Below are 55,493 nucleotides of genomic sequence, written 5' to 3' on the forward strand. Positions count from 1 at the left end.
TCGCCGGTTGCGACTCACCGGGTTCAGCGGCCTTGCCGGGCAGGTTGCGCAGCTCTTCGAGGCGGCGCTGCTGCTCTTCGAGCAGACGGTCCTGGCGGTCGCGGATCAGGTCCTGGTCGCCGGGTGAGGCAGCACGGGCCGTACCCATGGTCGTGCAGGCCAGCAAGGCGGCAAGCATGCAAGCTCGCCCCCGGTTAAAACGCATAGACATCATCCAGTCCCTGGACCACGGAAAAGAGCGCGGGATATTATTTGGCCATCATCATGGCGTCAAATTAATATCGTCAAAAAACCGTGAAATCGTCAAAGGCCCCTTCCAGCAATCACCTGAACTGAACTTCCAGGCAGCCAGACGCCTCCACCGCACTGAATCCACTGGTAACAAGGAGTCGAGGGATGAAACCGTTGCCATGCCTTATCTGCGCGGCCACCCTGCTCTGTGCACAACCCATCTGGGCCTGCACACCGGAAGAGGCCACGCAGAAAAGAGAAGAACTGGCAGGGCTGGTCAGCCAGTTGACCGAACAGAACCCGCGCAAGGCCAAGGAGATAAACGACGAGCTCCAGCACATGGAGCTCGGAACGGCCAGCAAGGACTTGCCGGACAAATGCCAGTTGATCGACAAGCGCATCCAGGAACTTAAAGAAGCGGAAAGGAAAACCTGACCGCGCCAGTGTCAGCGTCGCTGCTGGGCCTGCATGTACTGGCGAAGCAACTGGTTGATGCGGGTCTGGTAGCCGGCCCCCTGTTCCTTGAACCAGGCCAGCACGTCGGCGTCCAGGCGGATGGTCACCGTTTGCTTGGCCGGCACTCGCAGCTCTGCGCGGCGGAAGAAGTCATCGTCGAGTTCGGGGATGTCCGAGGTATCGACCGGGGCTTGGTCTTGCTCACAGCTTCTGGACGGTTTCGACATAGCGCGTTACCTCACATCGTGTGGCTCTTCTGGCGGAAATGATGCGGATCACATCACCCTGCCGTTCGGTGTAGGCGACCACGCTGACCCAGGCATTGATCCAGCCCATGCCGATCCAGCGTGCCTCCGGGTACTCGAATCGCTCATCGCGCAACGCCAGCATCGGCTGGCGGAACATCTCGGGCACGTCGTTAAAGTCGATACCGTGCTTGCGGATGTTGAGCAGGTTCTTGTCCTCGTCCCATTCAAATCGCACGGGACAATCGTATTTACAGCTGTACATACACTACTCCTCCTTGACTGCAGATGCCAGAGGAGTGTGGCGGTCGGGCGGCAAAATGCCCGGGCTGGAATACGGTTTGGGAAACGGGCTACACGCCCTGGGGAAAGAGGTGAAGCAACCCGCCACCGTTGCAGTGGCGGGCTCATGACCGGAGGGGCTTACTCAGCCGCCGGCTTGCGCTTTTTCAGCGGTGCCAGGCCGTCGGAGCTGGCCAGAGGCGCATTGGCCTTCGGCTTGGCGGTAGGCTTTTTCTTGACGGCGCCTTTCTTGTCGGCGCCCGCCTTCTTCTCGCCCTTTTTCTTCTTGCTGCCGGCAGCCTTGCCCGAGGCCTTGACCTTCTTCGGCCCGCTGTAGGTGCCCTTGACCTCCTTGATGACTCGGCGCTCGAACTGCTGCTTGAGGTAGCGCTCGATGCTCGACATCAGGTTCCAGTCGTTGTGGGTGATCAGCGAGATCGCCAGGCCTTCGCCACCGGCACGGCCGGTGCGACCGATACGGTGCACGTACTCGTCACCGCTGCGTGGCATGTCGAAGTTGATCACCAGATCCAGGCCGTCGATATCCAGGCCGCGGGCCGCGACATCGGTGGCCACCAGGACCTTGGAACCGCCGTCCTTGAAACGGTCGATGGCCAGCTTGCGGTCCTTCTGGTCCTTCTCGCCGTGCAGGACGAAAGCCTTGACCTCTTTGGCGACAAGGTGGCCGTAGATACGGTCGGCCAGGGCACGGGTATTGGTGAAGATGATTGCCTTCTGATAGGTCTCGTTGGCCAGCAGCCACTGCACGATCTGTTCTTTGTGCTGGTCGTGGTCGGCGGTAATGATCTGCTGACGGGTACCTTCGGCCAACTGCGAGACACTGTTGAGCATCAGGTGCTCAGGGTCCTTGAGCACTTTACCGATGATATCGCGCAGGGCCGCACCGCCGGTGGTGGCCGAGAACAGCAGGGTCTGTTTGCGGTTCTCGCACTCCTTGCACAGGCGCTCCATGTCTTCGGCAAAGCCCATGTCGAGCATGCGGTCGGCTTCGTCGAGGATCAGCACCTCCACGTGCGAGAGGTCCAGGTTACCGGCATTGAGCTGCTCGAGCAGACGGCCGGGGGTGCCGATCAGCACGTCCGGCACCTTGCGCAGCATGGCGGCCTGTTCCTTGAAGTCTTCACCGCCGGTGACCAGGCCCGACTTGATGTAGGTGAACTGCGAGAACAGTTTCACTTGCTTGAGGGTCTGCTGGGCCAGCTCGCGGGTCGGCAGCAGGATCAGCGCCCGGATCTCCACGCTCGGGCCGCTGCGGTCGACCAGGCGGTTGAGCAGCGGCAGCACGAAGGCGGCAGTCTTGCCGCTGCCGGTCTGCGCCGTCACCCGCAGGTCACGCCCTTGCAGGGCCAGGGGAATGGCCGCTGCCTGCACCGGCGTCGGCTCGACAAATTTCAGCTCGGCCACGGCTTTGAGCAGGCGTTCGTGCAGGGCGAATTGGGAAAACACGGGGTAACCTCGGGCAAGTGCGAAAAATTCAGTTGCATAGGGTAACGTTTTCCGTGGCCAGAACCGAATTTCTTTTGGCAACTTTGCGCCGATCCACGCTCTAATACCCCTTCATACCGCAACACAGACCGCTTTCACGCCCATGGACATCCAACGCTTCTGGCGCGACGCCCTCGATCTCTGGGGCACGCTCGACCAACACCCGCTGTTGCACGCCGCCCTCGGCCTGATCGTGCTGCTGCTGGTCTCGCTGCTGGTCGGCCGCCTCGCACGCTTCCTGATCCTGCACTCCACCCGCCTGCTCGGCCGCCAACAGGCACTCAGGTGGCTGGACGACCTGCGCCACAACAAGGTGTTCCACCGCCTGGCGCAGACCACCCCGTCGCTGGTGGTGCAGTTCGGCCTGAAGCTGGTGCCGGAGCTGTCGGCCACCACCCAGCACTTCCTCGGCAACGTCGCCCTGGCGGTGACCCTGCTGTTCATGACCCGCGCCCTGTCCTGCCTGCTCGATGCGCTACTGGACATCTACGCCCGCAGCGAGCACGCCCGTACCCGCTCGATCAAGGGCTACATGCAACTGGCCAAGATGATGCTGTGGATCTTCGCCGCCATCGTCATCGTCGCCACCCTGATCGACCGCTCGCCGCTGTTGCTGCTGTCGGGCCTGGGCGCCATGTCGGCGGTGCTGCTGTTGGTGTACAAGGACACCCTGCTGTCGTTCGTCGCCAGCGTGCAGTTGACCAGCAACGACATGCTGCATGTCGGCGACTGGATCGAGATGCCCCAGGCCGGTGCCGATGGCGATGTGGTGGACATCACCCTGCACACGGTCAAGGTGCAGAACTTCGACAAGACCATCGTCTCGATCCCCACCTGGCGCCTGATGAGCGAGTCGTTCCGCAACTACCGCGGCATGCAGCAGTCCGGCGGGCGTCGGATCAAGCGCAGTCTGTTCATCGACGCCGCCGGCGTGCGCTTCTTGAGCCCGGACGAAGAACAGCGCCTGGGCCAGGTACGCCTGCTGGGCGACTACCTGGCGCAGAAGCGCCAGGAACTGCATCACTGGAACGAGGCCCTGGGACCGGTGGCGGAGCTTTCGGCCAACCGCCGCAGGCTGACCAATATCGGCACCTTCCGCGCCTTCGCCCTGGCGTACCTGAAGAATCACCCCAACGTGCACCCGAACATGACCTGCATGGTCCGCCAGATGCAGACCACCGCCGAGGGCGTGCCGCTGGAGATCTACTGCTTCACCACCACCACGGTGTGGGCCGAGTACGAGCGCATCCAGGGCGATATCTTCGACTACCTGCTGGCGGTGCTGCCGGAGTTCGGCCTGAGCCTGTACCAGCAGCCGAGCGGTAACGACATGCGTGCGGGGCTGGCGGCCAGGCCGCTGCCTCAAAGCCAGCCACGCAGCCTGGACGCATTGAGCGAGGCCTGACCTTCCAATCGGGGCGCCCGACCGGGCGCCCTTTGCATTGCGCCCCCAAGGCGCACTACCCTAATGTCCTGAACGACGTCATCACGGAAGATCGACGGCCCACTCGCCACGCCCATCCCTGACGCTCGACAGACGCCTGCCACAGCCTTCGTGAGCGAGCCATGCCTCAGGACATTTCCAGCGCTTCACTGCAAGCCGCCCCGCCATCGCCTCGGCGCAAGGCCCTCGCCGCCGCCAGTCTCGCCCATGGCGTGCATGACGGCCTGACCGATGTCATCTACGTGTTGCTGCCACTCTGGCAGGTTGCCTTCGGCCTCAGCTACGCCCAGGTCGGACTGCTGCGCGGCGCCTACGCCGGCATGATGGCGGGCTTTCAACTGCTGGCCAGCAAAGGCGCCCGACGCTGGGGCCGCGAAGCCCTGTTGGTCCGGGGCACGGCGCTGGCCGGGCTGGCCTACCTGCTGGCCGCCCAGGCCAGTGACCTGAGCCTTCTGCTGATCGCCCTGATGCTCGCCGGCCTCGGTGCCAGCACCCAGCACCCGCTGGCCAGCGCGCTGGTCGCCGATGCCTACGAAGGCAGCGGCAAGGTGAAGCAGGCCCTGGCCCAGTACAACTTCGCCGGGGATATCGGCAAGGCGCTTATTCCGGGCCTGGTCGGCCTGGTGCTGGTGTATGTATCGTGGCAGGCCAATGCCACCGCGCTTGGCCTGCTCGGCCTGGGGGCGGCAGCGGCGCTGTGGCGGCTATTGCGTCAGGCGCCGCTGGCAGGGCGAACAACGCGCAAGGCCGCAGCCCACGACAGGGTTGGCTCAAGGTCGGGGCTGGCAGCGCTGATCGCCACCGGCACCCTCGACAGTAGCGTGCGCATGGGGTTTCTGACCTTCCTGCCGTTCCTGCTGCAAAGCAAGGGCGCGACCACTGCGCAGATCGGCCTGGCCCTGACATTGCTGTTCATCGGCGGTGCCTTCGGCAAACTGTTCTGCGGCTACCTGGGCGCTCGATTGGGGCCGGTGCGCACCGTGATCTGTACCGAGCTGCTGACCGCCGGGCTGATCCTGGTGGCGCTGCTGTTGCCCTACCTGCCGTTGATGCTGGTAATGCCTCTGATCGGCGTGGCACTCAACGGCACCTCTTCGGTGCTGACAGGGCTGGTACCGGACTTCGCCGGCCGCGAGCAGCGCGAGCGGGTGTTCGCCTGCTTCTATACCGGCACCGTCGGCGGCGGCGCGCTGGCGCCAGTGCTGATCGGCGCGATATCCGACCACAGCGGGGTGGAACAGGGATTGATGACGCTGGCAGGCGCGCTGCTGCTGACCCTGCCATTGTGCCTGGTCGTGCACACTGGCCTGCCGCGCCGGCATTGATCCTCAAGCTGCTCCCGGCAGCCTCGCGCGCTGGCCACCCAAGCGGCTCAGCCACACCGACGCCAGGATCACCGTACCGCCAATGGCCAGGCGCCCAAGCGGTTCGTCCTGGTTCCAGATCAGCAGGTTGAGCAGCAAGCCCACCGGCACATGCAAGTTGTTCATTACCGCCAGGGTGCCGCCGGAGACCAGGCAGGCGCCCTTGTTCCACCAGTACAGCCCCAGCGCCGTCGGGCACAGGCCGAGGAAAAGCAGCACCAGCCACTGGGTGTCGGTGCTCGGCAAGTGCTGGGCATTGCCGAACAACAGGAAGGCCGGCAATACCACCAGCAACGCGCCCAGGTAGAAATAGCCGAAACGGCGGTAGTGCGGCAGGTCGCTGGGGTGACGGGCCACCAGGTGGCGATACAGTACCTGGCCGGCGGCATAGGTGAAGTTGGCCAGCTGCAGCAGCAGAAAGCCCATGAAGAACTCACCTGTCACCGTGTCGAAGCGGATCACCGCCGCGCCGGCCACCGCCACCAGGGCGGCGAGCAACGCCCAGGGGTTGAAGCGCCGGTTCAGGGCATCCTCGATCAAGGTGACATGCAGCGGGGTGAGGATGGTGAACAGCAGCACCTCCGGTACCGTCAGCACGCGGAAGCTGAGGTAGAGGCAGACATAAGTGATGCCGTATTGCAGCGCGCCGATCAGCAGCATCGAGCGCATGAAGCGCGGCTCGACCTGGCGCCAGCGAGTCAGCGGCAGGAACACCAGCCCGGCCAGGACAACGCGGGCCAGTACGGCGAAGTAGCTGTCGACGTGGCCGGCCAGGTATTCGCCGATCAGGTTGAAGGAGTACGCCTGGATCAGCGCGACGATTATCAGGTAGCCCATGGTTGGCCCTCGTGGATCAAGGCGGGGACCTTAGCGGGTTGGGCTGACCGAGTTCAACCATTGGAAATGTGGGGGCAGTAATGCCCTCTTCGCTGGCAAGCCCACTACCACAGGCCTTGAAAGCAGTGCTTTCTCTGTGGGAGCAACTGCATTGGCCCTTGTGGGAGCGGCCTTGTGTCGCGAAAGGGCCGCATAGCGGCCCCGGCGATCTTTGCATCGACACTGAGTCCGGGGGCCGCTACGCAGCCCTTTCGCGACACAAGGCCGCTCCCACAAGGATCGCGCAAGGCATGAGGTCAGTATAAAAAAGCCCGGCCATGAACTGGCCGGGCAGGCACACCCAAAGGAGCAACAAGGTGTCAGGGTTGGGAATTCGTCGCGGCTCAGGCCACCGCGGCCAGTCTGGCCTTGGCCTGGTTCAGGCCCTTCTCGTGGAACTCGCCGCTCATGTTCAGGCCCTCGGCGTGGATGAAGTCCACATCGTGGATGCCGATGAAGGCCATCACCTGGCGCAGGTAGGGTTCCTGGTGGTCGCTGCTGGCGCCGGCATGGATGCCGCCGCGGGCGGTCAGGACGATGGCGCGCTTGCCGTTGAGCAGGCCCTGCGGCCCGGTCGGGGTGTACTTGAAGGTGATGCCGGCGCGCAGCACGTGGTCCAGCCAGGCTTTCAAGGTGCTGGGGATGGTGAAGTTGTACATCGGCGCGGCCATCACCAGCACGTCGGCAGCCAGCAGTTCGTCGGTCAACGCGTTGGAACGCGCCAGCGCCTCACGCTCGGCGGCGCTACGCTGCTCCTCGGGCTTCATCCAGCCGCCAAGCAGGTTGGCGTCCAGGTGCGGCACGGGGTTCACGGCCAGGTCGCGCACCTTGATCTCGTCGGCCGGATGCGCCGCCTGCCATTGCTGGATGAAATCCAGGGTCAGTTGACGGGAAACGGAATCCTGCTGGCGGGCGCTGCTTTCGATGATCAGTACGCGGGACATGGGGTGCCTCCATCGGCGGTAAAGGGTGGCGATTCGATGGAGGTGAGATTAGTGGTTGACCTATCGATAAAAAAGCGTAAAAAGTGGGATCAACCTATCGATTAATCTGTTTTATTGCGCTTTGCAGTCGAGCACGATGCGCAGCTTGATGATCTGCCGGTTGAACTTGGCGGTGACATCCACGCTCCTGCCGGCGGGCACATTGACCCGGCGCACCCGTGGCGCCTCGGGGCCGTTGCGGAAAGTGACCTTGCACGCCGCCGGCACCTGCCCATAGTTGTTGAGGCTGATCGAGCCAATGTCGTAGGCCGTGTCGTAGGCGGTGTAGTCGACCTTGACCCCGGTCAGGTCCTTTTCCACATCGATCGGGTATGCCATGGCCCCGAGGGGCAGGCACAACAGCAAAGCCGCACAACATTTCTTCATACGGGCGCTCTCCTTGGGAAGAGCGCAGCTTAGGACAACAGGAGCCCTGGATGAAAGCACCGCGCGTTACCCTGGATCAGTGGCGGACCCTGCAGGCAGTGGTCGACCACGGCGGGTTCGCCCAGGCCGCCGAGGCCCTGCACCGTTCGCAGTCGTCGGTGAGCTACACCGTGGCGCGGATGCAGGAGCAACTGGGCGTGCCATTGCTGCGCATCGATGGACGCAAGGCGGTGCTGACCGAGGCCGGCAGCGTGCTGCTGCGCCGTTCGCGGCAACTGGTCAAGCAGGCCAGCCAGCTGGAAGATCTGGCCCACCACATGGAACAGGGCTGGGAGGCCGAAGTGCGCCTGGTGGTCGACGCCGCCTACCCCAGCGCCCGCCTGGTGCGCGCCCTGGCCGCCTTCATGCCGCAGAGCCGCGGCTGCCGGGTACGCCTGCGCGAAGAAGTGCTGTCCGGGGTCGAGGAAGTGCTGCACGAAGGCATCGCCGACCTTGCCATCAGCAGCTTCAACATCGGCGGCTACCTGGGCACCGAGCTGAGCCCGGTGGAGTTCATCGCCGTCGCCCACCCCGAGCACGCGCTGCACCGCATGGGCCGCGAGATCACCTTCCAGGACCTGGAAAGCCAGCTGCAGGTGGTGATCCGCGACTCCGGCCGGGCCCAGCCGCGCGATGTCGGCTGGCTCGGCGCCGAGCAGCGCTGGACGGTCGGCAGCCTGGGCACTGCGGCGACCTTCGTCGGCAGCGGCCTGGGCTTTGCCTGGCTGCCCCGGCACATGATCGAGCGCGAGCTGCGCGAAGGCGTGCTCAAGCCCCTGCCGCTGGATCAGGGTGGCAGCCGCCATCCGCTGTTCTACCTTTACTCGAGCAAGGAAAAGACCCTGGGCCCGGCCACGCAGATCCTCATCGAACTGCTGCGCAACTTCGACACCGCGCCGCTGGACGTGCCCTTCGCAGCCCCCCCGCAAGCCTGAGAGGACCGCGCCCATGGCCTGTTTCGAACATGACGGATGCCTGCTGCATTACGAGGAACACGGCCAGGGCGAGCCCCTGGTGCTGCTGCACGGGCTGGGCTCGAGCAGCCAGGACTGGGAACTGCAGGTACCCGAGCTCAGCCGCCAGTACCGGGTGATCCTCATGGACATCCGCGGCCATGGGCAGTCGTCCAAGCCACGCAAGGGCTACCAGATAAAGACCTTCAGCGAGGATCTATTGGCCTTGCTGCGCCATCTGGACACCGGCCCGGTGCACTTCGTCGGCCTGTCCATGGGCGGCATGCTCGGCTTCCAGTTCGCCGTCGACCACCCCGACTGGCTGCGCAGCCTGTGCATCGTCAACAGCGCCCCCGAGGTCAAGCGCCGCACCCGTAGCGACTGGATCTGGTGGCTCAAGCGCTGGGGCCTGGCGCGCCTGCTCAGTGTCGAGACCGTCGGCAAGGGCCTGGCTGCGCGGCTGTTTCCCAAGCCGGAGCAGGCCGAACTGCGGCGCAAGATGGCCGAGCGCTGGGCGCGCAACGACAAGCGCGCCTACCTCAAGAGCTTCGACGCCATCGTCGACTGGGGCGTGCAGGAACGCATCGGCCAGATCCGCTGTCCGACCCTGGTGATCGCCGCCGACCACGATTACACACCGATACAACTGAAGGAGCGTTACGTCGCCCTGATGCCCAACGCCAGGCTGGCGGTCATCGACGATTCGCGGCACGCTACGCCCCTGGATCAACCCGAACTCTTCAACCGTACCCTGCTGCAGTTCCTCGCAGCAGCTTCCACCTCTCAAGGATCTTTGAGCCCATGCTGAAAAAACTTCTGCTCACCGCCTGCTCGGTCGCCTTCGCCACCAGCGTCATGGCCTCCGACAAGACCCCGCACGTTGAGCTGGTCACCAGTTTCGGCAAGATCGAGATCGAGCTGAACGCAGAAAAAGCACCGATCAGTACCAAGAACTTCCTCCAGTACGTGGACAGCGGCTTCTACAACAACACCATCTTCCACCGCGTGATCCCGGGCTTCATGGTCCAGGGCGGCGGCTTCACCGACCAGATGGTGCAAAAGAGCACCAAGGACCCGATCCGCAACGAAGCGAGCAACGGCCTGCAGAACACCCGCGGCACCCTGTCCATGGCCCGCACCTCCGACCCGAACTCGGCCACCAGCCAGTTCTTCATCAACGTCGCCGACAACGATTTCCTCAACCCGGGCCGCGACCGTGGCTACGCGGTGTTCGGCAAGGTCACCAAGGGCATGGAGGTGGTCGACCAGATCGTCAACTCGCCGACCACCGTCAAGAAAGGCATGCGCGATGTACCGGCGGATCCGGTCTACATCAAGTCGGCCAAACGCATCGATTGATCCCGCGCCGCACAGGGACGTGAGTCGGGTCGAACAGGAGTGTCGTCACCCATGCTGTACCGTCGTTTCGAGCAGTTGATCGACATTTTCCGCGAGGCGCCCAGCGAGGCGCCTCCCGGCAAGGTCTGGCCCTTCTACCTCTACTACCTGCGCCAGGTGTGGCCGAGCTTCCTCGCCCTGCTCATCGTCGGCCTGATCGCCTCGCTGATCGAAGTGGCGCTGTTCAGCTACCTGAGCCGGATCATCGACCTGGCCCAGGGCGCGCCCAACGCCAACTTTTTCAGCGAGCACAGCGGCGAGCTGATCTGGATGCTGGTGGTGGTGCTGGTGCTGCGGCCGGTGTTCTTCGGCCTGCACGACCTGCTGGTGCACCAGACCATCAGCCCGGGCATGACCAGCCTGATCCGCTGGCAGAACCACACCTACGTGCTCAAGCAGAGCCTGAACTTCTTCCAGAGCGACTTCGCCGGGCGCATCGCCCAGCGCATCATGCAAACGGGCAACTCCCTGCGCGATTCGGCGGTGCAGGCGGTAGATGCGCTATGGCACGTGCTGATCTATGCCATCAGTGCGCTGGTGCTGTTCGCCGAGGCCGACTGGCGGCTGATGCTGCCGCTGCTGGTGTGGATCGCCTGCTACATCGGTGCGCTGTACTACTTCGTGCCACGGGTGAAGGAGCGCTCGGTGATTTCTTCCGACGCCCGCTCCAAGCTGATGGGGCGCATCGTCGACGGCTACACCAACATCGCCACGCTCAAGCTGTTCGCCCACACCGACTACGAGCAGCAGTACGCCCGCGAAGCGATCAGCGAGCAGACCGAGAAGACCCAACTGGCCTCACGGGTGATCACCAGCATGGACGTGGTCATCACCTCGCTGAACGGCCTGCTGGTGGTCGCCACCACAGGCCTTGCCCTCTGGTTGTGGAGCCAGTCGCTGATCAGCGTCGGCGCCATCGCCCTGGCCACGGGCCTGGTGATCCGCATCGTCAACATGTCCGGCTGGATCATGTGGGTGGTCAACGGCATCTTCGAGAACATCGGCATGGTCCAGGACGGCCTGCAGACCATCGCCCAGCCGGTCACCGTCAGCGACAGGCCCAATGCCCCGGCGCTCAAGGTCAACCGCGGGGCGGTGCGCTTCGACCATGTCGACTTCCACTATGGCAAGGGCGGCAAGGTGATCGATGCCCTGAACCTGGACATCCGCCCTGGCGAGAAGATCGGCCTGATCGGCCCTTCCGGCGCCGGCAAGTCGACACTGGTCAACCTGCTGCTGCGCCTGTACGACATCGACAGCGGGCGCATCCTCATCGACGGCCAGGACATCGCCGAGGTCAACCAGGCCAGCCTGCGCGCGCAGATCGGCATGATCACCCAGGACACCTCGCTGCTGCACCGCTCGATCCGCGACAACCTGCTGTACGGCCGCCCTCAGGCCAGCGACGAGGAGGTCTGGGAGGCGGTGCGCCGGGCCCGGGCCGACGAGTTCATCCCGCAGCTGTCCGATGCCCAGGGCCGCACCGGCTTCGACGCCCATGTCGGCGAGCGTGGCGTGAAACTCTCCGGTGGCCAGCGCCAGCGTATCGCCATTGCCCGGGTGCTGCTGAAGAACGCGCCGATCCTGATCATGGACGAGGCGACCTCGGCACTGGATTCGGAGGTCGAGGCGGCAATCCAGGAAAGCCTGGAAACGCTGATGCAGGGCAAGACAGTGATCGCCATCGCCCACCGGCTGTCGACCATTGCCCGCATGGACCGGCTGATCGTGCTGGACAAGGGGCATATCGTCGAGAGCGGCAGCCATGCCGAGCTGCTGGCCCAGCGTGGGTTGTATGCGCGGTTGTGGCATCACCAGACCGGGGGGTTTGTCGGCGTCGATTGACCTGTAACACCTTCGCCGGCCTCTTCGCGGGTAAACCCGCTCCCACAGGGGGATCACTGCCATCAGAAACAGTGGTTCTCCTGTGGGAGCGGGTTTACCCGCGAAGAGGCCGTTACAGGCGGAACGACGCCATCAAACCTGGCGATACGGCAATAATCCCCGTGCCTCCTCGACATAGGCCAGTACTCCTTCGCGCTCCTGACGCAAAAAGTCAGCGACCGCCCGGTGCAACCCCGGGTGCAGCAGGTAATGCCACGACCGCGTGATCACAGGCTCGAACCCGCGAATCAGCTTGTGCTCGCCCTGGGCACCGGCATCGAAGCGCTGCAGGCCTTCGCCGATCGCGAAGTCCATGCCCTGGTAGAAACAGGTCTCGAAATGCAGGCGGTCGAATTCGTCCAGGCAACCCCAGTAGCGGCCATACAGGCTATCGCCCCCCACCAGGCTGAAGGCCATCGCCACCTCGCGCCCTTGCTGCCGGGCAATCACAACGCGAATCGCCTCGGGCATGCGCTCGGCCACCAGGCTGAAGAACTCGCGGGTCAGGTACGGCGCCCGTCGCCGTACGGCATAGGTGTTGGCATAGCAGCGGTAGACGAAGTCCCACTGCGCCTCGCTCAGTTCATCGCCGCGGTACCAGGCGAAATCGATCCCCTGCCCCGCCACCTGTTCACGCTCCTTGCGCATCTGCTTGCGCTTGCGTGAGCTGAGGGTGTCGAGAAAGTCCTGGAAGTCCCGGTAACCCCGGTTACGCCAGTGGAACTGGCAACCCAGGCGTTCCAGCCAGCCCGGCTGGCCGGCAATGGCCGTGTCCAGCCCGCTGTCAGTGAAGTTGATGTGCGCCCCCGACAGCCCACCCTTGCCCAGGTACTCGGGAATCGCCTGCAACAGCAGCAGGCCATCGGCTGGATCGGCGGCCAGCAGACGCGGCCCGGCGACCGGGCTGAACGGCACCGCGCCGAGCAGCTTGGGGTAGTAGGCGATGCCCGCGCGCTCACAGGCATCGGCCCAGCCATGGTCGAACACGTACTCGCCGAACGAATGCCATTTGCGGTAGGCCGGCAGCAGCGCCCGCACCTCGCCATCGCGCTCCAGCACCAGGTGTTCGGCGGCCCAGCCGGTGTCGGGTACCACGCTGCCACTGTCTTCCATGGCACTGAGAAAGGCGTGGCGCAGGAACGGCTGGCCGTCGGGCACCAGCGCGTCCCAGGTGGTCGCCGGCAGGTCGCGCAGGTGGGCAAGGCTGTGGAGGCTGGTCACGGTTGCAACTCGCTATGGACAGGGCGCCAGTATTGCCAAAGCCGTCGTGACACACAAATGACGACCTGTTTACTTAACAACAGTGCCACTATTCAGACATTATTCTGTCATTCCCCCCCGCAATACTTGCGCCTGTTTTCCGGAACCCCAGAACCTGTCTAGTCAGGCCCTTTCCGAAGACATGCCAACTCGGGGGCGGGCGCTTGAGCCTCCCCACTTTTTCCAACAGGGAGAACCTTATGCGTCTTGTTTCTACACTTACCGGGGTGAGCCTCACCGGCATGATGCTGGCTCTGAGTACTCCGGCCAGTGCTGCTGTCGACGCCAAGCTGCTCGAAATACTCCGCGCCAACGGCTCGATCAACCAGGCGCAGTACACCGAACTGCAGGGCGACCTGGCAAAGGAAACCAAGGAAAAGGCCGACCAGAAAGCCCAGTCCGAGCGCCTGAGCTCCTTCGAGCAGAAAGTGGCATGGGCCGCCAAGACCCAGATCAAGGGTGACGTGCGCCTGCGCTACGAAGACGTCAACGTCGACAACCCCAACAGCCGCAGCGGCAACCAGGACCGCGAGCGCGTGCGTGCCCGCGTCGGTTTCTACAGCGAGATCAACCCGCAGGTCGACGCCGGTATTCGCGTGGCCACCGGCAGCAGCTCGGACGCCCGCTCGACCAACCAGAGCCTGGACAACTACTTCGACAAGAAATCGCTGTGGGTAGACCTTGCCTACCTCGATTGGCACCCGACCGCCGTGCCGAACCTGCACCTGATCGGCGGCAAGATGCTGCAGCCGTGGGTGAGCATGGGCGACATCATCTGGGACAGCGACATCAACCCGGAAGGCGTGGCCGTCACCTACAAGACCAACCTGGGCGGCGCCGAAGTGTTCGGCAGCGCCGGCCATTACACCCTCAAGGACAACGTCGACGGCGATGGCGTGCAGTTCAAGCACGATGCGCAGCTGTACCACGGCCAGTTGGGCACCAAGTTCAACCTGGCTGACAGCGTCAAGGTCACCGTCGGCGGCAGCCTCTACGGCTTCGACAACGACAAGAAGTCGGCCGTGCTGCGCAGCTTCGGCAACACCACCACCGAGTTCAACCTGGCCGAAGGCTTTGGCCAGGTGGACTTCACCGGCTTCGCCATCCCGCTGTCGGCCTATGGCCAGTTCGTCAAGAACACCGACAGCACCGACGGCGAGGACAAGGCCTGGCTGGCGGGTCTCAAGACCAAGCTGGGCGCCTGGAGCCTGGACTACAACTACCGCGACGTGCAGCGCAACGCCGTGGTCAGCCTGTTCACCGACTCCGACTTCGGCGCCGGCTTCACGGGTTCGCGTGGCCACAAGTTCAAGGTCGGCTACGAGATCGACAAGAACTTCTCCCTGGGCGCGGCCTACCTGATGGCCAAGACCGACCTGTCGCAGTTGCCGAACAACAACGCCGACGTCGACACCCTGCAGGTCGACCTGGAAGCCAAGTTCTAAGCGCTACGCTCCCTTGCTCCACCCTGAGCGGGAAATGCCGACCCCATCCGGCATTTCCCGCTTTTTTTGCCTGTCAGAAAGCTGGGGGCTGCTTTGCAGCCCTTTCGCGACACAAGGCCGCTCCTACAGGGGAATGCGTTCTCCTGTAGGAGCGGCCTTGTGTCGCGAAAGGGCCGCAAAGCGGCCCCAGCGATAGAGAAGTAAAAGTAGGTATCAGCGTTTACGCAGAACCACACTACCAATCGAATATCCAGCACCAAACGAGCTCAGTACCCCCAGCGAACCCTTGGCCAGGTCATCCTGATACAGGTGGAAGGCAATCACCGACCCCGCCGAACTGGTATTGGCATAACGATCCAGGATCACCGGCGCATCTTCCTCGGCCACTTCACGCCCCAGCAGCTTCTTGACGATCAGGTGGTTCATGCTCAGGTTGGCCTGGTGCAGCCAGAAGCGCTTGACGTCCGACGGCTGCAGGTCGTTCTCGGCCAGGTGCTGGCCGATCAGCTCGGCGACCATAGGGCAGACTTCCTTGAACACCTTGCGGCCTTCCTGCACGAACAGCTTGTCGCGGGCACCAATGCCCTCTTCCGCGGCGCGGTTGAGGAAGCCGAAGTTGTTGCGGATGTTGTTGGAGAACGCCGTCAGCAGCTTGGTGCTGACGATGTCGAACTGGTGCTCGGAGGTGGCCAGGTCGGCACGCTCGACCAGCACCGCGGTGGCGGCGTCGCCGAAGATGAAGTGGCTGTCGCGGTCACGGAAGTTCAGGTGGCCGGTGCAGATCTCCGGGTTGACCACCAGCACGGCGCGCGACTGCCCCAGCTGCACGCTGTTGGCGGCGGTCTGGATACCGAAGGTGGCCGACGAGCAGGCCACGTTCATGTCGAAGGCGAAGCCCTGGATACCCAGTGCCTGCTGCACTTCGATGGCAATGGCCGGGTACGGGCGCTGCAGGTTGGAGCAGGCGACGATCACCCCGTCGACATCGGCGGCGCTGCGGCCGGCACGCTCCAGGGCCTGTCGAGCGGCGGCCACGCCCATTTCGCAGAGGATCGATTGTTCGTCGTTGGTGCGCTCGGGCAGGCGCGGCTTCATGCGCTGCGGATCGAGAATACCGGCCTTGTCCATGACGAAGCGGCTCTTGATGCCCGAAGCCTTCTCGATGAAAGCGGCGTCGGACAGCGGCGCCGCCTCGACCTCGCCACGCTCGATGGCGGCGGCGTTGTCACGGTTGAAACGCTGTGCCCAGGCGTTGAAGGATTCCACCAGTTCTTCGTTGGAAATGCTTTGGGCCGGGGTGTACAGGCCGGTGCCGCTGATGACGACGTTGTGCACGGTCGTTCCTCTGGTCTGGGGCCATCGCCACAAGGCGCTGGCCGGAATAAGGGCAACTTAATGGCACCTTGGTACCAATTTTGAGGCGAGGGCTGCGCCCTCGTTCGCGGCACAAGGCCGCTCCTACAACATCGGCGTTCGCCTGCAGGAGCGGCCTTGTGCCGCGATCGGCCGCACAGCGGCCGCAAATTCCACCAAGTTTGCCACAACTTGGGGAGCTTAGGCTTCCACCTGACTCCACTGTTTACTCAGTCGCTTGTCGGAAACCGCCACCTTCGTCCCCAGTTGCTGGGCAAACAACGACACCCGGTATTCCTCCAGCAGCCAGCGGTACAGGGTCAGTTGCTCATCGCGCTTGCCTTCCTGCGCATGCTTGTCGGCGCGGGCCTGGTACTGCGCCCAGCAATTGGCCAGCTCGGCGCTCCACACCCGGTCCTTCTGCACCTGCGAACCCAGCTTCTCCAGGCGCAGTTCCACCGCCTTGAGATAACGCGGCAACTCCTTGAACCAGGCACCCGGCGTCTCCCGCACGAAGCCCGGGTACACCAGATTGGCCAGCTGCTGCTTGATATCGTTGAGCGCCACCGCCTGGCTCAGGTCGATCTTGCCCTTGAAGCGCTTCTGCAAGCCATGCCACAGCTTCAGCACCTCCAGGGTCAGGCGGGCCAGGCGTTCGGCGTGCTCGGTCCAGTTGCCGCGCTTGCGTTCGGCCAGCGAGGCCAGGCCCGCGCCATCACGCGGCAGTGGGTCTTCGCCTTCCAGCACACAGCTGTCGAGGCTGGCCAGGAGGATATCCTCGACCAGCGCCTCGACCCGGCCCAGTTCACGGTACAGCAGCCCCAGCTCGGTCAGCCCCGGCAGCTTGCCGCGCAGGAACTTGGCCGGTTCCGCCAGCTGCTGCAGCAACAGGCGCTGCAAGGCGCGACGGTGCTGGAACTCGGCTTCGGCCTGGGTCGAGAAACGCCCTTCGCGTACCGTGCCGTTGTCCTCGACCAGCGCCGGGTAGACCGTCATCGACAGCCCGGCGATCTTCTGCTGGGCAGTCTGCGCCACCTGCGCGAAGGCCTTGGCCTGTACCGGCTGCTCGGCCTTCTCGCTGCGCGGCAGGGCCAGCGCCGCCTGGCTGGCGGCGGCGAAGCGGGCGGTCAGCTCGCCGAGGTCGCGGCCTTCGCCGAGGAACTTGCCCTGGGCATCAACCACTTCGATGTTCATGCGCAGGTGGCCCTCGACCAGCCCGGCCGCTTCCGCCCAGGCCTCGTCCGACACCCGCGCCCCGGTCATGCGCAGCAACTCCTGGCCCAGCGCCTGCGGCAATGCCCCCTGGCCGAACGCCAGACGCGACAGGGCCGCCTTGACGAAGTCGGGCACCGGCACGAAGTTCTTGCGCAGGGCCTTGGGCAGGTTGCGCACCAGGGCGATGCACTTGGCCTCCAGCAGGCCTGGCACCAGCCATTCCAGGCGTTCGCCCGGCAGGTTCGGCAACAACGGCGCCGGCACCCGCACGGTCACGCCGTCACGCGGGTGGTTCGGCTCGAAGTGATAGCTCAGCGACAGGCGCAGATCGCCCACCTGTAGGTGGTCCGGATACTGCGCGGCGGTGACCTCGCTGGCCTCGCGGGCGAGCACGTCCTCTTCGCGCATGATCAGCAGGTTCGGATCCTTCTGGCTGTTCATCCGGTACCAGCTGTCGAAGGTCGCGGTCTGGTGGATCTCTTCGGGCAGGCGCGCCTCGTAGAAGGCGTACAGCGTCTCCTCGTCGGCCAGAATATCGCGCCGGCGGGCCTTGGCCTCCAACTCGTCGAGCTGCTCGAGCAGGCGCTTGTTGGCCGCCAGGCACTTGGCCCGGGACTGGATCTCGCCACCGACCAGGCCGTCGCGGATGAACAGCTCGCGGGAAGTGACCGGATCGATCGGGCCGAAATGCACCGGCCTGCGACCGACCAGGATCAACCCGTAAAGGGTGATCTGCTCGTAGGCCACCACCTGGCCGCGCTTCTTCTCCCAGTGCGGTTCGAAGTGGTTCTTCTTGATCAGGTGGGTGGCCAGCGGCTCGATCCAGTCCGGCTCGATCTTGGCCACCATGCGCGCATACAGCTTGGTGGTCTCCACCAGTTCCGCGGCCATCACCCACTGCGGTCGCTTGCGGCCGATGCCCGACGAGGGATGAACCCAGAAGCGCCGCTGACGCGCGCCCTGATAGTCGCCCTCTTCGGTCTTCTGGCCGATCTGGCTGAGCAGGCCGCTGAGAATTGCCTTGTGCAGGGGCTGGTAGTCGCAGGCCTCCTTGTTCACCGCCAATTGCAGGTCGCGGCAGATCAGCGCCAGCTGGCGGTGGGCGTCGCGCCACTCGCGCAGGCGCAGGTAGTTGAGGAAGTTCTTGCGGCACCAGTTGCGCAGCGGGCTGGCGGTCAGCGCCTGGCGCTGCTCCTCGAAACCGCGCCACAGGTTGACTAGCGCTGCGAAGTCGGAATCGACATCCTTCCACTGCGCGTGCGCCTGGTCGGCGGCCTGCTGGCGCTCCGGCGGGCGCTCGCGCGGGTCCTGCACCGACAGCGCGCTAGCGACGATCAGCACTTCCTGCAGGCTGCCCTGGCGGGCGCCTTCGAGCAGCATGCGGCCCAAACGAGGGTCGATCGGCAGGCGCGCCAGCTGGCGGCCCAGGGGCGTCAGCTGGTTCTCGCGGTTGACCGCCGACAGTTCCTGCAACAGGTTGAAGCCGTCGCTGATGGCCTTGCCATCCGGCGGCTCGATGAACGGGAAGGCGTCGATCGCACCCAGGCGCAGGTGCAGCATCTGCAGGATCACCGCGGCCAGGTTGGTGCGCAGGATCTCCGGGTCGGTGAACGCCGGCCGACCGTTGAAATCGTCCTCGCTGTACAGGCGGATGCAGATGCCCGGCTCGACCCGGCCGCAGCGCCCTTTACGCTGGTTGGCGCTGGCCTGGGACACCGCCTCGATAGGCAGGCGCTGGACCTTGGCGCGGTAGCTGTAGCGGCTGATGCGCGCGGTGCCGCTGTCGATCACGTAGCGGATGCCCGGCACGGTCAGCGAGGTTTCGGCGACGTTGGTCGCCAGCACCACGCGCCGGCCGCTGTGGGACTGGAAGATCCGCTGCTGCTCGGCCGGCGACAGCCGCGCATACAGCGGCAGGATCTCGGTGTGGCGCAGCTGCGCCTTGCGCAGGATCTCGGCGGCGTCGCGAATCTCGCGTTCGCCGGGCAGGAACACCAACACATCGCCCGGGCCCTTGCCCTGGCTGCGTTCGTGCTGGGCGATCTCGTCGAGGCTGGCGAGGATCGCCTGGTCGACGGAAAGGTCCTCCTCGACCTGGTTGCCCTCCTCGTCGTGCTCGCTGGTCAGCGGCCGGTACCAGGTTTCCACCGGGTAGGTACGCCCGGACACCTCGATGATCGGCGCGCCGTCGAAGTGCTTGGAGAAGCGCTCCAGGTCGATGGTCGCCGAGGTGATGATCAGCTTCAGGTCCGGGCGGCGGTGCAGCAGGGTCTTGAGGTAGCCGAGCAGGAAGTCGATGTTCAGGCTGCGCTCGTGGGCCTCGTCGACGATGATCGTGTCGTAGCGCTCGAGGAAACGGTCGTGCTGGGTCTCGGCCAGCAGGATACCGTCGGTCATCAGCTTGACCAGGGTGTTCGAATCGCTCTGGTCCTCGAAGCGCACCTGGTAGCCGACCAGCGCCCCCAACGGCGTGCCCAGCTCCTCCGCGACCCGCGCCGCCACGCTGCGCGCAGCGATCCGTCGGGGCTGGGTGTGGGCGATCAGGCCATGGCTGCCGCGGCCCAGCTCCAGGCAGATCTTCGGCAGCTGGGTGGTCTTGCCGGAACCGGTCTCGCCAGCGATCACCAGCACCTGATGCTCGGCCAGAGCCTTCTTGATCTCGTCGCGCTTGGCGGCGATGGGGAGGCTGTCGTCGTAGCGAATGCTCGGCACGCTCTGCTGGCGCGCGGTGACCTGGGCGCAGGAGGCCTGGACCTTTTCCACCCACTGCGCGAGCTTGCCCTCGTCGGGGCGCTTGCGCAGCTCGTGCAATTGCCGGCGCAACCGATGGCGGTCGGCGATCATGGCGTGGTCAAGGTTCTTCAGCAGTTGGTCGATGGCGTGGTCTGTCATGGGGCTTTTTAATGATGCAGGCGAGTGCTGCTTTTTCATGATCGGCAGGCGTAAGAGGCGGGATTGTCGCAGATTTGCGAAATCGATGCTGCCTGTGCCCGCCGTTCAGTCGCGATCACGCTCGAAATAGCGGGAGCGCTTGAAAAACAGCAGCGTTGCAACTGCATCACAAAGAATCCACCAGTACATCCCATCCAGCCGCAAGAATTCACGCTCGCCAAGTTGTGTGCACGCCGTTATGCCAGTTGCCATCAACGCCACGCAGACGCAGCCTCTGAGCGTTGGTGAGCGACATGCCCAGTCAAGCAATAGGCCGGCGACCAGCCCATAAAGGGTAAGGAGAAAGATCTCAGTCATGGCTACCCTTCAATCAAATGATGAACATCAGGCTGGACGTCTGAGGACCTATGTCAGATGGGCGATTACCTGATAAGTCCTTTGCGCTTGCATGGCGATCCCTGACCATTCCTACAAAGAAAGGGACTTTCACCGCTGGCGCGCCACCTGCCAATTAGCCTAGGTCCGAGAAAACTGTGGGAAGCTTCCTAAGCTGCTGCGACGCGGCGAACAAACCTTGCCAATGTTTAGCTGCCACCGGAATGAACGTCGCCATTCACTGCTTTAATCAACCTTACAGGCCATGTGAGTATCCAGGGATGCTTCCCGACCCGATGATTGCCCGCCCGCTGCCCTACCCTTCGCTGCCGAAGGCCCGGGCCCGTGCCGGTGAAAATCCGCTGGTCCATATCATCCTGGCGTTCTGGGCGCTGTGGCACTGCCGCCACGCGCGCCCACCGGACACGTCGCTCACGCACTCCTGACCCGACCCGGCCGCCTTCTGGCCGATTGACTCAGCCTGACCGCTCGCCTGCGCGGCGGTCACGTGTGCCCCAGAGCGAATCCACCATGCACTTTGCCCCCGCAGAGCAAGCCAGGCGTTTCCTGGCCGACAACCCCGATATCGACCTGATCGAGCTGTTCCTCCTCGACGCCAACGGCGTGCCCCGCGGCAAGCTGCTGCACCGCGAGGAGCTGCTGGCGGTGTTCGAAAGCGGCCGCCCGCTGCCCAGCACCATCCTCGGCCTGACCCTCAACGGCGACGATGTCGAAGACTCCGGCCTGGTCTGGGACGTCGGCGACATCGACTGCCGCGCATACCCGCTGGACGGCAGCCTGGTGCGCCTGCCCTGGCGCCGGGTGCCGACCGCCGCCGTGCAGGTCAGCATGCACCCCAGCGAAGGCCTGCCGGCCAGCGTGGCCGATCCGCGCCATGTGCTGCTGCGGGTGATCGACGCGCTCAAGGCCGATGGTTTCCACCCGGTGATGGCCTGCGAGCTGGAGTTCTACCTGCTCGACCAGCAGCGCGACGCCCAGGGCCGGCCGCAGCCGGCGCTGGACAGCGACGGCGGGCGTCCACGCGGGACCCAGGTGTATGGCCTGCGCGAGCTGGAGCAGATCGAACCCTTCCTCGCCGACCTCTATGCCGCCTGCAAGGCCCAGGGCATCCCGGCCCGCACGGCGATCTCCGAATACGCGCCCGGCCAGGTGGAGATCACCCTGGAACACGGCGACGCACTCGAGGCGATGGACCAGGCCGTGCGCTACAAGCGCCTGGTCAAGGGCATCGCCAACGCCCACGGCATGCAGGCCTGCTTCATGGCCAAGCCGTTCGCCCAGCTGGCCGGCACCGGCATGCACATGCACTTGAGCCTGGCGGACGCTGCCGGCAACAACCTGTTCGCCAGCGAGGACAAGGCCGGCACCCCGCTGCTGCATCATGCGGTGGCCGGCATGCTGCGTCACCTGCGCGAATCGCTGCTGCTGTTCTGCCCCAACGCCAATTCGTTCCGCCGCTTCCAGGCCAACAGCTATGCGCCGCTGGCGCCGACCTGGGGCGTGGACAACCGCACCGTCAGCCTGCGCGTGCCCGGCGGCCCGGCCAACAGCCGGCATATCGAGCACCGCATCTGCGGCGCCGACGCCAACCCCTACCTGGCCGCCGCGGCGATCCTCGCCGCCACCCACCAGGGCATCCGTGAACAACTCGATCCCGGCGCCCCGGTCGAGGGCAACGGCTATGCCCAGGCCGGCGAACACCTGCCCACCGACTGGCTAACCGTCCTCGAGGCCTTGGAAAATTCGAGCTGGGCCCGGGAGGCGCTGGGCGAGGCCTTCCTCGGCGTCTACCTCAAGGTCAAGCGCGCCGAGTACCGCCAGTTCATGGCCGAGGTCGGCGAGCAGGACTGGCGCTGGTACCTGCACCAGGCCTGATGCCCACGAGATTACAAGAAGGAACAAGCATGAACGCAGCAGTGAACAACGGCCCGGCCCAGCGCGCGCCGTCCTATTACAGCGCCACCCTCAACGACACGACCGAATACCCCACGCTCAAGGGCACGGTGCAGGTGGATGTGGCGATCATCGGCGGCGGCTTCACCGGCGTGGCCACCGCCGTGGAGCTGGCCGAGCGTGGCCTGAAAGTGGCCATCGTCGAGACCAACCGCATCGGCTGGGGCGCCAGCGGGCGCAACGGCGGCCAGGTCACCGGCAGCCTGTCGGGCGACGAGGCCATGCGCACGCAGATGCGCGACCGGCTGGGCGCCGAGGTGGACGATTTCATCTGGCACCTGCGCTGGCGCGGCCACCAGATCATCGAGCAGCGCGTCGAGCGCTACGGCATCCAGTGCGACCTCAAGCACGGCCACCTGCACGCGGCGATGAAACCGTCGCACATGAACGAGCTGCGCGCCTTCGAGGCCGAGGCCCAGCGCCGTGGGATGGGTGACCAGGTACAACTGCTCGACCGCAGCGCCATGCAACGCCACCTGCAAAGCCCGCTGTACCTCGGCGCGCTGAAGAACCGCCGCAACCTGCACCTGCACCCGCTCAACCTGTGCCTGGGCGAGGCCCGCGCCGCCCACGGGCTGGGTGCGCTGGTGTTTGAAAACTCCGAGGTGCTGGAGATCGTCCACGGCCCGCGCCCGGCGGTGGTCACCGCCCAGGGACGGATCGAGGCACGTCAGGTGATGCTGGCCGGCGATGTGTATCACAAGCTGGAGAAGCGCCAGCTCAAGGGCAAGATCTTCCCGGCCATGGGTGGCATCGTCACCACCGCGCCGCTGGGCGAGCTGGCCGAGCAGATCAACCCGCAGGACCTGGCGGTGTACGACTGCCGTTTCGTCCTCGACTACTACCGCCTGACCGCCGACAAGCGCCTGCTGTTCGGCGGCGGCGCCAACTACTCCGGGCGCGACTCGCGGGACATCGAAGGCGAGCTGCGCCCGTGCATCGAGCGCACATTCCCGGCGCTCAAGGGCGTGCCGATCGAGTTCCAGTGGAGCTGCGCCATGGGCATCGTGGTCAACCGCATCCCGCAGCTGGGCAAGCTGTCGGACAACGTCTGGTACTGCCAGGGGTATTCCGGGCATGGCATCGCCACCAGCCACATCATGGGCGAGATCATGGCCGAGGCGCTGACCGGGACGCTGGAGAAGTTCGATACCTTTGCCGGGTGCCGGCACATCAAGGTACCGATGGGCGACCTGCTGGGCAATCCGTTGCTGGCGGCGGGGATGTGGTATTACCAGATGCTTGAAAAGCTGCGCTGAGCCGCAACCTCTCTGTAGGAGCGGCCTTGTGTCGCGAAAGGGCTGCAAAGCAGCCCCGGGATTTCAGCGACAACGCATCAAACGATGGGGGTGCTTCGCACCCCTTTCGCGACACAAGGCCGCTCCTACACCGACCGCGCAGCCTGCAGATCAAGCGATCTTCTTCAGGCCCTGCTTCTTCAGCTCTTCGTCGCGCAGCTCACGGCGCAGGATCTTGCCGACGTTGGTGGTCGGCAGCGCGTCGCGGAACTCGATGGCCTTGGGCACCTTGTAGCCGGTGACGTTGGCGCGCATGTGCTCCATCACCTGTTCCTTGGTCAGGGTCATGCCCGGCTTGACCACGATGAACACCTTGATCACCTCGCCGGACTTCTCGTCCGGGATGCCGATGGCCGCGCACTGCAGCACGCCCGGCAGCGCGGCGAGCACATCTTCGAGCTCGTTGGGGTACACATTGAAGCCTGACACCAGGATCATGTCCTTCTTGCGGTCGACGATGCGCATGTAGCCGTCCGGCTGGATCAGGGCGATGTCGCCGGTCTTCAGCCAGCCATTGCTGTCGATGATCTCGGCGGTGGCATCTTCACGCTGCCAGTAGCCCTTCATCACCTGCGGCCCCTTGATGCACAGCTCGCCCACCTCGCCCAGGGGCAATTCCTGGCCGTTGTCGTCGATGATCTTGCACAGGGTGGACGGCACCGGGATGCCGATGGTCCCCAGCTGGTTGGCCGAAGTCGGGTTGACCGCCGCCACCGGGCTGGTCTCGGTCATGCCGTAGCCTTCGCAGATGGCGCAGCCGGTCACCGTCTTCCAGCGCTCGGCCACGCTCTGTTGCAGGGCCATGCCGCCGGACAGGGTGATCTTCAGCGCCGAGAAGTCGAGGTTGCGGAACGTCTCGTTGTTGCACAGGGCGACGAACAGTGTGTTGAGGCCGATGAAGCCGCTGAACTTCCACTTGCCCAGTTCCTTGACCATGGCCGGCAGGTCGCGCGGGTTGCTGATCAGCACGTTGTGGTTGCCGATGAGCATCATGGCCATGCAATGGAAGGTGAAGGCGTAGATGTGGTACAGCGGCAGCGGGGTGATGAGGATCTCGCAACCTTCGTGCAGGTTCGAGCCCATCAGCGCACGGCACTGTAGCATGTTGGCAACCAGGTTGCGGTGGGTGAGCATCGCGCCCTTGGCCACGCCAGTGGTGCCGCCGGTGTACTGCAGCACCGCAACATCGCCGGACTGCGGGTTGGCCTCGGTCACCGCGCCGCCCTTGCCCAGCGCCAGGGCATCGTTGAAGCGCACGGCGCCCGGCAGGTGGTAGGCCGGCACCATTTTCTTCACGTACTTGATGACGCTGTTGATCAACAGGCGCTTGAGGGGTGGCAACAGGTCGGCCACTTCGGTGACAATGACATGTTTGACCTGGGTCTTGGGCACCACCTTTTCCGCCAGGTGCGCCATGTTGGCCAGGCACACCAGGGCCTTGGCTCCGGAATCGTTGAACTGGTGCTCCAACTCCCGCGCGGTGTACAGCGGGTTGGTGTTGACCACGATCAGGCCGGCACGCATGGCGCCGAACACGGCAACGGGATACTGCAGGACGTTGGGCAGCTGGACCGCGATGCGATCACCCGGCTTCAGGTCGGTGTGCTGTTGCAGCCAGGCGGCGAAGGCGCCGGACAGGGTGTACAGCTCACCGTAGGTGATGGTCTTGCCCAGGTTGCTAAAGGCAGGTTTGTCGGCAAAGCGTTGGCAGGATTGCTTGAGTACCGCCTGGATATTGGGGAATTCGTCAGGATTGATGTCCGCCGTGACCCCGGCTGGGTACTTATCCTTCCAAAAATGTTCGATCATGGAAGCCCGCTCCTTCAGCAACAGCGAATTCGGTACGCGTCGATGCGCTTATTATTGATATGAGAGGCCGGCTCATTGCAAACCGGATCCTCTGAAAGCGCGCCGAGAGTAACAGCTTTGCAAGGGGTCGCCTAGAGGCCGAAATGGGCCGACAGGTCACGAAAATGACTCAATGAACAATACAGGTCATTTTTAGAGTAATTATACAAAATGTCGCGAAACCGCCTGAAAGCCCCGCTCTAGAGAGAGTCGGGGAGAGCGGCGGTGCGCCGATGCGACTTGCCCCGCGATTGCGTCAGCCTGGGCGACGACGCTGTCAGAGATGACACAATCGCGGGCCTACAATCAGGCGATGTCACGCAACTCCCGACGCAGGATCTTGCCCACCGGGGTCATCGGCAGCGATTCGCGCAGCACGATGTGCTTGGGCACCTTGTAGCCGGTGAAGTTGGTCTTGCAGAACGCCTTGAGCTCATCGACGCTCACCCCGCCCGCCCTTGGCACCACGAACAGCTTCACCGCCTCGCCGGTGCGCTCGTCCGGCACGCCGATCACCGCGCAACTGGCCACCTGCGGGTGGCCCATCACCACGTCCTCGATCTCGTTGGGATACACGTTGAAGCCCGAGACGATGATCATGTCCTTCTTGCGGTCGACGATGCGGGTGAAACCGTCCGGATCGATGACGGCGATATCGCCGGTCTTCAGCCAGCCTTCGGCATCCAGGACCTGGGTAGTGGCCTCAACCTGCTGCCAGTAACCCTTCATCACCTGCGGCCCCTTGATGCACAACTCGCCACGCTCGCCCAGCGGCTGCTCGTGGCCTTCATCGTCGATCACCTTGAACGCCGTGCCGGGCACCGGCAGCCCCACGGTCCCCAGGCGCGCCAGCTGGCCATAGGGGTTGGTGCTGGCCGCCGGCGAGGTTTCGGTCAGGCCGTAGCCTTCGACAATGCGGCAACCGGTGAGGGCCTCCCAGCGTTCGGCGGTGGCCTTGACCAACGCGGTGCCGCCGGAATTGGTGATCTTCAGCGCGGAGAAATCCAGCGACTTGAAGCCCGGGTTGTCCATCAGCGCGACGAACAGCGTGTTCAAGCCCACCAGCGCCGAGAACCGCCACTTGCCCAGCTCCTTGATGAAACCGGGAATATCCCGGGGGTTGGTGATCAGTACGTTGTGGTTACCGGTCACCATCATGCACATGCAGTTCGCGGTGAAGGCATAGATGTGGTACAGCGGCAGCGGCGCGATCATCACCTCCTGCCCTTCCTTGATCAGCGGCTGGCCATCGGGGCCGTGCTGACCGAAGCAGGCCAGCACCTGGAGCATGTTGGCCACCAGGTTGCCGTGGGTGAGCATGGCGCCCTTGGCCAGCCCGGTGGTGCCGCCGGTGTACTGCAGCACCGCGATGTTCTCCAGGGTTTGTGCCACCGGCCTGTGAGTGAGCCCGCGCCCCTGGCGCAGAACCTGCTTGAACGACACAGCCTGGGGCAACTGATAGGCCGGCACCATCTTCTTCAGCTTGTCGACCACGGTGTTGACCAGCCAGCCCTTGGCCGTCGGCAGCAGGTCGCCCATCTTCGCCTCGATCAGGTACTCGATGCCGGTATCGGGCAGCACCTCCTGCACGCGCTTGCCGAACATGTTCAGGTACACCAGGGCTCGGGCGCCGGAGTCCTTGAACTGATGGCGCATCTCGCGCTCGGTGTACAGCGGGTTGGTGTTGACCACGATCAGGCCGGCGCGCATGGCGCCGAACACCGCAATGGGGTATTGCAGGACATTGGGCATCTGCACCGCGATGCGGTCGCCCGGCACCAGTTCGGTGTGCTGTTGCAGCCAGGCGGCGAAGGCGGCCGAATGGCGCTCGAGATCGGCATAGCTCAAGGTGACGCCAAGGTTGCTGTACGCCGGACGGTCGGCGAAGCGTTTGCAGCAGCGCTCGAAGACGTCGACGACGGATGTGTAGGCCTTCATGTCAATGGTGGAAGGTACGCCCGCCGGGCGCTTGTCGTTCCAGAAATCGGCTTGCATTTATTGTTGTTCCTCTGCCGGGACATCCCTGACCTGATCGCCTGCTGGCAAAAAGGTGTTCAGCCGAAGTTAGCAGCTCTGTCGAAGGTGGCAAATACGCCAAGTGCCGCCATTAACATTGTGAATCTCTTTTCTGCCCTTCCTGCAATCGACGGCTTTGCGCATACACTGTTGGGCAACCTCCGCGCGCAAGGACCCGCCATGCCCCACGACGCCTTCTGGCTCCCCGCCAGCGAGCATTGCAGCCTTTATGTCCACCAATGGCTGCCGGCCACTCCGGTCAAGGCCGTGGTGCTGCTGGCCCATGGCATGGCCGAGCATGCCGGGCGCTACCAGCGCCTGGGCCATGCTCTCAACGCGGCCGGCTACGGCCTGCTCGCCCCCGACCTGCGCGGCCACGGCCGCACCGCCGAACTGGGCAGCCTAGGCCTGTTCGCCCGGCAAAATGGCTGGAATGCCGTACTCAATGACCTGGGCCTGCTGGCCCAGCACATCGGCCAGCAGTTTCCGGGAACCCCGCTGTTCCTGTTCGGCCACAGCATGGGCAGCTACATCGGCCAGGCCTACCTGCTGCACCACAGCGCCAGCCTGCAGGGCGCGATCCTCAGCGGTTCGAACTTCCAGCCGGTGGCGCTGTACCGCGCGGCGCGCCTGATTGCCCGTCTCGAGGCCTGGCGCCAGGGCCCGCTGGGCAAGAGCGCGCTGATCGACTGGCTGTCGTTCGGCTCGTTCAACAAGGCGTTCAAGCCCAACCGCACGGCTTTCGACTGGCTCAGCCGTGATGCCGCGGAGGTGGACAAGTACATCGCCGATCCGCTGTGCGGCTTTCGCTGCAGCAACCAGCTGTGGCTCGACCTGCTGCAGGGGTTGGCGCAGATCAGTCAGAAGAAGAACCTGGCGCAGATCGATCCGAACCTGCCGATCTTCGTGCTGGGCGGCGAATGTGATCCGGTGAGTGCCGGCAAGCGTCTCACCCACCTGGCCGACGCCCTGCGCGCGACCGGCAACCGTCATGTACAGTTGCGCATCTACCCCGGCGCACGCCACGAAGTGCTCAACGAAACCCATCGCGACGAGGTCACCGCCGAGATCATCGGCTGGCTGGAGCAGGCGCTGGCCCTTGGCCGCCCTGCCCGCAGTGAATGATCGGCAGGCTCGTCCGTTCCACAAGGAAGCCCCTGATGACCCAGGTCACCAACACGCCTTACGAAGCCCTCGAAGTCGGCCAGAAAGCTGAATACAAGAAGTCCGTGGCAGAACGCGACATCCAGCTGTTCGCCGCCATGTCCGGCGACCACAACCCGGTGCACCTGGATGCCGAGTTCGCCGCCAAGAGCATGTTCAAGGAACGCATCGCCCATGGCATGTTCAGTGGCGCGCTGATCAGCGCCGCAGTGGCCTGCACCCTGCCTGGCCCTGGCACCATCTACCTGGGCCAGCAGATGAGCTTCCAGAAGCCGGTGAAGATCGGCGACGAGCTGACCGTGCGCCTGGAGATCCTCGAGAAGCTGCCCAAGTTCAAGGTGCGTATCGCCACCAACGTGTACAACCAGAACGACGAACTGGTGGTCGCCGGCGAAGCCGAGATCCTCGCGCCGCGCAAGCAGCAGACCGTCGAGCTGGTGAGCCCGCCGGAATTCGTTGCCAGCTGAGATTCTCACGGTCACTGTAGGAGCGGCCTTGCGGCCCTTTCGCGACACAAGGCCGCTCCTACAGGTATTGTGCCTAGCCTGAAGACTACCTGTAGGCGCTCACCCCAGCTCGCGCAAGCGTCGCTCGATATGCCGGCGCTCCGGTCCCTGCCGGGTCAGCGTCAGCGCCTGCTGCCAGGCCTCGCGGGCCTGCGCGGTATTGCCCAACTGCCGATGCAGTTCGGCCCGCGCAGCATGGGCCAGGTGATAGTCGCCCAGCTCGCCCCGCTCGAGAATCGCCTCGACCGCCCGCAACCCGACCTGCGCACCATCGCGCCGGGCCAGGGCTGCTGCCCGGTTCAGCTCCACCACCGGTGACGGCCAGTGGCGCTGCAACACATCGTACAGGCCGACAATCTCGTCCCAGTCGGTGGCCTCGGCGCTGGGCGCTTCGGCATGCAGTGCGGCAATCGCCGCCTGCACGCTGTAGGGGCCGAACTCCCGGCTGCTCAGTGCCTGGCGCACCAACTGGCTGCCCTCCTCTATCTGTGCCCGGTCCCACAGGCCGCGGTCCTGCTCATCGAGCAGCACCAGTTCGCCGCGGGCATCGCTGCGCGCGTTCTGCCGCGAGGCCTGCAACAGCATCAACGCCAGCAGCCCCAGCACTTCGGCATCCGGCAGCAACTGCGCCAGCAACCGGCCCAGGCGAATGGCTTCGTCGGTGAGCGCGCGCGTGGTGACATCCTCGCCCGAAGACGCCGAATAGCCCTCGTTGAACACCAGGTAGATCACCCGCAGCACACTCTCCAATCGCTCCGGCAACTCGCCCAGTTCCGGTACCTGGTAGGGGATCTGCGCATCGCGGATCTTGGCCTTGGCGCGCACGATGCGCTGGGCGATGGTCGCCGGGCTCTGCAGGAAGGCGCGGGCGATCTGCTCGGTGGTCAGGTCGCAGACCTCGCGCAACGTCAGCGGCACCTGGGCATCGAAGGCCAGGGCCGGGTGGCAGCAGGTGAAGATCAGGCGCAGCCGGTCATCGACCAGCAGCTCCTGCTCACCTGGGTCCTGGGCCTCCCCCTCCAGCAGCATGATCAGGTCCGCCTGGGAACGGTCGAAGCGGATGCGGCGGCGCAAGGCGTCGATGGCCTTGAAACGGCCGGCGGAAACCAGCCAGGCCCGCGGATTGTCCGGGATGCCATCGCGCTGCCAGCGCTCGACGGCAATGAAGAAGGCGTCATGCATGGCCTCCTCGGCCAGGTCGAAGTCCCCCAGCAGGCGAATCAGGGTGGCCAGGATGCGCCGGGAGTCACGGCGGTACACCGACTCCACTTCGTCGCGCACATGCGCTTCGCTGTTCATCAGCCCCGCAATGCCTGGGTCATCGTGGTTCTCCTCATGGGTCAGGGTTGCAACTCACGCACCGGCCGCACCTCGACACTGCCGACCCGTGCCGCCGGAATGCCCCTGGCGATATTCAACGCTTCATTGAGGTCGCGGGCATCGACCAGGTAGAACCCGGCCAACTGCTCCTTGGTCTCGGCGAACGGACCGTCGGTCAGGCTCATGCGCCCGGCGCGCACGCGCACCGTGGTGGCAGTCTGCACGGGCTTGAGCGCCTCGGCGGCGATCATCCGCCCGGAGCCCTGGATGGCCTCGGCGTAGGCCATGCATTCGGCGTCCTCGGGGCTGTCGGGCAGGCTGTGCAACAGCGCTTCATCACAATAGACCAGGCACAGGTATTTCATGATCGTCTCCGGGGCGAGGTGGCGATAGGCGGTCGAGGGTGTTCAAGGTTTGAGGTTGAACAGCGCTTTTTGCGTTTCCATGTCGAACGGCGCTGACCAGTGTTCATGGATGACCTGCCATTGGCCGCCACTGCGCCGGTAGCCGACAGTGGCGCGCATGAAACCGCACTGGCTTTCATCATCGGACGGCCCGCAGCGGTTGAGCCAGTGGGCCAGGCCCAGGTCGCCGTCGGCGTGCACGGTCAGTTGCGCCAATTCGAACACCATCGGCCCGGTGCACATGCCCATGCACATTTCCCAATGGGCGCGGTAGGCGGCCTTGCCCTTGAATTGCAGGGCCTGGATGGCGTCGAAGGCGACAATATCGTCGGCGTAGGGGGCAACGATACGGTCGACATCACGCTCGCGCACGGCTTGCATCCACTGCTCGATCAGTTGCTCCAGTTCACGCTCGGCTGCAGTGTTCATCGGTGTTTCCTCCGAAGACTCATCAGGGTTGGTAGTGACGCTTTCAACACTGGTCGAACGGGAAAACGGCAGATCGACAGCCGCCTGGAAATAAATCAGTCGAGGGGCGCGACCGATTAGCCTCAAACGGGTGCAGGCAAGATGAACTCACGGTAACCGGAGAGAATCACGTACACCGCGAAATAGCAGAAAATGGCCGCCGACAGCAGGTAGGACCACGTCAGCAGCCGATCACCGAGCAAGCGCCCACCATGGCTGGCGATGCCGCACAGCGACACGCACCAGGCCAACCCGGCAGCGAAGAAGCCCCCGAGGAACAGACCCGCGTCGAGCAGACTGCCGCCACCGGACCTGGAGATCAGCACCCCACCCACCGCCGCGAACCAGAGGATCGCGCTGGGCGATGACATGGCCAGGAAGATCCCGCGCAGGAACTCGCGCCAGCCCGACTCCACCACCACCTCGCTCCGCGACTCCAGGTGCCCGCCACGCCAAGCCGCCAGCAGCATCTTCACGGCAAACCACACCAGCAGTGCCGAACCGCCCAGCCACAGGGCCCAGCGCACGCTTTCGAACTGCAACAGCACGGTCATCCCGGCCAGCGCGGCAATTGCATAGACCAGGTCGCCGACGCAGGTACCCAGGCCCAGCCAGAACCCCTGGAGAAACCCGCGTTGCATGGCCAGGGTGATCATGGCGATATTGGCCACGCCGATATCCAGGCAAAGGGACAAACTGAGCAGAAATCCATTAGAGAAAGGCATGGCGCACTCTGGGCGTATTCAGGGGTGCACATTGAACCCGAGGGGGCGCTTGCCGTACAGAAAGAAAGTTCACTCGCTCAGACAGACCCCGCCAACACCTGCGCATAGCGCCCGCGATCCACGTTGGCGCCACTTAGCACCACCGCCACACGCTTGCCGGCCTGACGCCCACGTTCCTGCATCAATGCGGCCAGGGCAGCGGCACCGGCACCCTCGGCGGTGTTGTGGGTGGTCTCGTGATAGAGGCGCATGGCTTCGGCGATCTCGTCATCGCTCACCCGCACGATGCGTGCGGCATGCTCGCGCACCAGGGCGAAGGCGTCGGGGTGCGGCACACGGCAGGCCATGCCGTCGGCAAAGGTGTTGGCGCTGGCAGTGGTGATGATGCGGCCCTGCTCGAAGCTCTGGGCATAAGCGTCCGCCGCAGCGGAGACCACGCCGACGATCTCGGTGTCCAGCCCAAGCAGGTTGCGCGCCTGGATCAGCCCGCAGATGCCCGAGCCCATACCGATCGGCACATATACGCAATCCAGATCGGCCACCGCCTCGAACAGCTCCAGGGCGTAGGTGGCCACGCCGCGCACCAGCTCCGGGTGGAACGATGGGACCATCTGGTAGCCGCGTTCCCCGGCCAGGCGCGCCGCCTCCTCACGGGCGACGTCGAAGTCCACGCCGTGCTCCACCAGTTCCGCGCCCAGGGCACGCATGGCGGCGTTCTTCTCCCGCGAGTTGCCTTCCGGCACCACGATCACCAGCGGCAAACCCGCCTGGCCCGCCGCCAGGGCCATGCTCTGGCCATGGTTACCGCGGGTAGCGGTGACCAGCCCGCGGGGGACTTCGCCACCGGCCAGCAGGGAACGCACGTAGACCAGCCCGCCACGCACCTTGAAGGCACCGGTGGGGGCATGGTTTTCATGCTTGACCCAGAGCTGGCAACCCAGCCGCTCGGCCAGCAGCGGCCAGGCATGCTGCGGGGTCGGCGGAACGTGCTGGTGAACAAAGTCGGCGGCTTCACGCAGGGCGGGCAAGTCGAACATGGTGATCTTCCTTCATCGTCAGGGCTTGATCCGATCCTAAGCGCCGGCCATTGTATGGGTCCAAACATATATTGCATGGGTAGCAATTTCATGTGGACACCATCCCTCCCCGCCAACGACCAGCCGCGCTACCTGGCGCTGGTCGAGGCCATCGCCGCCGCCATCGAACAGGGTGAACTGAAAGCCGGTGAACGTCTGCCGCCCCAGCGTCGCCTGGCCTGGGCGCTGGGCCTGAACCCGAGCACCACGCAACAGGCCTACCGCGAGGCTGCGGCGCGGCACCTGGTGTCCGGTGAAGTGGGTCGTGGCACCTACGTGCTAGCCAGCAGCAAGGAGGCGACTCTGTTTCGCCTCAAGCAGCCCGATCGCCAGCATCAGGTGATCGACCTGTCGACCAACGTGCCAGTAGCCGATCCGCACAATCTTGACCTCGAACACAGCCTGCGCAGGTTGCTTGAACAGGGTGAAACCACCCTGCTCGACCATTACCTGGGGCCGGAGCAATTGCTACTGGGGCGGATCCAGGGCGCCCGCTGGCTGGCCAATCGCGGCCTGGACCTGAGGCCCGAGGAGGTGCTGCTCTGCGGTGGCGCCCAACAGGCCTTGATCCTGGTGCTGCAGTCACTGTGCCAGGCAGGCGAGCCGGTGATGGTCGAAGCGTTGACCGCCCCGGGCATCAAGGCGGCCTGTCGACAGTTGCGTCTGCCGGTGCAGGGGGTGGCCCTGGATGAACAGGGCTTGCGCCCGGACGAGCTGGACCGCGTGGTGCGGGCCAGTGGCGCGCGGGTACTGGTGACCACCCCGACCCTGCATAACCCGACCGGGGCCTGCATGGGCGAGGCCCGGCGCCAGGCGCTGGCGCAAGTCGCCAGGCGCCACGACTTGCTGGTGATCGAGGATGACGTGTATGGCGCCTTGACCGATCGGCCACCGCTGTACCCTTTGCTCGAAGGCCGCGGCGTACTGATCAGCAGCTTGTCCAAGACCGTGGCCGCCGGCCTGCGCCTGGGCTGGATCGTGGCACGGTCAGCGTTACTGGAACAGATTGATCCCTATGCCCAGGCCACCCATTGGTCGGTGTCGCCATTGAACCTGCACATCGCTTGCCAGTGGATTTCGGACGGGACCGCCGCACGGCGACTAGCCTGGCAGCGGGAGGAGCTGGCCGAGCGTTGGCGCCTGGCGCGGGCGTTGCTGGGTAATGCACTGCCGGTGGACGGCGTGCCTTCACCCCATGCCTGGCTGACCACGTCTGCAGAAGCCGAGACGCTGGTTGCCCGGTGCCGGGAGCAAGGGGTGGAGATCGTGCCGGCCAGTGTGTTCGCGGTGGGCACGGAGCGTGTGCGGGCGGTGCGGGTCAGCCTGTCGGCGGCGCACAGCCGGGCGCAGCTGAAGCAAGGGCTACAGATCGTGGGAGCAATTGTCTTGCAGGGAGCTCGGGATTAACACCTGTCCCTGTGGGAGCGGCCTTGTGTCGCGAAAGGGCTGCGTAGCAGCCCCAGCTTTCAGTGTTGGCTTGAAGGTCGCCGGGGCCGCTTTGCGGCCCTTTCGCGACACAAGGCCGCTCCCACCGGGATTGCGCACGGCTCGAGGTTAACTCGCTCCCACAAACCTTTTTATGCACGGCTCAATTCAGCCGGCAGCCCTCGCCCAGGGCACGGTACTGAAGGGTGTGCACCTGCCCTTGATGGTCCTCGTAGGTCATGGTGGCGGGTACCACTTCACAGACGTTGGGGATCGTCGACAGGCTGATCACGCGCTTTATGTCGAGGTTGGTGGAATAGTCGTACTGCTCGACCACGGGTTGGGTGTCTGCGGTCTTGACCTGGTCCGCGAAGGCGAGCGAGGACATACCGACCAATGCAAGAATCAGTAAGGCTTTCATGGATAACGACCTTGATGGCTATCAAGCTGATCGCGTGACTTCTGATGCCGTCAATGGCGCGGAGAAGTTGTCATCGACTGCGAAGATGACACGAAGTACCGATCCCGCTTTATCGTACTGCCGGGGGGATGAGTGAAAGTCTACTCCGCAGCCGGAATAGTTGAACCCCGAAGTCGGTTATTCACCCTTGCCGGATTTGCAACAATCTGCGACAAAGCACCGTCATTTTTCCTGCACGGGCCCTGTCGCGGGACAAGCCCGCTCCTACAGGCTGCATGCGACCTTGTGGGAGCGGGCTGGCCCCGCGATGAGCCCTACAGCGTGAGCCACGCATGCCGCCCCTGACCTGCACCCTTCTGCCCCCTATCCAGCGCCGCCTGCTGGAGCAGTTCTATCGCCAGCACGGCTCGCGCATGCGCGCCGCTGGTGATGGCGAGCAGTGGGTCGCGCGCAGCGGTGGAATCGTCGGCGGAATGAACCTGACCCCCGTAGAGGGCGGCTACTGGCTGACCGGCCTGTTCGTCGCCCCGCAATGGCGTGGCCGGCAGATCGCCTCGCAACTGGTAGAGGCCGCGCTGGCCGACAGCACCTGCGCGACCTGGCTGTTCTGCCATCCGGACCTGACGCCCTTCTACCAGCGCCTGGCCTTCACCCCGGCCACCACGCTGCCCGAAGCCCTCGCCTCGCGCCTGGCCCGTTACCAGCGCAGCAAGGCCCTGGTGGCGCTGGTGCGGGATCAGTCGTCGGCCACATCGAGCCCGGGGAACAGCACGTCGGTGTAGCCGAACTTGCTGAAGTCCTGGATGCGTGAGGGGTACAAGCGGCCGATCAAGTGATCACACTCATGCTGCACCACCCGCGCATGAAAGCCATCGGCAAAGCGGTTGATCGGGTTGCCCTGGGGGTCGATGCCCGAATAGCTGATGTGCTTGTAGCGCGGCACCACCCCGCGCAGGCCCGGCACCGACAGGCAGCCCTCCCAGCCGTCCTCGACCTCAGTGGCCAGCGGCGTGATCACCGGGTTGAGCAGGATGGTCCGCGGCACCGGCTCGGCGTCCGGGTAACGCTCGCTGCGCTCGAAGCCGAAAATCACCAGTTGCAGGTCGATGCCGATCTGCGGCGCGGCCAGGCCGACCCCACCAACATGCGCCATGGTTTCGAACATGTCGTCGATCAGGTGCTTGAGCTCGGGGCTGCCGAGCATGTGCTCCGGCACCGGCGGGGCGATGCGCAGCAGGCGTTCGTCGCCCATCTTGAGAATGTCGCGGATCATCAGGTATTCGGCTCGCGGGTCTGGGGTTCAGGTGTCACCGGGTGCTCATGGCCGAGCACGGTGACGGTCTGTTGCGGATTGTCCTGGGCAAACTCCTTCTCGCCAGGATTCTTGCCCTCGGCGGACATGTGCTCGATCACCGCGTTCATCTCGGCCCCCAGCAGCAGCACGGCGGCAGAGATGTAGAAATACAGCAGCAGCACGATGATCGCCCCGATACTGCCATACATGGCGTTGTAGTCGGCAAAGGTCTTCACGTAGTAGGCAAAGCCCAGCGACGCGACGATCCACACCACCACCGCCAGCACCGAGCCTGGAGTAATGAAGCGGAACTTCTGCTTCACATCGGGCATTACATAGTAGATCAGCGCCACCGCCACCATCATCAGCATGATGATCGCCGGCCAGCGCAGGATGGTCCAGACGACCACCACCGCCTCCTCCAGGCCCACCTGGGAGGCGATCCATTCCATGACCTGTGGCCCCAGCACCATCAGCGCGGCGGCCGCCAGGAGCATGCCGGCGACGCCGACGGTGTAGATGATCGACAGCGGGATACGCTTCCACACCGGTCGCCCTTCGGGCACGTCGTAGGCGGCGTTCATCGCGCTCATCATCAGGCGCACGCCCGCCGAGGCGGTCCACAGGGCGATCACGATACCCACCGACAACAGCCCGCCCTTGGACTGCTGCAACTGGTCGATCACCGGGTTGACCTGTTCCAGGGCCTGGGGCGGCAGCACCAGCTCGGACTGCAGGCGCAGCCAGGAGAAGAAGTCCGGCAGGTGCAGGAAACCGATCAGGGCGATCAGGAACAGCAGGAACGGGAACAACGAGAACAGCATCTGGTAGGCCAGCGCGGAGGCATAGGTGGACATCTCGTCGTCGAGGAACTCCTTGACGGTGCGCACCAGCACGCGGTGCAGGGGCAGGCCGCGCAGGTCGGGGAAAATCATAGCGTCTCCTTTCGCCGCTTGATCGGGGTGGCAATGCAACAAGTCTAATAGACCAGACGGCGGGCGTGCTGTTCGCTGGCGCGTTGCCGAACGCACAACGCAATCGCGGGGCAAGCCCGCTCCCACCGGATGAGAGCGCACTGCCCCGCGACAATGCCACTGCGATCAAGGCTTCTTCACAGCATCCTTGACCTTGCCCACGGCCTGCTGCGCCTCGCCCTTCAACTCCTGGGCTTTGCCCTCGGCGCGCAGCTTGTCGTTGTCGGTCACCTTGCCGACGCCCTGCTTGATGTTGCCCACGGCCTCGTTGGCCAGGCCTTTCGCTTTGTCCTTGGTGCCGCTCATGGGATGTCTCCTTGCCGAAAAGACACGGGAAATCGTGTCGACAACTGATCGACCCACGGCCATCGGCAGGAGTTTCAATTGGTTTGCCTGGACCCAACCCAACGGCTTCGCGCTTTCCCCGTGGGAGCAGCGGTGCGCCGATGCGACTTGCCCCGCGATGAGCCCACCCGCACAATATCAGGCCAATCTAGCGTCAACCCGCAGGAACCTGCATGAAACTCGACAAACCCACCGCCATCGCTCGGCGCAACGCAGCACTGACCCGGCCAGTGCTCGACCGCGACAACACCCTGTTCGCCATCCTCGACAAGAAGCGCAACCTGTGGTGGTTCGAGGTGCCGGTGGCGCTGCTGCGCAAAGGCCAGCCCGACTGGGTCAACCTGTTGCTGCACACCCCGGAAACCGATGAACTGCAGCACCTGAAGGTGCCGACCAACTTCCTGCGTGCTCACCAGGAGCAGATGGAAGTGCGCAACGCCGGCAAACGCCGCTCGACCATCAGCCTGGCCCTGAGCGCCGACCGCGACTCGCTGCTGCGCGACAGCCGCCCGGGTGGCGAGCAGCTGGACTTCAGCACCTTCGTGCAGGCCTGATCAGGCCCGCTCGATGCGATCGTCATGGATGACGATCCGGCCCTGCTTGAACAGTGCGCCGATGGCTTTCTTGAAGTTGCCCTTGCTGACATTGAACATCTGGCTGATCAGCGCCGGATCGCTCTTGTCGCACACCGCCAACACGCCGCCATTGGCTTCCAGGCGCTGCATGATCTGCTCGGACAAGCCGTCGGCCAGGGCCTGGCCTACCGGTTGCAGGCTCAGGGCGATCTTGCCGTCGGCGCGCACTTCCTTGATGAAGCCCTTCTCGTGCATGCCCGAGCGCAGGAACTTGAACACTTCGTTCTTGTGGATCAGGCCCCAGTGGCGATTGTTGATGATCGCCTTGAAGCCCATCGGCGTCTCACCGGCCACCAGCAGCTCGACCGGCTGGCCGACCTGGTAGTCCACCGGAGTGCGGTCCAGGTAGCGGTCCAGCTTGGCGGTGGCGGTGATGCGCCGGGTGCGTTTGTCCAGGTAGGCGTGAACCACGCAATAGTCGCCGATTTTCAGTGGCCGGGATTCTTCCGAGTACGGCATCAGCAGGTCCTTGGACAGGCCCCAGTCGAGGAAGATGCCCGCGCCGTTGATGTCCTTGACCTTGAGGCTGGCAAACTCGCCCACCTGCATCTTCGGCTTCTCGGTGGTGGCGATCAGCTGGTCTTCGCTGTCGAGGTAGATGAACACATTGAGCCAGTCGTCCAGCTCGAGTTCGGCATCCTTGGGGAAGTAGCGCCGTGGCAGGAGGATCTCGCCGTCGGCACCGCCGTCCAGGTACAGGCCGAATTCCACGTGTTTCACGATTTGCAAACTGTTGTAACGCCCAAGCAGAGCCATTTCCGAAGATCCTCAAGACAAGGCGGCTATTCTAACACTTGACCCGCCCGTCCGCCCGAGCGCGCATGCGCCGGAACCCTCGGGCCCACCTTGCGTCCACAGCTGGCCAGCCTGTGCAAGGATTCGCTCATGCCCCGACGCCTGACCCACGCCCTGCTGCTCGTCATCGGCTTCGCCCTGGCCCTCGTGGCCTGCAGCCGCATCGACCTGGCCTACCGCAACCTTGACCGCCTGGTGCCCTGGTCGCTGGACGACTACCTGGACATGAACCGCGAGCAGAAACAGCTGCTCGACGAACGGCTCAGAGAACAACTGGCCTGGCACTGCAAGACGCAGCTGCCCGGCTACCTCGACTGGCTCGACCGGGTGCGGCTGATGGTGGCCGAAGACGCAGTCACCGACCAGGCCCTGGAGCAACGCACCCTCGAAGCCCGCCAGGCCATCGGCCGGGTGGCCACGGCGATCACCCCATCGGCCACCGAACTGCTGCGCGGGATGAGCGACACCCAGGTCGCCGAGATGCGCCAGGCGTTTCGCGCCGACATCGACAAGCGCCGCAAAACCTACGACGAAACCCCGCTGCCCAAACAGATCGAACAACGCGCCGCACGCATGCAGAAGCGTCTGGAACCCTGGCTGGGTGAGCTCAGCGCCCAGCAACGCTTGCGGGTAATGAGCTGGTCCCAGGCCCTGGGCGACCAGAACCGTCAGTCGATCGCCAATCGCGCGCACTGGCAGCAGCAGCTGGTGCTGGCAATGGACCAGCGCGCCACGCCCGGCTTCGAACCGCGCCTGGCGCAACTGCTACAGCGCAAGGAAAGCCTGTGGACGGCGGAGTACCGTCAGGCCTATGAGAACAGTGAACAGCAGGCACGCAGCCTGCTGGTCGATCTGATGAAGCAGAGCAGCCCTGCACAGAAACAGTTCCTGCAGCAGCGCCTGGGCAAGGTGCGGGCGGATTTCAGTGAGCTCAAGTGCCTGAGAGGTTGAAGTCAAGCCATACGCATTCCCCGTGTAGGAGCGGCCTTGCCGAGGCGTCGGACCGGCCGGAAAGGGCTGCAAAGCAGCCCCAGGATTTCAGCTTCGCAGCAAAATTGCCGGGGCCGCTACGCGGCCCTTTCGCGGCACAAGGCCGCTCCTACAGGGGGACGTGTTTGGGCGCCAGTCAGCGCCCCTTGCGCCGATAAGGGAACACATCGATCACCTTCCCCGCCCGGATCGCCTCCTGCAGCCCTTTCCAGTAATCGGCGTCATACAACTCGCCATGCAGTCGGCTGAACAAGCGGCGCTGGCCGATATCGGCGAACAGGAACGGCGGAAATTCCTCGGGGAACACATCGTGCGGCCCGATCGAGTACCACGGCTCGCCCGACATCTCGTCCTCCGGGTAGCGCGGCGGCGGGATATGGCGGAAGTTGACCTCGGTGAGGAAGCTGATCTCGTCGTAGTCATAGAACACCACCCGGCCATGGCGGGTGACGCCGAAGTTCTTCAGCAGCATGTCGCCGGGGAAGATGTTGGCAGCGGCCAACTGCTTGATCGCCAGCCCGTAGTCCTCAAGCGCCTCCAGTACCTGGGCTTCGCTGGCCTGCTCGAGGTAGAGGTTGAGCGGGGTCATGCGCCGCTCGGTCCAGCAGTGACGAATGAGTACCGTGTCCCCCTCCAGCGCCACGGTGGAGGGCGCCACTTCCAGCAGTTCGGCGAGACAGTCGGGGTCGAACTTGGCGCGGGGGAAGCGAAAATCGGCGAACTCCTGGGTGTCGGCCATGCGTCCGACACGGTCCACGCTCTTCACCAGGCGGTACTTCTCGATCACCGTGGCGCGGTCCACGGTCTTGGACGGCGAGAAACGGTCCTTGATGATCTTGAACACGGTGTTGAAGCCCGGCAAGGTGAACACGCTCATCACCATCCCGCGCACCCCCGGCGCCATGATGAAGCGGTCGTCGCTGTTGGCCAGGTGATTGATCAGGGCGCGGTAGAACTCCGACTTGCCGTGCTTGTAGAAGCCGATCGAGGTGTACAGCTCGGCGATGTGCTTGCCCGGCAGGATGCGCTTGAGGAAGTTGACGAACTCCGCCGGCACCGGCACATCGACCATGAAGTACGAACGGGTGAAGGAGAAGATGATCGACACCTCCGCCTCGTCGGTGATCAGCGCATCGGCCTCGATGCCATGGCCTTCGCGGTGCAGCAGCGGGATCACCAACGGCCACTGCTCGTCCGGGGTGTACAGGCGTCCGACCAGGTAGGCGCCTTTGTTGCGGTAGAGCACCGGGGTGAACAGCTCCACCGCCAGCGCCGGGTCCTTGCACACCCAATCGGGCAGGCTTTCACGCAGCTGGTCCTGGAGCCGCGACAGGTCGCCCTCCAGGTCCCCGTAGGGCACATCGAAGCGGTAATCGGCGAAGATCGCCCGCAACAGTCCCTTCAGCCCGCCGTCCAGCGCATAGGTGCGGGTCTGCGCCGCGCGCTCGTGGCCGCGCATGGACGGGCGAGTGGTGTGGATGAACATGCAGCCGTCGCTGATCTGGTCATGGCTGAACAGGCTGCAGAACAGCGAGTTGTACCAGGTCTCGGACAGCTCATCGTCCAGCCGCGGGTCGATCAGGCGGATGTAGGCGTTCTTCACCAATGGCCACTGCTCGACGTCCAGCAGTTGGGAGGTCTCGAAGCCTTGGCGCAGCCAGCCGTTGACCTCGGCGACCTTCTCTTCGTAGAGGTTGATCCGCGCCGCCGCGGCACGCTGGATGTCCTGCCAGCGCGCCTGCTCGAAACGCTCGCGGGCACCGAGGGTGATGCGGCGAAAATGCTCGCGGTAGTCGTCGAAGCCATCGAGGATCATCCGGGCGATATCGGCGGCGGGCCAGGGTTGGGTCATGCGCGGGATCTCATGGCAAGTTGAGTTAGATAGCTTAGTCGTCCGTAAGCGGCTCGCAGGCAGTGTGGACCTTATCGCGGGGCAAGCCCGCTCCCACGCCGCCAGTGTTCCACACGTGGGAGCGGGCTTACCCCGCGATAAGGCTTACACAGCAAGAAAGCACAAGAATCCCGCTTGCCCACTGACGTACACTCGCGCCCCTGCCCCACCGCCGGAGACCCCCCGTGAGCCCCATCGCCCTTGCCCGTCTGTTGACCCTTGCCGCCGTCTGGGGTGCCAGCTTCCTGTTCATGCGCATCATCGCTCCCGAGCTCGGCACCGTGCCGACCGCCTTTTTCCGCGTGTCGATCGCCTGCCTGGGGCTGATCGCCATCCTCGCCGCCGCCCGGGTGCGCTGGAATTTCGAGGGCAAGCTGGGCGCCTGCCTGGTGCTGGGCATGATCAACTCCGGCATTCCGGCCACGTTCTATTCCGTGGCGGCGCAGGTGCTGCCGGCGGGCTACTCGGCGATCTTCAACGCCACCACGCCACTGATGGGCGTGCTGATCGGCACCTTGTTCTTCCGCGAGGCGATGACCCTGCCCAAGCTCTGCGGGATCTTCCTCGGCCTGTTCGGCGTCGGCATCCTCAGCGGTGCCGGCCCGGTGGCGCTCGACATGGCCCTGGTGCAAGGCGCCCTGGCGTGCCTGGCGGCGACCACCTGCTACGGCTTCGCGGGTTTCCTGGCGCGGCGCTGGGTGGGGACGCTGGACAGCCGCCTGTCGGCACTGGGCAGCATGCTCGGCGCCACCCTGCTGCTGAGCCCGCTGTTCGCTTGGAGCGCGCTGACCCAACCGCCGGCCAGCTGGGGCGGCTGGCAGGTGTGGCTGTCGCTGCTGGGCCTTGGGCTGCTGTGCACGGCGTTCGCCTATATCCTGTACTTCCGCTTGCTGAACGAAATCGGGCCGGTCAAGGCCAGTACCGTGACCTTCCTGATCCCGGTGTTCGGCGTGCTCTGGGGCGCGTGGCTGCTGGATGAGCCGCTGTCGATGGCGCACCTGTACGGCGGCCTGCTGATCGCCGCGGCGCTCTGGCTGGTGCTGCGTCCGGCACGGTCGTGACGTGGGAGCGGGCTTGCCCCGCGATTGCGTCAGGCCAGGTAACGAAACAACCTGGCCGAACGCATCGCGGGGCAAGCCCGCTCCCACCGGTTCATCTCAAGCTTCAGCCGCACGCAACGCCGGCTTGCGGAACACGAACAGCAGCCCGACCACGATCAACCCCATTCCCAACAGGCTGAGCGGCGCCAGGCGGTTACCGAAGATGGCGAAGTCCATCACCGCCGTCACCGCCGGCACCAGGTAGAACAGGCTGGTGACATTGACCAGGTTGCCCCGGGCGATCAGCCGGTACAGCAGCAGTGTGGCCAGCAACGAAACCACCAGCCCCATCCACAGCAGCGCGCCGAAGAAGCTGGCGTTCCACTCGACCTGCAGCGGCTGGAACGGCGCGAACAGTGCGCACAGGGCAAATCCGGCCAGGTACTGCAGCGGCAAGGTGCCCATGGGGTTGTCGGTGATGCGTTTCTGCAGGATCGAGCCGAAGGTCATGCTGGCCAGCGCCAGCAGGGCGAACAGCATGCCCGCCAGGGACACCCCGCCAAGATTGATGCCCTGGTAGACCACCATCACCAGGCCGCCAAGGCCCAGTCCCAGGCCGAACAGCCGGCTCCAGGAGCGTTGGCGCTCCATCAGCACCACGGTAAGGATCGGTTGCACGCCCATGACCGTGGCCATGACGCCGGGGGTGACATGGGTATCGAGCGCCAGCAGGTAGAAGATCTGGTAGGCGCCCAGCAGCACGCAGCCGGTCCCCAGGGCGCGAACGATGCCGCCCCGGGTACGTGGCCAGCGCAAGCCAAGCAACGGTCCGATCAACAACAGACCGAAAAGCGCCAGGGCCGAGCGCAGCAGCAGGAAGGCGAAGGGGCTGGCCTGGGCCAGGCCAAGCTTGGAAACGATCGCCCCGCTGCTCCACAGCAGGACGAACAGGCTGGTAGTGGCCGCCGAGGCCACGGATGCTTTGTTGAGGACAGACATGTATTGCCACCTGTATACGGGCAAATGAGCCGTACGGAGGGCCTATCGCGTCTTGCGGGGATAGCCGACCGTGTTCAGTAGGTTGCGAGTGCGGTGGGGAGCGGCCAGCGGCCGATCAGCCCAGCACCACGACTGCGCAAGGAGGCGGAGCTACGCCGCCTACGACGCCACTGACAGGTGGTGGGTAGTGACTGATCATGGCCGGCTGCTGGCTGCCACGCACGACCACGCCCGCGACAGGCGCGAGAACGTAAGCGGTGGTGGAAGGGATGGCTGGCATGAACAGGTCTTCTGGGAAGAGAGTGTTTCGGAATATAGCGGGGGAATCATCGCGGGGCAAGCCCGCTCCGTTGAGGAGCGAGCCTGCCCAGGCGAATCAGAACAGCCAGCGGTACAGCGCGTAGGCGACGACCACCGCCAGCACCGGCCGCAGCACGCGGTAGGCCTTGGGGTTGGCGCGCTTGAACTGCTTGACCCGGGTGCTGATGACGTTGCTGAAGCGCTTGCTCCAGGCGTAGGCCTGGTTGATCCCGCCGACGCGCTCGTCATCGGTGTTCTGCGGCGCGGTGGCGCGGCCGAGGAAAGCGCTGACCTTGCGGTTGATGCGGGTCATCAGCGGGCTGTTGAGCGGGCGCTCGACGTCGCAGAACAGGATCACGCGGGTGACCTCGGTCTCGTTCTTGACCCAGTGCACGAAGGTCTCGTCGAACATCACGTCCTCGCCGTCGCGCCAGGCGTAGGGCTGGCCGTCGACGTAGATACGGCAGTTGTCCGAGTTCGGGGTGGACAGGCCCAGGTGGTAGCGCAGGGAGCCGGCGAACGGGTCGCGGTGCGGGTTCAGGTGGCTGCCGCCGGGCAACAGGGCGAACATCGCGCCCTTGACGTTGGGGATGCTGCTGACCAGCTCGACGGTCTTGGGGCACAGCGCCTCGGCCGAAGGCAGCGGCTTGTCGTACCACTTCAGGTAGAAACGCTTCCAGCCCTTCTTGAAGAACGAACCGAAGCCTGCGTCGTTGTCTTTCTCGGCCGCGCGGATGTAACCCTCGTCGAACAGGCGCATGGCCTCTTCGCGGATCACTTCCCAGTTGTCCTTGAGCACGTCCAGCTCAGGGAAGCGCTGGCGATCCAGGTACGGCTTGGAAGGTACGCCGGAGAACAGGTACATCAGGCTGTTGTAGGGGGCGAACAGCGCCGAATGGTTGACGAACTGGCGCAGCACCGGCAGGCGTGCCTTGCCGCGCAGGTGCACGAACAGCACGCTGCCGAAAAACACCAGCAGGACACCTGCCTTGGCGACGAAGGAAAAGGTCATGCAACACTCCTTGGAGGGGAAATCAGGCCATCCCCAGATAGCCGGACATCATAAACCCATCCGGGCCGGGTAAAAACAACCGGTGCCGGATCGCAGTGTTAAGGATTGTGCAATAAACGAAAAGGACCGACATTGCGCCGGATCAGCGGTGGGGCGCAATTCCTGGGGGCGCTGCGCGCCCCTTTCGCGACACAAGGCCGCTCCCACAGGAATGCACGAGCTCTTGTGTCACGATGGACTGCACTGCAGGCCCTGAAGGTTACTGCTGGTTCTCCTGCTCGCTGAACATGTCGCTGAACAACATGCTCGACAGGTAGCGCTCCCCGGAGTCCGGCAGGATCACCACGATGGTCTTGCCCTGCATCTCGGGTTTCTCGGCCAGGCGCACCGCCGCCGCCATTGCCGCGCCACAGGAGATGCCACAGAGGATGCCCTCCTCCTGCATCAGGCGGATGGCCATGGCCTTGGACTCGTCATCGGTCACCGTCTCGACCTGGTCGACAATCGACAGGTCGAGGTTCTTCGGCACGAAGCCCGCGCCGATACCCTGGATCTTGTGCGGGCTGGGCTTGAGCTCCTCGCCGGCCAGGGTCTGGCTGATCAGCGGCGAGCTCACCGGCTCCACCGCCACCGAGAGGATCGACTTGCCCTGGGTGTGCTTGATGTAGCGCGACACGCCGGTGATGGTGCCGCCGGTGCCGACGCCCGCCACCAGTACATCCACCGCGCCATCGGTGTCGTTCCAGATCTCGGGGCCGGTGGTCTTCTCGTGGATGGCCGGGTTGGCCGGATTGTCGAACTGGCCAGGCTGGAAGTACTGGGCCGGATCGGAGGCGACGATTTCGTTGGCCTTCTCGATGGCGCCCTTCATGCCCTTGGCCGGCTCGGTGAGCACTAGCTCGGCCCCCAGGGCCTTGAGCACCTTGCGCCGCTCCAGGCTCATGGACGCCGGCATGGTCAGGACCAGCTTGTAGCCGCGGGCGGCGGCGACGAACGCCAGGCCGATGCCGGTGTTGCCCGAGGTCGGCTCGACGATGGTCATGCCCGGCTTCAGCTTGCCGCTGCTCTCCGCGTCCCAGACCATGTTGGCACCGATCCGGCACTTCACCGAGTAACCCGGGTTGCGCCCTTCGATCTTGGCCAGGATGGTCACCCCGCGCGGGGCAATGCGGTTGATCTGCACCAGCGGCGTGTTGCCGATGGAGTGGGCGTTGTCGGCGTAGATACGGCTCATGGCAGGTGTCCTTGAACATGAAAGAGCAGGGAAAACCATGAGGGTAAGCCCGCAATGCAGGAGCGTAAAGCCCGTTCGAACTCGGCGAAGCGCCCTGCGGTCAACCGCAAAAGCCGGTGTGGAGAACCACGATGAAAGCACGTTATCGCTGGCCATTGGTCGGCCTTGCCAGCCTGGCTGCGTTGCTTGTGGCCCTGCACCTGGCCCTGCCCTACCTGGTTCGCGATTACCTGAACGACAAGCTGGCCGACATGGGCGACTACCGTGGCCAGGTCACCGACGTCGACCTGGCCTGGTGGCGCGGCGCTTATCAAATCAATGGCCTGAAGATCGTCAAGGTCAGCGGCAAGGTACCGGTACCGCTGCTCGACGCACCTTTGATCGACCTGTCGGTGAGCTGGCATGCGCTATGGTACGACCATGCCGTGGTCGCCGAGGTGACTTTCCTGCGCCCCCAACTGAACTTCGTCGATGGCGGCAACAAGCAGACCTCGCAAACCGGCCAGGGTACCGACTGGCGCCAGCAACTGGAGAAACTGCTACCCATCACCCTCAACGACCTGCGCATCGAACAGGGCACTCTGAGCTTTCGCAATTTCAACTCCAAACCGCCGGTCGACCTCAAGGCCACACGCCTGGACGCCAGCATTCGCAACCTGACCAACGTACGCGATGAAAAGGGCCGGCGAGACGCCAGCTTCGAAGGGACGGCGTTGCTGCCGGGCGATGCCAAGGTCCAGAGCAAGGCCACCTTCGATCCGTTCAGCGACTTTGACGACTTTCAGTTTCGCCTGCGCGCCAAGGGCATCGAACTGCGCCGACTCAACGACTTTGCCAGCGCCTACGGCAAGTTCGACTTCAATGCCGGACACGGCGACGTGGTGATCGAGGCCGAAGCCGCGAACGGCCGACTGAATGGCTACATCAAGCCGCTGCTGCGCGATGTGGACGTGTTCAACTGGCAACAGGATGTGCAAGACCAGGACAAAGGGTTCCTGCGCTCGATCTGGGAGGCGGTGGTGGGCGCCACCGAGACCGTGCTCAAGAACCAGCCGAAGAACCAGTTCGCCACCCGTGTGGAACTCAGCGGCAGCGTGCACCAGCAGGATATCAGCGCGTTCGAAGCGTTCCTGCAGATCCTGCGCAACGGGTTCATCCAGGCGTTCAACGCACGTTACGAACAGCCTGCGCCCAAATCCGACTGAACCAGCAGTGACGGACCATTCAGGGACTGAATACCCGGTCTGCGTTTGCAGGCGGCGGGTGCGGGGTTATAGTCGCTGACACATCAATAAACATGCGTTGGCTGCCCCGCGACAAGGCGAGCCCAGCCACCCCAGAGGATCGGTTCATGAAGTTCGAAGGCACCCGCGACTACGTCGCCACAGACGACCTGAAGCTGGCGGTCAACGCGGCCATCACCCTGGAGCGCCCGCTGCTGGTCAAGGGCGAGCCGGGCACCGGCAAGACCATGCTCGCCGAGCAGCTCGCGGCCTCCTTCGGCGCCCGCCTGATCACCTGGCACATCAAGTCCACCACCAAGGCCCACCAGGGTCTGTACGAGTACGACGCGGTCAGCCGCCTGCGCGACTCGCAGCTGGGCGTGGACAAGGTCCACGACGTGCGCAACTACCTGAAGAAGGGCAAGCTGTGGGAGGCCTTCGAGGCCGACGAGCGGGTGATCCTGCTGATCGACGAAATCGACAAGGCCGACATCGAGTTCCCCAACGACCTGTTGCAGGAACTCGACAAGATGGAGTTCTACGTCTACGAGATCGACGAGACCATCAAGGCCAAGCAGCGCCCGATCATCATCATCACCTCCAACAACGAGAAGGAACTGCCCGACGCCTTCCTGCGCCGCTGCTTCTTCCACTACATCGCCTTCCCCGACCGCACCACCCTGCAGCAGATCGTCGACGTGCACTACCCCAACATCAGCCAGTCGCTGGTCAGCGAGGCGCTGGACGTGTTCTTCGACGTGCGCAAGGTGCCGGGCCTGAAGAAAAAGCCCTCCACCTCCGAGCTGGTCGACTGGCTCAAGCTGCTGATGGCCGACAACATCGGCGAGGCGGTGCTGCGCGAGCGCGATCCGACCAAGGCCATCCCGCCGCTGGCCGGGGCTCTGGTGAAGAACGAACAGGACGTGACGCTGCTCGAGCGCCTGGCCTTCATGAGCCGGCGCGGCAACCGCTGACGGGAGCCGGGCCATGTTGCTCAACCTGTTCAATGAAATGCGCGCGGCCAAGGTGCCGGTGTCGGTGCGCGAGTTGCTCGACCTGCACCATGCCTTGCAAAAAGGTGTGGTGTTCGCCGACATGGACGCCTTCTACTACCTGGCCCGCGCCATCCTGGTGAAGGACGAACGGCACTTCGACAAGTTCGACCGTGCCTTTGCCGCCTACTTCAAGGGCCTGGAAAACCTCGACCGGCATATCGAGGCGTTGATCCCCGACGAGTGGCTGCGCAAGGAGTTCGAGCGCTCGCTGACCGACGAGGAACGGGCGCAGATCCAGTCCCTGGGCGGCCTGGACAAGCTGATCGAGGAGTTCAAGAAGCGCCTCGAGGAGCAGAAGGAACGCCACGCCGGCGGCAACAAGTGGATCGGCACCGGCGGCACCAGCCCGTTCGGCTCCGGCGGCTTCAACCCCGAGGGCATCCGCGTCGGCGAGGCCGGCAAGCGCCAGGGCAAGGCGGTGAAGGTGTGGGACCAGCGCGAGTACAAGAACCTCGACGACCAGGTCGAGCTGGGCACGCGCAACATCAAGCTGGCCTTGCGCCGCCTGCGCAAGTTCGCCCGCGAAGGCGCCGCCGAAGAGCTGGACATCGACGGCACCATCGACCACACCGCCCGTGACGCAGGCCTCTTGAACATCCAGATGCGCCCCGAGCGGCGCAACACGGTCAAGCTGCTGCTGCTGTTCGACATCGGCGGTTCGATGGACGCGCATGTGAAGGTGTGCGAGGAACTGTTCTCGGCCTGCAAGACCGAGTTCAAGCACCTGGAGTATTACTACTTCCACAACTTCATCTACGAGTCGGTGTGGAAAAACAACCTGCGCCGGACTTCCGAGCGCTTCTCCACCTTCGACCTGCTGCACAAGTACGGCGATGACTACAAGGTGGTGTTTGTCGGCGACGCGGCCATGGCGCCCTACGAGATTACCCAGCCGGGCGGCAGCGTCGAACACTGGAACGAAGAAGCCGGGTATGTGTGGATGCAGCGCTTCATGGAGAAGTTCAGGAAGATCATCTGGATCAACCCGTATCCCAAACAGGCCTGGGACTACACCGCTTCGACCCATCTGGTGCGGGACCTGATCGAGGACAGGATGTTTCCGCTGACCTTGCAGGGGTTGGAAGACGGGATGCGTTACCTGTCCAAGTGATGTTGCCTGTTCTGGCCTATTCGCGGGTAAACCCGCTCCCACAGGTACAGCGCCACTCTCGGGGGCTGTATCGGACCTGTGGGAGCGGGTTTACCCGCGAAAGGGCCAGCAGCTTCACCGCCAACGGAGCAGGTATAGCTGCTGCTCCCGCCAAGCCTCGTCCTGCACCACCGCCCGAAACCGCACCGCAGACCCCGGCATGCACTGTGCCAACTGCGCCAGCGCCAACGGCGTCAACGCCCCCAGTCGTGGATACCCACCGATCGTCTGCCGATCATTGAGCAGCACGATCGGCTGCCCGTCCGGCGGCACCTGCACGGCGCCGAGCGGGATCCCCTCGGAGATCATCGGCGCGCCCTGGTAGACCAGCTGTGGCCCAAGCAGGCGAATACCCATGCGATCAGCCCGGCTGTCCAGCGTCCAGTCACGGTTGAACGCCTCGAACAGACTGGTGCCGCCAAAATCACCGATCTGCGCGCCCATCACCAGGTCCAATACCGGCTTCTCGGCATACACCGGTCGCAGCGCTTCAGGCACGTGGGAGCGGACTTGCCCCACGACTGCCCCGGCAGCGTGCAGCACCTCGCCCTTCACCAACGCCCGGCCCTGGCCGTCTAGACCACCCAGTTCTTCCCGTACCACGGTAGAACAACTCCCCAGCACCGGCTCGCCCACAAACCCGCCCGGCACCGCCAGGTAAGCACGTACCCCCTGACGAGGCTGACGCAGCGCCAGGCGCTGGCCCTTGCCCAGGTTGAAGCGGGTCCAGGGCGCAACAGCCTGCCCGTCGACCTGCGCATCCAGGTCGGCCCCGGCCAGCGCCAGCACGCAGTCCTGCTCGGCAACCACGCTGAAGCCGCCAAGCGCAATCTCCACCACGGCGCTGTCCAGGGTATTGCCCAGCAGCCAGTTGGCCCAGCGCATCGCCACCCAGTCCAGCGCGCCGCCCTGGGTCACGCCCAGGTGCCGCACACCGAAACGCCCGGCATCCTGCAACAGGCACAGCGCGGTGCTGGCCTCGACTCTCAACTGGCTCATGCCTGGGCCTCCAGCGGGCTGTCGTCACCGCCCAGGTTGATGAATTCGGCCCGTTCGACGGCCACGAAGCGCACCCGATCGCCAGGCTGCAGCAGGCTGTAGCCCTCGCGCTCGCGGTCGAACAGGCGCACCGGCGTGCGACCGATCAGGTTCCAGCCGCCCGGCGATACGGCCGGATAGGCGGCAGTCTGGCGTTCGGCGATGCCGACGCTGCCCGCTGCCACGCGCTTGCGCGGGGTGCTCAGGCGCGGCGTGGCCAGGCGTTCGTCGACCAGGCCCATGAAGCCGAAGCCCGGCGCGAACCCCAGGGCGAACACCGGGTAGTCGCGAGCACAATGCAGGCGGATCACCTCGGCCTCGCTCATCCCGCCGCGCGCGGCCAGCACCGGCAGCTCGGGGCCGACGCTGGCGTGGTACCACACCGGGATCTCGTGCCGACGCCCGGCCTGACCGGCATCCGGCCGCAAGCCCTCCAGCGCGTGCTGGATACGCTGGCGCGCCTCGCCCGGCGCCAGGTCGAACTGCACCATCAGCGTGGTGTAGGACGGCACCAGGTCGATCAACTGCTGGCCAAAAGCATCCTGCAAGCGCTGGCTGGCGGCGAGGATCCACGGCATGTTGCCTTCATCGATGGCATCGAACAGCCGCACCATCAGGCTGTCGATGGCCACCACTTCGATACGTGGCGTCATGCTTGCTCCAATGCATCCAGGGCCTGGCGGATCTGGCGCACGGCGGCCACCGAACCATCGTTGTCGCCATGGACGCACAGGGTGCTGGCGTTCAAGCGCACGTCGCTGCCGTCGTCTGCCACCAGGGCCTCGCCCTTGGCCAGGCGCAGGGCCTGTTCGACCACCAGCGCCGGATCGTGGTGCACAGCGTTCGGCAGGCGCCGCGACATCAGGTGCCCGCTGGCGGTGTAGCCACGGTCGGCGAAAGCCTCGAACCACAGCGGCACGCCGACTTCATCGCCCAGGGCTTGGGCGGCGCTGTCGTCGGCGGTGGCCATGAGCATCAGCGGCAGGCCGCTGTCGAACGCCGCCACCGCTTCGAGCACGGTGCGCAGGATGTCCGGGTTGGCCATCATGTCGTTGTACAGCGCTCCATGGGGCTTGACGTAGGCCACCCGCGCGCCAAGCACCTTGCAGATGCCGTCCAGGGCGCCGATCTGGTAGTGCAGCAGGTCGCGGATCTCGTCGCTGCTGCAGGCCATGGAACGACGGCCGAAGCCCATCAGGTCCGGGTAGGCCGGGTGCGCGCCAATGGCCACCCGGTGTTCCAGGGCCAGGGCCACGGTGCGACGCATGGTGCCCGGGTCGCCGGCATGGTAGCCGCAGGCGATGTTAGCGCAGTCGATGAACGGCATGACCTTGGCGTCCTGGCCCATGCGCCAGTTGCCGAAGCTCTCGCCCATGTCGCAATTGAGTAGCAGGCGTTTCACCTGGCGGACCTCCGTATCAATGTTCATGGTGCCTACCTTAGCGCGCCTGGAGCGCTTTGCCGCGGGTTTCCGGCAGGCTGAGGGCCGCCACGATCACCACACCGTAGGACACTGCGGCAAAGGCGCCAATCCCCAGGCCCAGAGGCACTTTCTCGCCGAGCAGGCCGATCAGCAGCGGGAACATGGCCGCGACCACCTTGCCGATGTTGTAGCAGAAGCCCTGCCCCGACCCACGGATCCGGGTCGGGAACAGTTCGGTGAGGAACGAGCCCATGCCACTGAAGATGCCCGAGGCGAAGAAGCCCAGCGGGAAGCCCAGCCACAGCATCACGCCGTCGCTGACCGGCATCTGCGTGTAGAGCAGGACGATGACGAACGAGCCCACGGCGAACAGGATGAAGTTCTTCCTGCGCCCCAGCAGGTCGCACAGGTAGGCGCTGACCACGTAGCCGATGTAGGAGCCGACGATGACCATCGCCAGGTAGCCGCCGGTGCCCAGCACGCTCAGACCGCGCTCGTTCTTGAGGAAGGTCGGCAGCCACGAGGTGATGGCGTAGTAGCCGCCCAGGGCACCGGTGGTCAGCAAGGAAGCGCGGATCGTGGTCCAGAGCATGCCGGGGGCGAAGATCTCGTAGAACTGCGCAGGCGCCTCGGCCTGTTCCACGGCCTTGGCCTGGCGGTAGATCTCCGGGTCCTTGACCAGGCGCCGGACGAAGATCACGAAGATCGCCGGCAGCAGGCCCACCAGGAACAGCGCGCGCCAGGCCTGCTCGGCCGGCAGCCAGGAGAACAGCAGGGCATAAAGGATCGCCGTCAGGCCCCAGCCGATGGCCCAACCCGACTGCACCATGCCCACCGCCTTGCCGCGGTCCTGGGCACGGATCACCTCGCCGATCAGCACCGCGCCGGCGGTCCATTCGCCGCCAAAACCAAAGCCCATCAGGGTTCGGGCGATCAGCAGTTGCTCGTAACTCTGGGCGAAGCCGCAGAGGAAGGTGAAGAAGGCGAACCACAGCACCGTCAGCTGCAGGGTGCGCACTCGCCCGATGCGGTCGGAGAGGATGCCGGCGATCCAGCCGCCCAGGGCCGAGGCGATCAACGTGCTGGTGTGGATCAACCCGGCCTCGGCGGTGCTGATGCCCCACAGCATGATCAGGGTGGGGATGACGAAGCTGAGCATCTGGGTGTCCATGCCGTCCAGGCCGTAGCCGATCTTGCAGCTCCAGAAGGTGCGTCGTTGCTGGGAGTCGATGTCGCGGTACCAGGCGAAGGGGCCGCTCGAGGTTCGGGCGGGGGCCTGCTGCTGTACGCCGGTCGGGTTCATGGTTGCCTCGGCTTGTTGGTATTGTTCTATGGGCGACGTCGGGCGTCGCGGCCTGGGCTTCATGTTCAGAGGCCGCGCCGCCTGCGTCCAACGAGAAAAACCGCCGGTCTGGAACAAGAAAAACTGATCATGAACCTTCGTTTCCTCGAAACCTTCGTCTGGGTCGCCCGGCTCAGGAGCTTTCGCCTCACCGCCGAGAAGCTGTTCACCACCCAGGCCTCGGTGTCCAGCCGCATCGCCGCGCTGGAGGCCGACCTGGGCGTTAAACTGCTGTTGCGCGACTCCCGCGGGGTCAGCCTGACGCCCGAGGGCGCCAAGGTGCTGGAATACGCCGAGCGCATGCTCGACACCGCCAAGGCCATGAAGCAGTCGCTGGACAGCGACCGGGCCAAGACCGGACGCATCCGCCTGGGGGTGATGGACACGGTCATCCACACCTGGATGAGCGCGCTGGTGGCTGAGCTGGGTGAGCGCTACCCGCAGGTGGAGATCGAGCTGGTGGCCGATACCGCGCTGAACCTGCGCGAGCAGTTGCAGAAGGGGTTTCTCGACGTGATCCTGCAGACCGACCTGCTGCGCGAGCAGTCGATCCGCAGCCATGACCTGGCGCGCTACCCGATGGGCTGGATCGTCGCCGCCGGCTCCCCGCACCATCGCACCTACGCCTCGCTGGCGGAGCTGGCCCGCGAGCGCATCGTCACCTTCTCGAAGAACTCGCGGCCGCACCAGGAAGTGCTCGGCCTGCTGCAGGCCGCCGGAGCCGAGGCGCCGCGCCTGAACTGCGTGAACTCGGTGGCGGCCATCACCCGCCTGCTGCGCGACGGTTTCGGCATCGGCGCACTGCCGCCGGCGCTGGTGGATGGCGAACTGAGCCGCGGTGAGCTGGTGCTGCTGGAAGGCTTGCAGCCACCGCCGAGCCTGGAGCTGGTGGTGGCCTGGCAGACCGGTGTGGCGCTGGTGGACGAGGTGGTGGGCGTGTGTCGGCAAGTGCTTGAGCGCTATGCGCGGGATGTGGGCGGGCAGCGGATCGTGTTGGTCTGAGCAACGCTGCCGCAGGGCCGGCCTAAACTAGGGTCTGTACGAAATGTGTCTGCGCGAAGGCCAGACAAGGCGAAACGGGGGGAGGAAGCGGAGTGTACTGGAGTACATGAGCATTCCGAGCCCCGTTTCAACGCAGTATGGGCGAGTGCAGATACATTTCGTACAGAGCCTAGCGCCAGCTTTCCTTCACCACCTTGCGCCGCCCGCCAAGAATCACCCAGCCAATCACCAGCAACAGGCTCTCGACCACAAACGCCAGCACGAACCCGCTGCCGATCCCCCAGCCGATCGCCTCCGGCACCAGCAGGATCTGATAGCTGTAGCCCTTGAGCGTCTCCTCACGCAGCGCCGGCTCCGGCTGCACCAGCACATGCCAGGTGCGGCTCACCCACGAGCCTTGCAGGGCCTGCCATTCATGCTCGAGCAACTGGTTGCGAATCAACAGGCTCTCGATGCTGTTGGCATCGCTGTTGAACACCGGATCGTCGCTGCCCCGGTAATGGCGCACCAGCGCCTGC

General features: G+C 64.7%; 52 protein-coding genes (1 of these 52 running past the window's edge). 21 read left to right on the forward strand and 31 right to left on the reverse strand.

Annotated features, from left to right (window positions below):
• Nucleotides 1–396: 396 nt before the first annotated feature.
• A complete protein-coding gene (locus DMX06_RS20870) occupies nt 397–666 on the forward strand; it encodes a hypothetical protein (protein ID WP_050706787.1) in 270 nt (89 codons plus the stop codon).
• Nucleotides 667–677: 11 nt separating this feature from the next.
• Here DMX06_RS20870 and DMX06_RS20875 read toward each other — a convergent pair whose 3' ends face one another.
• The 3 genes from DMX06_RS20875 to DMX06_RS20885 form a co-directional block, all read right to left on the reverse strand.
• On the reverse strand, nt 678–914 hold the full coding sequence (locus DMX06_RS20875) for a BrnA antitoxin family protein (protein ID WP_023631177.1): 237 nt from the start codon (nt 912–914) through the stop codon (nt 678–680).
• Nucleotides 889–1,170 carry a BrnT family toxin gene (locus DMX06_RS20880; protein WP_110739195.1) on the reverse strand — a complete coding sequence of 94 codons (282 nt, stop codon included), beginning with the start codon at nt 1,168–1,170 and terminating at the stop codon, nt 889–891. Before DMX06_RS20880 ends, DMX06_RS20875 begins: the two co-directional genes overlap by 26 nt.
• Nucleotides 1,171–1,355: 185 nt before the next feature.
• Nucleotides 1,356–2,681: a DEAD/DEAH box helicase gene (locus DMX06_RS20885; protein WP_110739151.1), complete on the reverse strand. Its 1,326-nt coding sequence runs from the start codon at nt 2,679–2,681 to the stop codon at nt 1,356–1,358.
• A gap of 142 nt (nt 2,682–2,823) precedes the next feature.
• Between DMX06_RS20885 and DMX06_RS20890 the strand changes: the two genes are divergently transcribed.
• Nucleotides 2,824–4,125, forward strand: a complete 1,302-nt coding sequence (locus tag DMX06_RS20890; protein WP_110739152.1) for a mechanosensitive ion channel family protein — start codon at nt 2,824–2,826, stop codon at nt 4,123–4,125.
• A 161-nt stretch (nt 4,126–4,286) separates the two neighbouring features.
• A complete protein-coding gene (locus DMX06_RS20895) occupies nt 4,287–5,489 on the forward strand; it encodes an MFS transporter (RefSeq protein WP_110739153.1) in 1,203 nt (400 codons plus the stop codon).
• A 3-nt stretch (nt 5,490–5,492) separates the two neighbouring features.
• Here DMX06_RS20895 and DMX06_RS20900 read toward each other — a convergent pair whose 3' ends face one another.
• The 3 genes from DMX06_RS20900 to DMX06_RS20915 all read right to left on the reverse strand — a co-directional run bounded on the left by DMX06_RS20900 (nt 5,493) and on the right by DMX06_RS20915 (nt 7,774).
• Entirely contained in the window at nt 5,493–6,365 is an 873-nt protein-coding gene (locus DMX06_RS20900; RefSeq protein WP_110739154.1) for a carboxylate/amino acid/amine transporter, read from the reverse strand.
• Between the two features lie 383 nt (nt 6,366–6,748).
• Nucleotides 6,749–7,348: an FMN-dependent NADH-azoreductase gene (locus DMX06_RS20910; RefSeq protein WP_062574818.1), complete on the reverse strand. Its 600-nt coding sequence runs from the start codon at nt 7,346–7,348 to the stop codon at nt 6,749–6,751.
• Between the two features lie 111 nt (nt 7,349–7,459).
• A complete protein-coding gene (locus DMX06_RS20915) occupies nt 7,460–7,774 on the reverse strand; it encodes a 3-phosphoglycerate kinase (RefSeq protein WP_110739155.1) in 315 nt (104 codons plus the stop codon).
• Between the two features lie 50 nt (nt 7,775–7,824).
• Between DMX06_RS20915 and DMX06_RS20920 the strand changes: the two genes are divergently transcribed.
• The 4 genes from DMX06_RS20920 to DMX06_RS20935 are packed head-to-tail and all read left to right on the forward strand — an operon-like array spanning nt 7,825 to nt 12,009.
• Nucleotides 7,825–8,748: a LysR family transcriptional regulator gene (locus DMX06_RS20920; protein ID WP_028693074.1), complete on the forward strand. Its 924-nt coding sequence runs from the start codon at nt 7,825–7,827 to the stop codon at nt 8,746–8,748.
• A 13-nt stretch (nt 8,749–8,761) separates the two neighbouring features.
• Complete coding sequence (locus tag DMX06_RS20925; RefSeq protein WP_110739156.1) at nt 8,762–9,574, forward strand: alpha/beta fold hydrolase; 813 nt, start codon at nt 8,762–8,764, stop codon at nt 9,572–9,574.
• On the forward strand, nt 9,568–10,125 hold the full coding sequence (locus DMX06_RS20930) for a peptidylprolyl isomerase (protein WP_062574821.1): 558 nt from the start codon (nt 9,568–9,570) through the stop codon (nt 10,123–10,125). Before DMX06_RS20925 ends, DMX06_RS20930 begins: the two co-directional genes overlap by 7 nt.
• 51 nt (nt 10,126–10,176) lie before the next feature.
• Nucleotides 10,177–12,009, forward strand: coding sequence for an ABC transporter ATP-binding protein (locus tag DMX06_RS20935; protein WP_110739157.1), 1,833 nt, complete (start codon nt 10,177–10,179; stop codon nt 12,007–12,009).
• Nucleotides 12,010–12,141: 132 nt separating this feature from the next.
• Here the strand turns inward: DMX06_RS20935 and DMX06_RS20940 are convergent, their stop codons facing one another.
• Nucleotides 12,142–13,269: a GNAT family N-acetyltransferase gene (locus DMX06_RS20940; protein ID WP_110739158.1), complete on the reverse strand. Its 1,128-nt coding sequence runs from the start codon at nt 13,267–13,269 to the stop codon at nt 12,142–12,144.
• Between the two features lie 239 nt (nt 13,270–13,508).
• Between DMX06_RS20940 and DMX06_RS20945 the strand changes: the two genes are divergently transcribed.
• A complete protein-coding gene (locus tag DMX06_RS20945) occupies nt 13,509–14,753 on the forward strand; it encodes a putative porin (RefSeq protein ID WP_050706803.1) in 1,245 nt (414 codons plus the stop codon).
• A 213-nt stretch (nt 14,754–14,966) separates the two neighbouring features.
• On the opposite strand, the gene DMX06_RS20950 is transcribed toward DMX06_RS20945, so the two are convergent.
• The 3 genes from DMX06_RS20950 to DMX06_RS20960 form a co-directional block, all read right to left on the reverse strand.
• Nucleotides 14,967–16,088: a beta-ketoacyl-ACP synthase III gene (locus DMX06_RS20950; protein ID WP_110739159.1), complete on the reverse strand. Its 1,122-nt coding sequence runs from the start codon at nt 16,086–16,088 to the stop codon at nt 14,967–14,969.
• A gap of 219 nt (nt 16,089–16,307) precedes the next feature.
• Entirely contained in the window at nt 16,308–20,213 is a 3,906-nt protein-coding gene (gene hrpA / locus DMX06_RS20955) for an ATP-dependent RNA helicase HrpA (protein ID WP_110739160.1), read from the reverse strand.
• A 105-nt stretch (nt 20,214–20,318) separates the two neighbouring features.
• Nucleotides 20,319–20,570, reverse strand: a complete 252-nt coding sequence (locus DMX06_RS20960; RefSeq protein WP_110739161.1) for a hypothetical protein — start codon at nt 20,568–20,570, stop codon at nt 20,319–20,321.
• 549 nt (nt 20,571–21,119) lie between these two features.
• Here DMX06_RS20960 and DMX06_RS20965 point away from each other — a divergent pair.
• On the forward strand, nt 21,120–22,484 hold the full coding sequence (locus DMX06_RS20965; RefSeq protein ID WP_110739162.1) for a glutamine synthetase family protein: 1,365 nt from the start codon (nt 21,120–21,122) through the stop codon (nt 22,482–22,484).
• Between the two features lie 29 nt (nt 22,485–22,513).
• A complete protein-coding gene (locus DMX06_RS20970) occupies nt 22,514–23,821 on the forward strand; it encodes an NAD(P)/FAD-dependent oxidoreductase (RefSeq protein ID WP_110739163.1) in 1,308 nt (435 codons plus the stop codon).
• A 150-nt stretch (nt 23,822–23,971) separates the two neighbouring features.
• Here DMX06_RS20970 and fadD1 read toward each other — a convergent pair whose 3' ends face one another.
• On the reverse strand, nt 23,972–25,669 hold the full coding sequence (fadD1, locus tag DMX06_RS20980) for a long-chain-fatty-acid--CoA ligase FadD1 (protein ID WP_110739165.1): 1,698 nt from the start codon (nt 25,667–25,669) through the stop codon (nt 23,972–23,974).
• Nucleotides 25,670–26,014: 345 nt separating this feature from the next.
• Nucleotides 26,015–27,703: a long-chain-fatty-acid--CoA ligase FadD2 gene (gene fadD2 / locus DMX06_RS20985; RefSeq protein WP_110739166.1), complete on the reverse strand. Its 1,689-nt coding sequence runs from the start codon at nt 27,701–27,703 to the stop codon at nt 26,015–26,017.
• 201 nt (nt 27,704–27,904) lie between these two features.
• Between fadD2 and DMX06_RS20990 the strand changes: the two genes are divergently transcribed.
• Both DMX06_RS20990 and DMX06_RS20995 read left to right on the forward strand, forming a co-directional pair.
• Entirely contained in the window at nt 27,905–28,849 is a 945-nt protein-coding gene (locus DMX06_RS20990) for an alpha/beta hydrolase (protein WP_110739167.1), read from the forward strand.
• 35 nt (nt 28,850–28,884) lie between these two features.
• Nucleotides 28,885–29,355, forward strand: coding sequence for a MaoC family dehydratase (locus DMX06_RS20995; protein ID WP_028693061.1), 471 nt, complete (start codon nt 28,885–28,887; stop codon nt 29,353–29,355).
• Between the two features lie 99 nt (nt 29,356–29,454).
• Here the strand turns inward: DMX06_RS20995 and DMX06_RS21000 are convergent, their stop codons facing one another.
• The 5 genes from DMX06_RS21000 to DMX06_RS21020 form a co-directional block, all read right to left on the reverse strand.
• Complete coding sequence (locus DMX06_RS21000) at nt 29,455–30,693, reverse strand: RNA polymerase sigma factor (RefSeq protein WP_110739168.1); 1,239 nt, start codon at nt 30,691–30,693, stop codon at nt 29,455–29,457.
• Nucleotides 30,694–30,734: 41 nt separating this feature from the next.
• A complete protein-coding gene (locus DMX06_RS21005) occupies nt 30,735–31,079 on the reverse strand; it encodes a YciI family protein (protein WP_110739169.1) in 345 nt (114 codons plus the stop codon).
• A 42-nt stretch (nt 31,080–31,121) separates the two neighbouring features.
• Nucleotides 31,122–31,547, reverse strand: coding sequence for a YybH family protein (locus DMX06_RS21010; protein WP_110739170.1), 426 nt, complete (start codon nt 31,545–31,547; stop codon nt 31,122–31,124).
• A gap of 122 nt (nt 31,548–31,669) precedes the next feature.
• The gene (locus tag DMX06_RS21015) at nt 31,670–32,311 is read right to left on the reverse strand and encodes a LysE family translocator (RefSeq protein ID WP_110739171.1); all 642 of its coding nucleotides are present in this window, start codon (nt 32,309–32,311) and stop codon (nt 31,670–31,672) included.
• Between the two features lie 77 nt (nt 32,312–32,388).
• On the reverse strand, nt 32,389–33,348 hold the full coding sequence (locus tag DMX06_RS21020) for a threonine dehydratase (protein WP_110739172.1): 960 nt from the start codon (nt 33,346–33,348) through the stop codon (nt 32,389–32,391).
• Between the two features lie 90 nt (nt 33,349–33,438).
• Here DMX06_RS21020 and DMX06_RS21025 point away from each other — a divergent pair, with 90 nt between their 5' ends.
• A complete protein-coding gene (locus tag DMX06_RS21025) occupies nt 33,439–34,794 on the forward strand; it encodes an aminotransferase-like domain-containing protein (protein ID WP_110739196.1) in 1,356 nt (451 codons plus the stop codon).
• A 181-nt stretch (nt 34,795–34,975) separates the two neighbouring features.
• Here the strand turns inward: DMX06_RS21025 and DMX06_RS21035 are convergent, their stop codons facing one another.
• The gene (locus tag DMX06_RS21035) at nt 34,976–35,233 is read right to left on the reverse strand and encodes a DUF2790 domain-containing protein (protein WP_028693053.1); all 258 of its coding nucleotides are present in this window, start codon (nt 35,231–35,233) and stop codon (nt 34,976–34,978) included.
• A 332-nt stretch (nt 35,234–35,565) separates the two neighbouring features.
• On the opposite strand from DMX06_RS21035, the gene DMX06_RS21040 reads away from it, so the two are divergent.
• Entirely contained in the window at nt 35,566–36,015 is a 450-nt protein-coding gene (locus tag DMX06_RS21040; protein WP_110739174.1) for a GNAT family N-acetyltransferase, read from the forward strand.
• Here DMX06_RS21040 and def read toward each other — a convergent pair.
• The 3 genes from def to DMX06_RS21055 all read right to left on the reverse strand — a co-directional run bounded on the left by def (nt 35,970) and on the right by DMX06_RS21055 (nt 37,807).
• Complete coding sequence (def, locus tag DMX06_RS21045) at nt 35,970–36,506, reverse strand: peptide deformylase (RefSeq protein ID WP_110739175.1); 537 nt, start codon at nt 36,504–36,506, stop codon at nt 35,970–35,972. The two genes, DMX06_RS21040 and def, sit on opposite strands and share 46 nt — an antisense overlap.
• Nucleotides 36,506–37,462 (reverse strand): YihY/virulence factor BrkB family protein, encoded by a 957-nt coding sequence (locus DMX06_RS21050; protein WP_110739176.1) that lies wholly within the window; start codon nt 37,460–37,462, stop codon nt 36,506–36,508. Before DMX06_RS21050 ends, def begins: the two co-directional genes overlap by 1 nt.
• A 165-nt stretch (nt 37,463–37,627) precedes the next feature.
• Nucleotides 37,628–37,807, reverse strand: coding sequence for a CsbD family protein (locus DMX06_RS21055; protein ID WP_023629533.1), 180 nt, complete (start codon nt 37,805–37,807; stop codon nt 37,628–37,630).
• 212 nt (nt 37,808–38,019) lie between these two features.
• On the opposite strand from DMX06_RS21055, the gene DMX06_RS21060 reads away from it, so the two are divergent.
• Nucleotides 38,020–38,400, forward strand: coding sequence for a hypothetical protein (locus DMX06_RS21060; RefSeq protein WP_110739177.1), 381 nt, complete (start codon nt 38,020–38,022; stop codon nt 38,398–38,400).
• On the opposite strand, the gene DMX06_RS21065 is transcribed toward DMX06_RS21060, so the two are convergent.
• On the reverse strand, nt 38,401–39,237 hold the full coding sequence (locus tag DMX06_RS21065) for a CvfB family protein (RefSeq protein ID WP_110739178.1): 837 nt from the start codon (nt 39,235–39,237) through the stop codon (nt 38,401–38,403).
• Between the two features lie 129 nt (nt 39,238–39,366).
• Here DMX06_RS21065 and DMX06_RS21070 point away from each other — a divergent pair, with 129 nt between their 5' ends.
• Complete coding sequence (locus tag DMX06_RS21070; RefSeq protein ID WP_110739179.1) at nt 39,367–40,227, forward strand: DUF6279 family lipoprotein; 861 nt, start codon at nt 39,367–39,369, stop codon at nt 40,225–40,227.
• A 175-nt stretch (nt 40,228–40,402) separates the two neighbouring features.
• On the opposite strand, the gene aceK is transcribed toward DMX06_RS21070, so the two are convergent.
• Nucleotides 40,403–42,118: a bifunctional isocitrate dehydrogenase kinase/phosphatase gene (aceK, locus tag DMX06_RS21075; RefSeq protein WP_110739180.1), complete on the reverse strand. Its 1,716-nt coding sequence runs from the start codon at nt 42,116–42,118 to the stop codon at nt 40,403–40,405.
• Between the two features lie 224 nt (nt 42,119–42,342).
• Between aceK and DMX06_RS21080 the strand changes: the two genes are divergently transcribed.
• Nucleotides 42,343–43,218, forward strand: a complete 876-nt coding sequence (locus DMX06_RS21080; protein ID WP_110739181.1) for a DMT family transporter — start codon at nt 42,343–42,345, stop codon at nt 43,216–43,218.
• Between the two features lie 96 nt (nt 43,219–43,314).
• Here DMX06_RS21080 and DMX06_RS21085 read toward each other — a convergent pair whose 3' ends face one another.
• From DMX06_RS21085 to cysK, 3 genes are all read right to left on the reverse strand, one after another.
• Nucleotides 43,315–44,196, reverse strand: a complete 882-nt coding sequence (locus DMX06_RS21085) for a DMT family transporter (protein ID WP_110739182.1) — start codon at nt 44,194–44,196, stop codon at nt 43,315–43,317.
• 376 nt (nt 44,197–44,572) lie between these two features.
• Nucleotides 44,573–45,508: an aspartyl/asparaginyl beta-hydroxylase domain-containing protein gene (locus DMX06_RS21095; RefSeq protein ID WP_110739184.1), complete on the reverse strand. Its 936-nt coding sequence runs from the start codon at nt 45,506–45,508 to the stop codon at nt 44,573–44,575.
• A gap of 259 nt (nt 45,509–45,767) precedes the next feature.
• Nucleotides 45,768–46,742: a cysteine synthase A gene (gene cysK, locus DMX06_RS21100; RefSeq protein WP_110739185.1), complete on the reverse strand. Its 975-nt coding sequence runs from the start codon at nt 46,740–46,742 to the stop codon at nt 45,768–45,770.
• Nucleotides 46,743–46,873: 131 nt separating this feature from the next.
• On the opposite strand from cysK, the gene DMX06_RS21105 reads away from it, so the two are divergent.
• The 3 genes from DMX06_RS21105 (at nt 46,874) to DMX06_RS21115 (ending at nt 50,131) form a co-directional block, all read left to right on the forward strand.
• Complete coding sequence (locus DMX06_RS21105) at nt 46,874–47,947, forward strand: DUF748 domain-containing protein (protein ID WP_110739186.1); 1,074 nt, start codon at nt 46,874–46,876, stop codon at nt 47,945–47,947.
• 146 nt (nt 47,948–48,093) lie between these two features.
• Nucleotides 48,094–48,939 carry an AAA family ATPase gene (locus DMX06_RS21110; RefSeq protein ID WP_110739187.1) on the forward strand — a complete coding sequence of 282 codons (846 nt, stop codon included), beginning with the start codon at nt 48,094–48,096 and terminating at the stop codon, nt 48,937–48,939.
• A 13-nt stretch (nt 48,940–48,952) separates the two neighbouring features.
• The gene (locus DMX06_RS21115) at nt 48,953–50,131 is read left to right on the forward strand and encodes a vWA domain-containing protein (RefSeq protein ID WP_110739188.1); all 1,179 of its coding nucleotides are present in this window, start codon (nt 48,953–48,955) and stop codon (nt 50,129–50,131) included.
• Between the two features lie 114 nt (nt 50,132–50,245).
• Here DMX06_RS21115 and DMX06_RS21120 read toward each other — a convergent pair whose 3' ends face one another.
• The 4 genes from DMX06_RS21120 to DMX06_RS21135 are packed head-to-tail and all read right to left on the reverse strand — an operon-like array spanning nt 50,246 to nt 53,934.
• A complete protein-coding gene (locus tag DMX06_RS21120; RefSeq protein WP_110739189.1) occupies nt 50,246–51,169 on the reverse strand; it encodes a 5-oxoprolinase subunit C family protein in 924 nt (307 codons plus the stop codon).
• A complete protein-coding gene (pxpB, locus tag DMX06_RS21125; protein ID WP_110739190.1) occupies nt 51,166–51,861 on the reverse strand; it encodes a 5-oxoprolinase subunit PxpB in 696 nt (231 codons plus the stop codon). The genes DMX06_RS21120 and pxpB overlap by 4 nt, the downstream gene beginning before the upstream one ends.
• Nucleotides 51,858–52,637, reverse strand: coding sequence for a 5-oxoprolinase subunit PxpA (locus DMX06_RS21130; RefSeq protein ID WP_110739191.1), 780 nt, complete (start codon nt 52,635–52,637; stop codon nt 51,858–51,860). The genes pxpB and DMX06_RS21130 overlap by 4 nt, the downstream gene beginning before the upstream one ends.
• Before the next feature lie 10 nt (nt 52,638–52,647).
• Nucleotides 52,648–53,934, reverse strand: a complete 1,287-nt coding sequence (locus tag DMX06_RS21135; protein WP_110739192.1) for an MFS transporter — start codon at nt 53,932–53,934, stop codon at nt 52,648–52,650.
• A gap of 129 nt (nt 53,935–54,063) precedes the next feature.
• On the opposite strand from DMX06_RS21135, the gene DMX06_RS21140 reads away from it, so the two are divergent.
• Nucleotides 54,064–54,975, forward strand: coding sequence for a LysR family transcriptional regulator (locus DMX06_RS21140; RefSeq protein ID WP_050706836.1), 912 nt, complete (start codon nt 54,064–54,066; stop codon nt 54,973–54,975).
• Nucleotides 54,976–55,144: 169 nt separating this feature from the next.
• Here DMX06_RS21140 and DMX06_RS21145 read toward each other — a convergent pair whose 3' ends face one another.
• Nucleotides 55,145–55,493, reverse strand: the 3' portion of a protein-coding gene (locus DMX06_RS21145) for a DUF2937 family protein (RefSeq protein WP_062574848.1). Its footprint extends 173 nt past the window's final position; only the last 349 of its 522 coding nucleotides appear in the window; the start codon falls outside the window, past its right edge; it ends in the stop codon at nt 55,145–55,147.

The organism is Pseudomonas mosselii, from assembly GCF_003205295.1.
GTDB classification, from domain to species: domain Bacteria; phylum Pseudomonadota; class Gammaproteobacteria; order Pseudomonadales; family Pseudomonadaceae; genus Aquipseudomonas; species Aquipseudomonas mosselii_B.

Coding starts and splice junctions, on each gene's coding strand:
- DMX06_RS20870 (WP_050706787.1), top strand. CDS start 397: ATGAAACCGTTGCCATGCCTTATCTGCGCGGCCACCCTGCTCTGTGCA.
- DMX06_RS20875 (WP_023631177.1), bottom strand. CDS start 914: ATGTCGAAACCGTCCAGAAGCTGTGAGCAAGACCAAGCCCCGGTCGAT.
- DMX06_RS20890 (WP_110739152.1), top strand. CDS start 2,824: ATGGACATCCAACGCTTCTGGCGCGACGCCCTCGATCTCTGGGGCACG.
- DMX06_RS20895 (WP_110739153.1), top strand. CDS start 4,287: ATGCCTCAGGACATTTCCAGCGCTTCACTGCAAGCCGCCCCGCCATCG.
- DMX06_RS20900 (WP_110739154.1), bottom strand. CDS start 6,365: ATGGGCTACCTGATAATCGTCGCGCTGATCCAGGCGTACTCCTTCAAC.
- DMX06_RS20910 (WP_062574818.1), bottom strand. CDS start 7,348: ATGTCCCGCGTACTGATCATCGAAAGCAGCGCCCGCCAGCAGGATTCC.
- DMX06_RS20915 (WP_110739155.1), bottom strand. CDS start 7,774: ATGAAGAAATGTTGTGCGGCTTTGCTGTTGTGCCTGCCCCTCGGGGCC.
- DMX06_RS20920 (WP_028693074.1), top strand. CDS start 7,825: ATGAAAGCACCGCGCGTTACCCTGGATCAGTGGCGGACCCTGCAGGCA.
- DMX06_RS20925 (WP_110739156.1), top strand. CDS start 8,762: ATGGCCTGTTTCGAACATGACGGATGCCTGCTGCATTACGAGGAACAC.
- DMX06_RS20930 (WP_062574821.1), top strand. CDS start 9,568: ATGCTGAAAAAACTTCTGCTCACCGCCTGCTCGGTCGCCTTCGCCACC.
- DMX06_RS20935 (WP_110739157.1), top strand. CDS start 10,177: ATGCTGTACCGTCGTTTCGAGCAGTTGATCGACATTTTCCGCGAGGCG.
- DMX06_RS20945 (WP_050706803.1), top strand. CDS start 13,509: ATGCGTCTTGTTTCTACACTTACCGGGGTGAGCCTCACCGGCATGATG.
- hrpA (WP_110739160.1), bottom strand. CDS start 20,213: ATGACAGACCACGCCATCGACCAACTGCTGAAGAACCTTGACCACGCC.
- DMX06_RS20960 (WP_110739161.1), bottom strand. CDS start 20,570: ATGACTGAGATCTTTCTCCTTACCCTTTATGGGCTGGTCGCCGGCCTA.
- DMX06_RS20965 (WP_110739162.1), top strand. CDS start 21,120: ATGCACTTTGCCCCCGCAGAGCAAGCCAGGCGTTTCCTGGCCGACAAC.
- DMX06_RS20970 (WP_110739163.1), top strand. CDS start 22,514: ATGAACGCAGCAGTGAACAACGGCCCGGCCCAGCGCGCGCCGTCCTAT.
- fadD1 (WP_110739165.1), bottom strand. CDS start 25,669: ATGATCGAACATTTTTGGAAGGATAAGTACCCAGCCGGGGTCACGGCG.
- fadD2 (WP_110739166.1), bottom strand. CDS start 27,703: ATGCAAGCCGATTTCTGGAACGACAAGCGCCCGGCGGGCGTACCTTCC.
- DMX06_RS20990 (WP_110739167.1), top strand. CDS start 27,905: ATGCCCCACGACGCCTTCTGGCTCCCCGCCAGCGAGCATTGCAGCCTT.
- DMX06_RS20995 (WP_028693061.1), top strand. CDS start 28,885: ATGACCCAGGTCACCAACACGCCTTACGAAGCCCTCGAAGTCGGCCAG.
- DMX06_RS21000 (WP_110739168.1), bottom strand. CDS start 30,693: ATGAACAGCGAAGCGCATGTGCGCGACGAAGTGGAGTCGGTGTACCGC.
- DMX06_RS21005 (WP_110739169.1), bottom strand. CDS start 31,079: ATGAAATACCTGTGCCTGGTCTATTGTGATGAAGCGCTGTTGCACAGC.
- DMX06_RS21010 (WP_110739170.1), bottom strand. CDS start 31,547: ATGAACACTGCAGCCGAGCGTGAACTGGAGCAACTGATCGAGCAGTGG.
- DMX06_RS21015 (WP_110739171.1), bottom strand. CDS start 32,311: ATGCCTTTCTCTAATGGATTTCTGCTCAGTTTGTCCCTTTGCCTGGAT.
- DMX06_RS21020 (WP_110739172.1), bottom strand. CDS start 33,348: ATGTTCGACTTGCCCGCCCTGCGTGAAGCCGCCGACTTTGTTCACCAG.
- DMX06_RS21025 (WP_110739196.1), top strand. CDS start 33,439: ATGTGGACACCATCCCTCCCCGCCAACGACCAGCCGCGCTACCTGGCG.
- DMX06_RS21035 (WP_028693053.1), bottom strand. CDS start 35,233: ATGAAAGCCTTACTGATTCTTGCATTGGTCGGTATGTCCTCGCTCGCC.
- DMX06_RS21040 (WP_110739174.1), top strand. CDS start 35,566: ATGCCGCCCCTGACCTGCACCCTTCTGCCCCCTATCCAGCGCCGCCTG.
- def (WP_110739175.1), bottom strand. CDS start 36,506: ATGATCCGCGACATTCTCAAGATGGGCGACGAACGCCTGCTGCGCATC.
- DMX06_RS21050 (WP_110739176.1), bottom strand. CDS start 37,462: ATGATTTTCCCCGACCTGCGCGGCCTGCCCCTGCACCGCGTGCTGGTG.
- DMX06_RS21055 (WP_023629533.1), bottom strand. CDS start 37,807: ATGAGCGGCACCAAGGACAAAGCGAAAGGCCTGGCCAACGAGGCCGTG.
- DMX06_RS21060 (WP_110739177.1), top strand. CDS start 38,020: ATGAAACTCGACAAACCCACCGCCATCGCTCGGCGCAACGCAGCACTG.
- DMX06_RS21065 (WP_110739178.1), bottom strand. CDS start 39,237: ATGGCTCTGCTTGGGCGTTACAACAGTTTGCAAATCGTGAAACACGTG.
- DMX06_RS21070 (WP_110739179.1), top strand. CDS start 39,367: ATGCCCCGACGCCTGACCCACGCCCTGCTGCTCGTCATCGGCTTCGCC.
- aceK (WP_110739180.1), bottom strand. CDS start 42,118: ATGACCCAACCCTGGCCCGCCGCCGATATCGCCCGGATGATCCTCGAT.
- DMX06_RS21085 (WP_110739182.1), bottom strand. CDS start 44,196: ATGTCTGTCCTCAACAAAGCATCCGTGGCCTCGGCGGCCACTACCAGC.
- DMX06_RS21095 (WP_110739184.1), bottom strand. CDS start 45,508: ATGACCTTTTCCTTCGTCGCCAAGGCAGGTGTCCTGCTGGTGTTTTTC.
- cysK (WP_110739185.1), bottom strand. CDS start 46,742: ATGAGCCGTATCTACGCCGACAACGCCCACTCCATCGGCAACACGCCG.
- DMX06_RS21105 (WP_110739186.1), top strand. CDS start 46,874: ATGAAAGCACGTTATCGCTGGCCATTGGTCGGCCTTGCCAGCCTGGCT.
- DMX06_RS21110 (WP_110739187.1), top strand. CDS start 48,094: ATGAAGTTCGAAGGCACCCGCGACTACGTCGCCACAGACGACCTGAAG.
- DMX06_RS21115 (WP_110739188.1), top strand. CDS start 48,953: ATGTTGCTCAACCTGTTCAATGAAATGCGCGCGGCCAAGGTGCCGGTG.
- DMX06_RS21120 (WP_110739189.1), bottom strand. CDS start 51,169: ATGAGCCAGTTGAGAGTCGAGGCCAGCACCGCGCTGTGCCTGTTGCAG.
- pxpB (WP_110739190.1), bottom strand. CDS start 51,861: ATGACGCCACGTATCGAAGTGGTGGCCATCGACAGCCTGATGGTGCGG.
- DMX06_RS21130 (WP_110739191.1), bottom strand. CDS start 52,637: ATGAACATTGATACGGAGGTCCGCCAGGTGAAACGCCTGCTACTCAAT.
- DMX06_RS21135 (WP_110739192.1), bottom strand. CDS start 53,934: ATGAACCCGACCGGCGTACAGCAGCAGGCCCCCGCCCGAACCTCGAGC.
- DMX06_RS21140 (WP_050706836.1), top strand. CDS start 54,064: ATGAACCTTCGTTTCCTCGAAACCTTCGTCTGGGTCGCCCGGCTCAGG.